The 55,328-nt window shown below is 74.1% G+C and carries 52 protein-coding genes, 3 pseudogenes and 1 riboswitch (1 of these 56 only partly in view); of the genes and pseudogenes, 25 read left to right on the forward strand and 30 right to left on the reverse strand.

From position 1 onward, the window contains the following. Positions 1–214: 214 nt before the first annotated feature. Positions 215–1,489, reverse strand: a complete 1,275-nt coding sequence (tyrS, locus tag RVR_RS06585; RefSeq protein WP_202232942.1) for a tyrosine--tRNA ligase — start codon at positions 1,487–1,489, stop codon at positions 215–217. Positions 1,490–1,630: 141 nt separating this feature from the next. Then, complete coding sequence (locus tag RVR_RS06590) at positions 1,631–2,269, reverse strand: DNA-3-methyladenine glycosylase (protein ID WP_202232943.1); 639 nt, start codon at positions 2,267–2,269, stop codon at positions 1,631–1,633. A 174-nt stretch (positions 2,270–2,443) separates the two neighbouring features. Here RVR_RS06590 and RVR_RS06595 point away from each other — a divergent pair, with 174 nt between their 5' ends. Then, positions 2,444–2,986, forward strand: coding sequence for a YbhB/YbcL family Raf kinase inhibitor-like protein (locus tag RVR_RS06595; RefSeq protein ID WP_202232944.1), 543 nt, complete (start codon positions 2,444–2,446; stop codon positions 2,984–2,986). Positions 2,987–3,137: 151 nt separating this feature from the next. After that, positions 3,138–3,641 (forward strand): HNH endonuclease, encoded by a 504-nt coding sequence (locus tag RVR_RS06600; RefSeq protein WP_202232945.1) that lies wholly within the window; start codon positions 3,138–3,140, stop codon positions 3,639–3,641. 15 nt (positions 3,642–3,656) lie between these two features. Here RVR_RS06600 and RVR_RS06605 read toward each other — a convergent pair whose 3' ends face one another. The 4 genes from RVR_RS06605 to RVR_RS06620 all read right to left on the reverse strand — a co-directional run bounded on the left by RVR_RS06605 (position 3,657) and on the right by RVR_RS06620 (position 7,083). Next, positions 3,657–4,424, reverse strand: coding sequence for a sulfite exporter TauE/SafE family protein (locus RVR_RS06605; protein WP_202232946.1), 768 nt, complete (start codon positions 4,422–4,424; stop codon positions 3,657–3,659). A 149-nt stretch (positions 4,425–4,573) separates the two neighbouring features. Then, complete coding sequence (locus RVR_RS06610) at positions 4,574–5,578, reverse strand: SPFH domain-containing protein (RefSeq protein ID WP_202232947.1); 1,005 nt, start codon at positions 5,576–5,578, stop codon at positions 4,574–4,576. Positions 5,579–5,802: 224 nt separating this feature from the next. Then, positions 5,803–6,225, reverse strand: a complete 423-nt coding sequence (locus RVR_RS06615; protein WP_237404604.1) for an NfeD family protein — start codon at positions 6,223–6,225, stop codon at positions 5,803–5,805. Positions 6,226–6,291: 66 nt separating this feature from the next. Then, a complete protein-coding gene (locus RVR_RS06620) occupies positions 6,292–7,083 on the reverse strand; it encodes an ABC transporter ATP-binding protein (RefSeq protein WP_202232948.1) in 792 nt (263 codons plus the stop codon). A 133-nt stretch (positions 7,084–7,216) separates the two neighbouring features. Here RVR_RS06620 and RVR_RS06625 point away from each other — a divergent pair, with 133 nt between their 5' ends. Then, positions 7,217–8,005: a hypothetical protein gene (locus tag RVR_RS06625; protein WP_202232949.1), complete on the forward strand. Its 789-nt coding sequence runs from the start codon at positions 7,217–7,219 to the stop codon at positions 8,003–8,005. Positions 8,006–8,304: 299 nt separating this feature from the next. Here the strand turns inward: RVR_RS06625 and RVR_RS06630 are convergent, their stop codons facing one another. From RVR_RS06630 to RVR_RS06640, 3 genes are all read right to left on the reverse strand, one after another. Then, the gene (locus RVR_RS06630; protein ID WP_202232950.1) at positions 8,305–8,544 is read right to left on the reverse strand and encodes a chaplin family protein; all 240 of its coding nucleotides are present in this window, start codon (positions 8,542–8,544) and stop codon (positions 8,305–8,307) included. A 276-nt stretch (positions 8,545–8,820) separates the two neighbouring features. After that, on the reverse strand, positions 8,821–9,465 hold the full coding sequence (locus RVR_RS06635) for a response regulator (protein ID WP_202232951.1): 645 nt from the start codon (positions 9,463–9,465) through the stop codon (positions 8,821–8,823). Further along, a complete protein-coding gene (locus RVR_RS06640; protein WP_202232952.1) occupies positions 9,458–10,672 on the reverse strand; it encodes a GAF domain-containing sensor histidine kinase in 1,215 nt (404 codons plus the stop codon). Before RVR_RS06640 ends, RVR_RS06635 begins: the two co-directional genes overlap by 8 nt. A 214-nt stretch (positions 10,673–10,886) precedes the next feature. Here RVR_RS06640 and RVR_RS06645 point away from each other — a divergent pair. From RVR_RS06645 to RVR_RS06655, 3 genes and pseudogenes are all read left to right on the forward strand, one after another. Then, positions 10,887–11,672: pseudogene (locus RVR_RS06645) on the forward strand (SDR family NAD(P)-dependent oxidoreductase); the annotation flags it as partial. Between the two features lie 80 nt (positions 11,673–11,752). Next, positions 11,753–13,012 (forward strand): S-adenosylmethionine:tRNA ribosyltransferase-isomerase, encoded by a 1,260-nt coding sequence (locus RVR_RS06650; protein WP_202232954.1) that lies wholly within the window; start codon positions 11,753–11,755, stop codon positions 13,010–13,012. Between the two features lie 274 nt (positions 13,013–13,286). Further along, positions 13,287–14,117 carry a transglycosylase SLT domain-containing protein gene (locus tag RVR_RS06655; protein WP_202232955.1) on the forward strand — a complete coding sequence of 277 codons (831 nt, stop codon included), beginning with the start codon at positions 13,287–13,289 and terminating at the stop codon, positions 14,115–14,117. A 104-nt stretch (positions 14,118–14,221) separates the two neighbouring features. Here RVR_RS06655 and RVR_RS06660 read toward each other — a convergent pair whose 3' ends face one another. Further along, a complete protein-coding gene (locus RVR_RS06660) occupies positions 14,222–16,924 on the reverse strand; it encodes an FHA domain-containing protein (protein ID WP_202232956.1) in 2,703 nt (900 codons plus the stop codon). A gap of 398 nt (positions 16,925–17,322) precedes the next feature. On the opposite strand from RVR_RS06660, the gene serB reads away from it, so the two are divergent. After that, positions 17,323–18,591 carry a phosphoserine phosphatase SerB gene (gene serB / locus RVR_RS06665; protein ID WP_202232957.1) on the forward strand — a complete coding sequence of 423 codons (1,269 nt, stop codon included), beginning with the start codon at positions 17,323–17,325 and terminating at the stop codon, positions 18,589–18,591. Positions 18,592–18,748: 157 nt separating this feature from the next. Here the strand turns inward: serB and RVR_RS06670 are convergent, their stop codons facing one another. The 5 genes from RVR_RS06670 to RVR_RS06685 form a co-directional block, all read right to left on the reverse strand. Then, positions 18,749–19,270: a SixA phosphatase family protein gene (locus RVR_RS06670; RefSeq protein WP_202232958.1), complete on the reverse strand. Its 522-nt coding sequence runs from the start codon at positions 19,268–19,270 to the stop codon at positions 18,749–18,751. Positions 19,271–19,465: 195 nt separating this feature from the next. Continuing rightward, on the reverse strand, positions 19,466–19,726 hold the full coding sequence (locus tag RVR_RS06675; protein WP_430393108.1) for a hypothetical protein: 261 nt from the start codon (positions 19,724–19,726) through the stop codon (positions 19,466–19,468). 280 nt (positions 19,727–20,006) lie between these two features. After that, entirely contained in the window at positions 20,007–21,359 is a 1,353-nt protein-coding gene (locus tag RVR_RS06680; protein ID WP_237404605.1) for an IS4 family transposase, read from the reverse strand. A gap of 117 nt (positions 21,360–21,476) precedes the next feature. Next, positions 21,477–21,599: an SGM_5486 family transporter-associated protein gene (locus RVR_RS38555; protein ID WP_272933063.1), complete on the reverse strand. Its 123-nt coding sequence runs from the start codon at positions 21,597–21,599 to the stop codon at positions 21,477–21,479. A 43-nt stretch (positions 21,600–21,642) separates the two neighbouring features. Further along, positions 21,643–23,085, reverse strand: coding sequence for a CynX/NimT family MFS transporter (locus RVR_RS06685; protein WP_202232959.1), 1,443 nt, complete (start codon positions 23,083–23,085; stop codon positions 21,643–21,645). Positions 23,086–23,107: 22 nt separating this feature from the next. On the opposite strand from RVR_RS06685, the gene RVR_RS06690 reads away from it, so the two are divergent. Continuing rightward, positions 23,108–23,791 (forward strand): FadR/GntR family transcriptional regulator, encoded by a 684-nt coding sequence (locus RVR_RS06690; RefSeq protein WP_202232960.1) that lies wholly within the window; start codon positions 23,108–23,110, stop codon positions 23,789–23,791. A gap of 117 nt (positions 23,792–23,908) precedes the next feature. On the opposite strand, the gene fabI is transcribed toward RVR_RS06690, so the two are convergent. Together fabI and fabG are read right to left on the reverse strand one after the other, a co-directional pair. After that, on the reverse strand, positions 23,909–24,697 hold the full coding sequence (fabI, locus tag RVR_RS06695) for an enoyl-ACP reductase FabI (protein ID WP_202232961.1): 789 nt from the start codon (positions 24,695–24,697) through the stop codon (positions 23,909–23,911). A gap of 5 nt (positions 24,698–24,702) precedes the next feature. Next, positions 24,703–25,422, reverse strand: coding sequence for a 3-oxoacyl-[acyl-carrier-protein] reductase (fabG, locus tag RVR_RS06700; RefSeq protein ID WP_202232962.1), 720 nt, complete (start codon positions 25,420–25,422; stop codon positions 24,703–24,705). Between the two features lie 457 nt (positions 25,423–25,879). Here fabG and RVR_RS06705 point away from each other — a divergent pair, with 457 nt between their 5' ends. The 3 genes from RVR_RS06705 to RVR_RS06715 all read left to right on the forward strand — a co-directional run bounded on the left by RVR_RS06705 (position 25,880) and on the right by RVR_RS06715 (position 29,479). After that, a complete protein-coding gene (locus RVR_RS06705) occupies positions 25,880–27,424 on the forward strand; it encodes a TldD/PmbA family protein (protein WP_202238438.1) in 1,545 nt (514 codons plus the stop codon). Beyond that, the gene (locus RVR_RS06710) at positions 27,421–28,827 is read left to right on the forward strand and encodes a metallopeptidase TldD-related protein (protein WP_202232963.1); all 1,407 of its coding nucleotides are present in this window, start codon (positions 27,421–27,423) and stop codon (positions 28,825–28,827) included. Before RVR_RS06705 ends, RVR_RS06710 begins: the two co-directional genes overlap by 4 nt. Before the next feature lie 79 nt (positions 28,828–28,906). Next, positions 28,907–29,479 (forward strand): RNA 2'-phosphotransferase, encoded by a 573-nt coding sequence (locus tag RVR_RS06715; protein WP_202232964.1) that lies wholly within the window; start codon positions 28,907–28,909, stop codon positions 29,477–29,479. 59 nt (positions 29,480–29,538) lie between these two features. On the opposite strand, the gene RVR_RS06720 is transcribed toward RVR_RS06715, so the two are convergent. After that, on the reverse strand, positions 29,539–29,820 hold the full coding sequence (locus RVR_RS06720; protein WP_202232965.1) for a GlsB/YeaQ/YmgE family stress response membrane protein: 282 nt from the start codon (positions 29,818–29,820) through the stop codon (positions 29,539–29,541). 245 nt (positions 29,821–30,065) lie between these two features. On the opposite strand from RVR_RS06720, the gene RVR_RS06725 reads away from it, so the two are divergent. Next, positions 30,066–30,440 (forward strand): DUF3099 domain-containing protein, encoded by a 375-nt coding sequence (locus tag RVR_RS06725; protein WP_202232966.1) that lies wholly within the window; start codon positions 30,066–30,068, stop codon positions 30,438–30,440. A gap of 232 nt (positions 30,441–30,672) precedes the next feature. Then, positions 30,673–30,900 carry a hypothetical protein gene (locus RVR_RS06730; protein ID WP_202232967.1) on the forward strand — a complete coding sequence of 76 codons (228 nt, stop codon included), beginning with the start codon at positions 30,673–30,675 and terminating at the stop codon, positions 30,898–30,900. On the opposite strand, the gene moaA is transcribed toward RVR_RS06730, so the two are convergent. After that, positions 30,883–31,872, reverse strand: coding sequence for a GTP 3',8-cyclase MoaA (moaA, locus tag RVR_RS06735; RefSeq protein WP_202232968.1), 990 nt, complete (start codon positions 31,870–31,872; stop codon positions 30,883–30,885). The two genes, RVR_RS06730 and moaA, sit on opposite strands and share 18 nt — an antisense overlap. A gap of 287 nt (positions 31,873–32,159) precedes the next feature. On the opposite strand from moaA, the gene RVR_RS06740 reads away from it, so the two are divergent. The 3 genes and pseudogenes from RVR_RS06740 to RVR_RS06750 all read left to right on the forward strand — a co-directional run. Beyond that, entirely contained in the window at positions 32,160–33,215 is a 1,056-nt protein-coding gene (locus tag RVR_RS06740; protein WP_272933136.1) for a DEDDh family exonuclease, read from the forward strand. Positions 33,216–33,382: 167 nt separating this feature from the next. Further along, positions 33,383–33,634: a hypothetical protein gene (locus tag RVR_RS06745; protein ID WP_202232970.1), complete on the forward strand. Its 252-nt coding sequence runs from the start codon at positions 33,383–33,385 to the stop codon at positions 33,632–33,634. Between the two features lie 233 nt (positions 33,635–33,867). Continuing rightward, a pseudogene (locus RVR_RS06750) lies at positions 33,868–35,667 on the forward strand (glycoside hydrolase family 15 protein); the annotation flags it as partial. A gap of 46 nt (positions 35,668–35,713) precedes the next feature. Here the strand turns inward: RVR_RS06750 and amaP are convergent. The 5 genes from amaP to RVR_RS06775 form a co-directional block, all read right to left on the reverse strand. Then, the gene (amaP, locus tag RVR_RS06755; protein WP_202232972.1) at positions 35,714–36,310 is read right to left on the reverse strand and encodes an alkaline shock response membrane anchor protein AmaP; all 597 of its coding nucleotides are present in this window, start codon (positions 36,308–36,310) and stop codon (positions 35,714–35,716) included. Positions 36,311–36,321: 11 nt separating this feature from the next. Then, positions 36,322–36,957 (reverse strand): DUF6286 domain-containing protein, encoded by a 636-nt coding sequence (locus RVR_RS06760; RefSeq protein ID WP_202238439.1) that lies wholly within the window; start codon positions 36,955–36,957, stop codon positions 36,322–36,324. A 188-nt stretch (positions 36,958–37,145) separates the two neighbouring features. Continuing rightward, positions 37,146–37,517, reverse strand: coding sequence for an Asp23/Gls24 family envelope stress response protein (locus RVR_RS06765; RefSeq protein ID WP_202232973.1), 372 nt, complete (start codon positions 37,515–37,517; stop codon positions 37,146–37,148). Next, positions 37,517–37,711, reverse strand: a complete 195-nt coding sequence (locus RVR_RS06770) for a hypothetical protein (protein WP_202232974.1) — start codon at positions 37,709–37,711, stop codon at positions 37,517–37,519. The genes RVR_RS06765 and RVR_RS06770 overlap by 1 nt, the downstream gene beginning before the upstream one ends. A gap of 96 nt (positions 37,712–37,807) precedes the next feature. Continuing rightward, positions 37,808–38,305: an Asp23/Gls24 family envelope stress response protein gene (locus RVR_RS06775; RefSeq protein WP_202232975.1), complete on the reverse strand. Its 498-nt coding sequence runs from the start codon at positions 38,303–38,305 to the stop codon at positions 37,808–37,810. A gap of 143 nt (positions 38,306–38,448) precedes the next feature. Here RVR_RS06775 and RVR_RS06780 point away from each other — a divergent pair, with 143 nt between their 5' ends. After that, entirely contained in the window at positions 38,449–39,234 is a 786-nt protein-coding gene (locus RVR_RS06780; protein WP_202232976.1) for a nucleopolyhedrovirus P10 family protein, read from the forward strand. Positions 39,235–39,389: 155 nt separating this feature from the next. On the opposite strand, the gene RVR_RS06785 is transcribed toward RVR_RS06780, so the two are convergent. The 3 genes from RVR_RS06785 to RVR_RS06795 form a co-directional block, all read right to left on the reverse strand. Then, the gene (locus RVR_RS06785) at positions 39,390–40,181 is read right to left on the reverse strand and encodes an enoyl-CoA hydratase/isomerase family protein (RefSeq protein ID WP_202232977.1); all 792 of its coding nucleotides are present in this window, start codon (positions 40,179–40,181) and stop codon (positions 39,390–39,392) included. 153 nt (positions 40,182–40,334) lie between these two features. Then, positions 40,335–40,556 carry a helix-turn-helix domain-containing protein gene (locus tag RVR_RS06790; RefSeq protein ID WP_202232978.1) on the reverse strand — a complete coding sequence of 74 codons (222 nt, stop codon included), beginning with the start codon at positions 40,554–40,556 and terminating at the stop codon, positions 40,335–40,337. A 504-nt stretch (positions 40,557–41,060) separates the two neighbouring features. Next, the gene (locus tag RVR_RS06795; RefSeq protein ID WP_202232979.1) at positions 41,061–42,659 is read right to left on the reverse strand and encodes an ABC-F family ATP-binding cassette domain-containing protein; all 1,599 of its coding nucleotides are present in this window, start codon (positions 42,657–42,659) and stop codon (positions 41,061–41,063) included. A gap of 303 nt (positions 42,660–42,962) precedes the next feature. On the opposite strand from RVR_RS06795, the gene RVR_RS06800 reads away from it, so the two are divergent. Continuing rightward, the gene (locus tag RVR_RS06800) at positions 42,963–43,376 is read left to right on the forward strand and encodes a VOC family protein (RefSeq protein WP_202232980.1); all 414 of its coding nucleotides are present in this window, start codon (positions 42,963–42,965) and stop codon (positions 43,374–43,376) included. 6 nt (positions 43,377–43,382) lie between these two features. On the opposite strand, the gene RVR_RS06805 is transcribed toward RVR_RS06800, so the two are convergent. The 3 genes from RVR_RS06805 to RVR_RS06815 form a co-directional block, all read right to left on the reverse strand. Beyond that, positions 43,383–44,786 carry a hypothetical protein gene (locus RVR_RS06805; protein ID WP_202232981.1) on the reverse strand — a complete coding sequence of 468 codons (1,404 nt, stop codon included), beginning with the start codon at positions 44,784–44,786 and terminating at the stop codon, positions 43,383–43,385. A 54-nt stretch (positions 44,787–44,840) separates the two neighbouring features. Continuing rightward, on the reverse strand, positions 44,841–45,986 hold the full coding sequence (locus tag RVR_RS06810) for an alpha/beta hydrolase (protein WP_202232982.1): 1,146 nt from the start codon (positions 45,984–45,986) through the stop codon (positions 44,841–44,843). Between the two features lie 317 nt (positions 45,987–46,303). Further along, positions 46,304–46,954 (reverse strand): class II aldolase/adducin family protein, encoded by a 651-nt coding sequence (locus RVR_RS06815; RefSeq protein ID WP_202232983.1) that lies wholly within the window; start codon positions 46,952–46,954, stop codon positions 46,304–46,306. A 170-nt stretch (positions 46,955–47,124) separates the two neighbouring features. On the opposite strand from RVR_RS06815, the gene RVR_RS06820 reads away from it, so the two are divergent. The 7 genes and pseudogenes from RVR_RS06820 to RVR_RS06850 all read left to right on the forward strand — a co-directional run. Further along, the gene (locus RVR_RS06820; RefSeq protein ID WP_202232984.1) at positions 47,125–48,513 is read left to right on the forward strand and encodes an NAD(P)/FAD-dependent oxidoreductase; all 1,389 of its coding nucleotides are present in this window, start codon (positions 47,125–47,127) and stop codon (positions 48,511–48,513) included. 202 nt (positions 48,514–48,715) lie between these two features. Then, positions 48,716–50,143, forward strand: a complete 1,428-nt coding sequence (locus tag RVR_RS06825) for an inorganic phosphate transporter (RefSeq protein WP_202232985.1) — start codon at positions 48,716–48,718, stop codon at positions 50,141–50,143. A gap of 11 nt (positions 50,144–50,154) precedes the next feature. Beyond that, positions 50,155–50,367 (forward strand): hypothetical protein, encoded by a 213-nt coding sequence (locus RVR_RS06830; RefSeq protein ID WP_202232986.1) that lies wholly within the window; start codon positions 50,155–50,157, stop codon positions 50,365–50,367. Between the two features lie 276 nt (positions 50,368–50,643). Continuing rightward, on the forward strand, positions 50,644–51,087 hold the full coding sequence (locus RVR_RS06835) for a GNAT family N-acetyltransferase (protein ID WP_202232987.1): 444 nt from the start codon (positions 50,644–50,646) through the stop codon (positions 51,085–51,087). A gap of 89 nt (positions 51,088–51,176) precedes the next feature. Further along, positions 51,177–52,277, forward strand: a complete 1,101-nt coding sequence (locus tag RVR_RS06840; RefSeq protein WP_488165665.1) for an NsdA family TPR-like regulatory protein — start codon at positions 51,177–51,179, stop codon at positions 52,275–52,277. A gap of 219 nt (positions 52,278–52,496) precedes the next feature. Next, positions 52,497–52,627: riboswitch (cobalamin riboswitch) on the forward strand. Positions 52,628–52,738: 111 nt separating this feature from the next. Further along, positions 52,739–53,701 (forward strand): annotated as a pseudogene (locus tag RVR_RS06845) (cobalamin biosynthesis protein); the annotation flags it as partial. Between the two features lie 236 nt (positions 53,702–53,937). Beyond that, positions 53,938–55,328, forward strand: the 5' portion of a protein-coding gene (locus RVR_RS06850) for a cobyric acid synthase (protein ID WP_202232990.1). It continues 115 nt past the right edge of the window; 1,391 of the gene's 1,506 nt are visible here — the first part of the coding sequence; its start codon is at positions 53,938–53,940; its stop codon lies beyond the right edge, outside the window.

The following is a 55,328-nucleotide window of genomic DNA, read 5'->3' on the forward strand; positions in this document are numbered from 1 at the left end:
TTCCCGGACCGATTCATAATCGGCTTCCCCGAATTGGATTTTGGCGCACCAAAAACCGACCCGATGATCGGGAGGACGTAGGCAGTGGGTGGCCGCTCGGCCGGCGGGGCCTCGTGTGAACCAGGCCCGCGGTTTCAGCGACTCGGACTACGTTACGCAGGCGCGGCGGCCGAGTCAAGCTCGGCCGCCGCCCAAACGTGGATTTCCGGCCGTCTCAGGCCAGTTCGACCGCTCCGAGGTTGCGCTTGCCCCGGCGCAGGACGAGCCAACGGCCGTGGATCAGGTCGCTTTGGGCGGGTACGGCGTCCTCGCCGACGACCTTCGCGTTGTTGAGGTAGGCGCCGCCCTCCTTGATGGTGCGGCGGGCGGCGGACTTGCTCGGTGCCAGCTCGACCAGGGCCAACAGGTCCGCCACCGGGGCGAGTTCGCCGACCTTCGCGTGCGGCAGCTCACCGAGCGCGGCCGCGAGGGTCCGCTCGTCGAGGTCCGCGAGCTCACCCTGGCCGAAAAGAGCCCTGGACGCGGCGATCACGGCGGCGCACTGGTCGGCGCCGTGCACCAGCTCGGTCAACTCCTCGGCGAGGGCCCGCTGCGCGGCCCTGGCCTGCGGCCGCTCGGCGCTCGCCCGCTCCAGCTCCTCGATCTCCTCGCGGGACTTGAAGCTGAAGGTGCGCAGGTAGCGGGAGACGTCGCGGTCGTCCGCGTTCAGCCAGAACTGGTAGAAGGCGTAGGGCGTGGTCAGTTCGGGGTCGAGCCAGACCGCCCCACCCTCGGTCTTGCCGAACTTGGTGCCGTCGGCCTTGGTGAGCAGGACCTGGGTGAGCGCGTGGGCCGGGCCGTGCGGCTGGTTGCCCTCCACCCGCCGGATCAGGTCGAGCCCGGCGGTGATGTTGCCCCACTGGTCGCTGCCGCCGATCTGAAGGGTGCAGCCGTACGTCCGGTAAAGCTGCACGTAGTCCAGCGACTGGAGGATGACGTAGCTGAACTCGGTGTAGCTCATGCCCTCCCCGTCGAGGCGGGTCCTGACCGTCTCGCGGGCGAGCATCTGGTTGACGCTGAAGTGCTTGCCGTAGTCGCGCAGCAGCGCCAGGGCGGAGACGCCCTCGGTCCACTCGTAGTTGTTGGCCATCACGGCCTGGGTGGGGCCGGCGGTGTCGAAGTCGAGGAACGCGGAGAGCTGGCCGCGCAGCGCGGCGACCCACTGCTGGACCGTCTCGACGTCGTTGAGCACCCGCTCGGCACTGGGCTTCGGGTCGCCGATCAGTCCGGTGGCCCCGCCGACCAGGGCGATCGGCCGGTGGCCGGCGAGCTGGAACCGGCGCAGGGTGAGGATCTGGGTGAGGTGGCCGACGTGGAGGCTCCGCGCGGTCGGGTCGAATCCGCAATACAGGGTGAGGGGACCGTCCGCGAGCGCCTTGCGCAGGGCTTCCTCGTCGGTGGTCTGGGCGAGGACGCCCCGCCACCGCAGCTCGTCGACGATGTCCGTCACGGTGTCCGTGTCTCCTTGGTTCTGCGGCTGCTGGTCGGGCACCTGCCCGTCCGGGCGCCGGAGCGCCGGGCGGGTCTGCCGCCGGGGTGCCTGGGGTGCTGGTACCAGCGTGCCTGAGGTTTCGTGGTGGCGGCGAGTCGATTATCCGCGCTTGCGCGGGGTGTGCGGGCGGTAGGGGCTGACGGTGGGGTCGCCGTCGATCCAGTAGCGCCAGGGGTGGGCCGCGCCGTCGCCGCCGACACCGGTGCGGGGGCCGCTGCGGACGGTGCCGGGGTCGGGCGGGGCGCCGGTGAGGACGCGGAACGGGCCGCCGTCCTCGGCGCAGGCGTCGGCGCCGTTCAGGGCGCGGTCCACGCCGAGCGCGGTGGCGAGCCGGGCCGGCCCCTGGGCGAGGTCGGCGTCCTTGCGGGAGGTGGGCCGGCGGGGCCGGGCGAGGTCGGCGCCCGTGGTGATGCGGCCGGCCCGCAGCAGGACCCCGCTGGCGGTGCCGACCGGGCCGCACACGAGGTTCAGGCAGTGCCACATGCCGTAGGTGAAGTACACGTAGGTGTGGCCGGGTGGGCCGAACATCACGGCGTTGCGCTCGGTGCGGCCGCGGTAGGCGTGCGAGCCGGGGTCGTTCGGGCCGTCGTACGCCTCGACCTCGGTGAGCCTCAGCTCGACGGGGCCGTCGTCGGTGGCGCGGACCAGGGTGCGGCCGAGCAGGTCGGGGGCGATCTCCAGCACGGGCCGGTCGAAGAAGGAGCGCTTCAGGGGGGTCCGGTCGGATGGCGTGATCACGAGGAAGGAGCGTAATGGACACCCGGTCGGCGCGGGCGGGCGGCGCGGACGCCGTGAAGATCGGCCCGTAGGCTCGGACGGTGCGTTCCGTTCGCGCGCGGCGTCCGGGTGCTGCCCGGGGCGCCGGGGCGGGCGGGACCTTTTTCCCACAGGATCCCAACAGGAGGTGTCGAGGTGACCGAGCAAGCGCGACGGCCGCTCCCCCATGACTTCCACCCGCCGGTGCCGGCGTTCACGGTGGTCAGCGACGACGTGGCGCCGGGGGCGCCGCTCAAGGACGCCCAGGTGTTCGCGGCCGGGAACACCTCCCCGCACCTGCGGTGGGAGGGCTTCCCGGAGGGGACCGGGAGCTTCGCGGTCTCCTGCTACGACCCGGACGCGCCGACCGGCAGCGGCTTCTGGCACTGGTCGGTCTTCGACATCCCGGCGTCCGTGACGGAGCTGCCGGCGGGCGCGGGGTCGGGGGACTTCGCCGGTCTGCCCGCCGGCGCGGTGCAGGTGCGCAACGACTACGGCACCCGTGACTTCGGCGGTGCCGCGCCGCCGCCCGGGGACGGCCCGCACCGCTACGTCTTCACGGTGTACGCGGTGGACACGGAGAAGCTGGGCCCCGACGCGGACGCCACCCCGGCCGTGGTGGGCTTCAACCTCCGCTTCCACACGCTGGCGCGGGCGCAGCTCATCGGCGTTTACGAGGTGCCGGCGGACGCCGGCTGAGCCGGCTCCCCTCCGGTGCCGGACACCCCGCGCGGGCCCCGCGGTCGGGACCGCGGCGGCCGCGCGGGGCCCGGCCGGAAACTCCGTTGTCCGGCACGGGCGCCCAGGGTCACAGTGGTTCCACCTGAAGGACCCCGGGAGGTGGGCGGACATGCGCGAGACGCTGGTGCTGAATGCGAGTTTCGAGCCGCTGTCGACGGTGTCGCTGCGGCGTGCGATCGTGCTGGTGATGCAGGACAAGGCGGTCGTCGAGCAGGCCCACCCCGGTCTCCGGGTCCGCGCGGCGCGGGTGGACGTGCCGGTGCCGCAGGTGATCAGGCTGTGCCGCTACGTCCGGGTGCCGTTCCGACAACAGGCGCCGTGGTCGCGCCGCGGGGTGCTGGTACGGGACCGGCACCGCTGCGCGTACTGCGGGCGCCGGGCCACGACCGTGGACCACGTGCAGCCGCGCTCGCGGGGCGGCGGCGACACCTGGCTGAACACGGTGGCCTCGTGCAGCGAGGACAACCAGCGCAAGGCGGACCGTACTCCTGAGCAGGCCGGGATGCGGCTGCTGGTGCGGCCGTTCGAGCCCACGCCGGCCGACGCGCTGCTGCTCGCGCTGGGTGTCCGGGACCGTGGCGACCTGCCGGAGTGGCTGGCGCTGCCGGCCTGAGCGGACCGGCACCGCTCACTTCAGCAGCAGTTGGACGATCGCCGCGACGCCGACGGCGACGATGAGGCCGCGCAGTGCCGTCGGCGGGAGGCGGCGCCCGACCCGGGCGCCGATCAGCCCGCCGATGGTGGCGCCGGCCGCGATGAGCCCGACCGCGGCCCAGTCCATGTGGGCGATGACGATGAAGAACAGCGCGGCGACGCCGTTGACCATCGCGGCGAGCACGTTCTTCAGGCCGTTGATCCTCTGGAGCGTCTCGTCGAGGAGCACGCCCATCAGGGACATGTAGAGGACTCCCTGCGCGGCCCCGAAGTACCCGCCGTAGACGCTGGCGAGGAGGATGCCGAGCAGGAGGAAGGGTCCGCCGTGCACGGGGGCGGCGGACCCGCTGCGTTCCCGGCGGGCCTGGATGGCGCGGGTCAGGCGCGGTTGCAGCACCACCATCGCCAGGGCGAGCGCGATGAGCACCGGCACGATCGCGTGGAACGCCTTGGACGGCAGGTTCACCAGCAGGATGGCCCCGGCCGAGCCGCCGATCAGGCAGGCGGCACCCAGGCGCAGCAACCGGTCGCGCTGGCCGGCCAGTTCGCGGCGGTAGCCGATGGCGCCGGTGATCGAGCCGGGCACGAGGCCGAGGGTGTTGGAGACGTTCGCGGTGACGGGCGGCAGCCCGACGGCCAGCAGGACCGGGAAGGTGATCAGCGTGCCCGAGCCGACGATGGTGTTGATGGTGCCCGCGCCGATCCCGGCGGCGAGCACGGCGACGGCTTCCGCCGGTGACATGGGTCCTCCGTGATCGGTGCGCGCCTCTCCCGCCGCCCGCGGTCGAGGGGCGCGGTGATCATGTCACACCGGGTCCGCGCGGGCCGGGGCGGCCCTGGCGGGGCCGGTCCTCGTCGAGGGGCGGGGTCGCTCCTGATCGGACGGCGGGGTCAGTCCTTGTCGAAGGGCGGGGCCTCGCGGCGCGGCGCGGGGGCGGCGGCGGGCCGGGTGGCGGGCGGTGCGCCGGCGGCGCTGCCCGGGGCGGCGGCGGGGGCTCCGCCGTTGCCGCCGCCGTTGCCGGGCATGCCGGGGATGTTGACGATGCCGCCCAGGCCCTTGAGCGCGTCGTTGAGTTCGCTGGGGATGATCCAGAGCTTGTTGGCGTCGCCCTCGGCGATCTTCGGGAGCATCTGGAGGTACTGGTAGGCGAGAAGCTTCTGGTCCGGGTCGCCGGCGTGGATGGACTCGAAGACGGTGCGGATCGCCTGCGCCTCACCCTCGGCGCGCAGCGCGGCGGACCGCGCGTCACCCTCGGCACGCAGGATCGAGGACTGCTTCTCGCCCTCCGCGGTGAGGATCTGGGACTGCCGGATGCCCTCGGCGGTGAGGATCGCGGCGCGCTTGTCACGGTCCGCGCGCATCTGCTTCTCCATCGAGTCCTGGATGGAGGTCGGCGGTTCGATCGCCTTCAGCTCGACGCGGTTGACGCGGATGCCCCACTTGCCGGTGGCCTCGTCGAGGACGCCGCGCAGAGCCGCGTTGATCTCCTCGCGCGAGGTGAGGGTCCGCTCCAGGTCCATGCCGCCGATGATGTTGCGCAGCGTGGTGACGGTGAGCTGCTCGATCGCCTGGATGTAGCTGGCGACCTCGTAGGTGGCGGCCCGGGCGTCGGTGACCTGGTAGTAGATGACCGTGTCGATGTTCACCACCAGGTTGTCCTGGGTGATCACCGGTTGCGGGGGGAACGGCACGACCTGCTCGCGCAGGTCGATGCGGTTGCGGATGGTGTCGATGAACGGGACGACGATGTTCAGCCCGGCGCTCAGCGTGCGTGTGTAGCGGCCGAAGCGCTCGACGATGGCGGCGCTGGCCTGCGGGATGACCTGGACCGTCCTGATCAGGGCGATGAAGACGAGCACCACCAGGATGATGAGGACGATGATGATGGGCTGCATGGTCACTCCGGCGCCGGTTGAGTGCGGATGGAGCATGTACTACGACATGATCAATTGTCGCAGACAGTAGGCGTGCCATGTGCCGGGTTCGACGAATTCCCGGCGTCCGGCGGCCCGTTGACTGCGGTGGTGCTGCGGTGGTGCTGCGGTGTGCTGAGCGGGGAGCTGCTGGTGCGGTGCCACTGCCTTGGCGCTGCGGTGCGCGGGTGCCGCAGGTCGTGGGCCTACATCACGACCGCGGTCGCGCCGTCGATCTCCACGACGTCCACGTGCTGGCCGGGGTCGAAGACGCGGTCGTGCTCCAGGGAACGGGCCGACCAGACCTCGCCGCCGAGCTTGATCCTGCCGCCAGCGCCGTCGTCGACCCGTTCGAGCACGAGCGCGCGCTTGCCCTTGAGGGCGTCGACGCCGCTGCGCTGCCCGGCGTTCTGCCGGTTCCGGTAGGCGATCGGCCGGACGAAGACGAGCAGCGCCACCGAGACCACGACGAAGACGACGACCTGGGCGACGATGCCGCCGCCGGCGCCCGCCGTGGCGGCTCCGCCGACCGCGCCGACCGCGAACATGCCGAATTCGGGCATTGCCGTGATCACCAGCGGGATGCCCAGCCCCACTGCGGCCACCAACCACCACACCCATGCGTCCACGGGGTCAATCGTAGGCGTACACGGGCCGGTTGCGGCAGTGCGCGAGCGGGACGACCGCGTCGCGGGCTACTTCAGGGGGAGCCCGGCGGCGGTCCAGCGGTCTCCCCGGCGCTCGACCACGAGCGGGAGCCCGAAGCAGTGCGACAGGTTGCGCGAGCTGAGTTCGGTCTCCAGCGGGCCGGCGGCGACCACCCTGCCCTGACGGATCATCAGCACGTGGGTGAAGCCCGGGGCGATCTCCTCGACGTGGTGCGTCACCATGATCATGGAGGGGGCGATCGGGTCGCGGGCGAGCCGGCCGAGGCGGCGGACCAGGTCCTCGCGGCCGCCGAGGTCGAGGCCGGCCGCGGGCTCGTCGAGCAGCAGCAGTTCGGGGTCGGTCATCATCGCGCGGGCGATGAGGGTGCGCTTGCGCTCGCCTTCGGAGAGGGTGCCGAACTTCCGGTCCAGGAACTCGGTCATGCCGAGCCGGTCCAGGAACGCGCGGGCCCGGTCCTCGTCGACCTGCTCGTACCCCTCGTTCCAGGTGGCGGTCATGCCGTAGGCGGCGGTGAGCACGGTCTCCAGGACGGTCTGCCGGCGGGGCATCTTCTCCGCCATGGCGGCGCCGGCCATCCCGATGCGCGGCCGCAGGTCGAAGACGTCGACGTTGCCGAGCTTCTCGCCGAGGATCTGCACGGTGCCCGTGCTCGGGAAGAGGTAGCTGGACGCGACGTTCAGCAGGGTGGTCTTGCCGGCGCCGTTGGGGCCGAGGATAACCCAGCGCTCCCCCTCCGCCACCGACCAGGAGACTCCTTCGACCAGAGCCCGTCCGTCGCGGACCACGGATACGTCCACCAGCTCCAGCACATCGCTCATGAGCGCGTTGTCTCCCATTGCATCTCGGCAGTCTCGGCATGTCGGTGTGCCGGGATCGGCACGGGCCGGAAGGAACAACCCCCGGGGAAAACTTACGCCACCACGCGACCGGTCCAGTCCATAGGCTTGGGGCATGCTTGATGAACCTCGTTCAGGACGGCTGGCGGCGTGGGGAAATGCCCTGCTTGCCGGACTTGCCGCGCCTGATGACGTCGCCCAGCGGATCTCGGCCGAGGACGCGGTGCACCGCGTCGTCGGCCTGCCGGGCGAAGCCGCCCCGGTCGGTCTCACCCTCGCGCTCGGCCGGCTCCGCGCCCTGGGTGTCACCGGGTTGCGGCTCGCCCTCCCGGTGGCCGGGCACCCGCTGGGGCTGACCGGCCCGCCGGAGTTCAACGCCCGCGCGATGGCCGCCGGCGAGGCGGTGCTGACGGTGGGCGCGGCCGGGCTCGGCCTCGTGCCGGAGGTCCACGAAGCCGGCCCCGCCGGCGACCTGCACGTGGACGTGGAGTGGCAGTGCCTGCCGGTACGGGACGCCCCGCCCGCGGACGTGCCCTCGCTCGGCGAGGCGGAGCGGGAGCTCGCCGAGGCGCTGCGCGACGCCACCGACGCGCTGGCGCAGCTCGACGTGGCCGGCGCGGGGCCCGCAGCCCAAGCGGCGCTGGAGGCGTACCGGGCGCGGGCCGAGCGCGGCCGGGAGGTACTCGCGCCGGGCTACCCGCCCCGGGCGGTACGGGTGCTGGAGCTGGCCCAGCGGGTGGCGGCGCTGGTGTCGATAGCGTCCGACGGGCACGGCGGCGCGGTGAGCGCGTCGCAGATCGCGGCCCGGGCCGAGTTGCTGCGGCCGGTGGAGCGGACCGCAAGGCGCGCGCAGGTCGCGGCCTACAACGCGTACGTGGAGGAGGCGGAGCGGCGCAGGCCGTAGCCGTAGCCGTCGGCGGAGCCGGAGCCGGAGCCGGAGCCGGAGCCGGAGCCGGAGCCGCGGGGAGCGTACGCGGTGCGCCGCGTCGTGGGGCAGCGCGGTCCGGCGCCGTGGAGGCGCGCGTGGTGGGGGGCGGACGCGCAATGCGGGGATGCGGGGATACGCGGCCCGGCAGCGCCGGGCCCGCGGCCGGACTCGGACGCGCGGGCCCCGCGGCGACGTACGGCGACGTCGGCCGCGGGGCCCGCGCGGGTGACCGCCGCCCCGGGTTCAGGGAGCGGCCGGCGTCACGGGTGCCGGTGTCAGAGGTTGGCGCCGGTGTTGCCGAAGGCCGGGTTGAGCAGGCCGATCACGTTGACCGTGTTGCCGACCACGTTGACCGGGACGTGCACCGGGACCTGCACGAGGTTGCCGGAGATGACGCCCGGCGACTTCACGGCGGCACCGTGGGCGCCCGAGTCGGCCGAGGCCGCACCGGCGCCGGCGGCGACGAGGCCGCCCGCCACGAGGGTGATGGTCGCGGCCTTCTTCAGGTTCTTCACTTCGAACTTCCTCCTTGCGGGACGCGCCGCAGCAATCCGCCGCGACACGCCATGGAGAACGCATCCCCGCAGCAGGGGATGCGCGCCTCGGAGGACATACACCCGACAGTATGAATCTCACTCCGCCAAGCGCGGGTGCGCGGGCGCGGCGCGCGGCACCCGAGGGGGCGCACCGGCCGGCGGCGCGCGCGGCGGTCAGCGGCGGGCGGACGCGCTCAGCGGCGGACCGAGGCGGTCAGCAGCGGACGGAGGCGGACCGAGGCGGTCAGCGCCGGCTCAGTCGCCCACGCCGTTGCGGACCGCCCACAGCGCGGCCTGGGTGCGGTCGGCGAGGTCGAGCTTCATCAGGATGTTCGACACGTGGGTCTTCACGGTCTTCTCCGAGAGCACCAGCGCGCGGGCGATCTCGCGGTTGGAACGGCCGCCGGCGATCAGGCCGAGCACCTCGCGCTCGCGCTCGGTCAGCGTGCCGCCGCGGCCGGTGCCCCCGGCGGGCTGGTCCGGCGCGAGCAGCGCCCCGGCCACCTCGGGCTGGAGCAGGACGTGCCCGGCGTGCACCGAGCGGATCGCGTCGGCGAGCGCGACCGGGTCGACGTCCTTGTACACGTATCCCGCGGCGCCGGCCCGCAGTGCGGGGACCACGGTGCGCTTCTCGGTGAAGCTGGTCACGATGAGGACCCTCGCGGGGCTGTCCGCCTCGCGCAGCAGCCGCAGCGCCTCGATGCCGTCGGTGCCGGGCATCTTGACGTCCATCAGGATCACGTCCGGCCGCAGCTCCAGCGCGCGGGCCACGCCCTCGTCGCCGTCGCCGGCCTCGCCGACCACCTCGATGTCGCCCTGAACCTCCAGGAACGTCCGCAGGCCGCGGCGCACCACCTGGTGGTCGTCCACGAGCAGCACCCGGATCACCTTGTCAGCCACCTGGCACCTCCATCTCGATGACGGTGCCCCGGCCGGGCTCCGATCGCACGCTGAGCGCACCGCCGACGCCGTCGGCGCGGTCCCGCATGGAGACCAGGCCGAGGTGCCGGCCGGCCCGGCGGACCGCGGTGGGGTCGAAGCCGCGGCCGTCGTCGCGGACGCGCAGGGTGGCGCCTCCACCGCCGTGCCCTTCGAGGCTGACGGCGACGGTCCGCGGGTGGGCGTGGCGCAGCGCGTTGTGGGTGGCCTCCTGGGCGACGCGCAGCAGGGCCTCCTCCTGGGGCGCGGGCAGGGCGCGCATCCGGACGGCGCGGAAGGTCACGTTCGCGGAGTGCACCCGGTCCAGCACGTCGGTCTGCGTGCGCAGGGTGGCCACGAGCCCGTCCTCGTCGAGGGCGGCCGGGCGCAGCTCGACCACGACCGCCCGCAGTTCGTCGGCGGCCTCGGCGGCGAGCGCGGCGACCTGCCGGAGCTCCTCCTTGGCGCGGCCGGGGTCGGTGTCGACCAGGGCGGCGGACGCCTGGGCGGTCAGGCGCAGCGAGAACAGCTTCTGGGAGACCGCGTCGTGCAGTTCGTGGGCGATACGGGCCCGCTCACCGGCGAGCGTCAGCTCCCGGCTGCGTTCGTGCAGGCGGGCGTTGGTGAGGGCGATCGCGGCGTGGTCGGCGAGGATGCGCAGCAGGTCCTCGTCGTCCTGGGTGAAGCCCGCCGGGCAGGTCGCCCCGGTGCCGGCGCGGGCGGGGTCGGTGCCGACGGGGTCGGTGCCGGCGCGGCGCCCGGCGGGGGCCGCCGTGTTCTTGTTCGCGAGGAAGATCGCCCCGAGGATGTCGTCGCCGTCGGCCACCGGCATGCCGATGAAGTCCTTCATCACCGGGTGGGCGCGCGGCCAGCCGGCGAAGCTCTCGAAGTCGCGCACGTCGGCGAGCCGCTGCGGGGTCGCCTCGCGGAGCATCGCGGCGAGCACGCCGTGCTGGCGGGGCAGCGGTCCGATCGCCTTCCACTGCTCGTCGCCGACGCCGTCCACGACGAACTGGGCGAAGCCGCCGTGGTCGTCGGGTACGCCGAGCGCGGCGTACTGCGCGTCCAGCAGCTCCCGGGCGGAGGCCACGATGGTCTGCAGGACCTCGCGCACCTCCAGCCGGCGGTTCATCGCCACGATCGCGGCGCTGACCGCTTCGATACCGCCTCGCGGCGTCCGTTCGGACATGCCTCCACGGTACCGGCCGCAGGTGACACGCCGTATGCGCCGCAGGACGTAACGTCCTGGTCCGCCCGGCCTAGGACGTGTCCGGCGGCCGGTGTAGGGCCAAGGGCCCCCGGGGGTTGCTGCGGGCGGCCGAGGCCGGGGGCGGGGCGGCGTTCCTACGGTGTGGGCATCGGGTCCGGCGACCGCGCCGGACCGTGGCGGAGGGGCGGGAACCATGCCGGTGGCGATCATCACGGGCGCGTCGCGGGGGCTGGGCCGCGCGCTGGCCGAGGAGCTGGCCGGCCGCGGCTGGGACCTGGTGCTGGACGGCCGGGACGCAGAGGCGTTGCGCAGGGCGGCCAACGTCCTTATATCGGACCAATCTCCCCATCGCTCCTATATAGGGGACAAAGGTGCGTCTCACGCGGGCGCCGGAGGCGAGGGGCCGAAGCAGCCTGCGGGCGGCCGGGTGCGCGCCGTCCCCGGTGACGTGACCCACCCCGGGCACCGGGCCGAGCTGCTCGCGGCGGCCCGGGAGCTGGGCGGTGGCCGGGGCCCGGACCTGCTGGTCAACAACGCCAGCGCGCTGGGCGCCGAGCCCCTCGTACCGCTCGCCGACCTGTCCGAGGACGGGCTGCGGCAGGCCCTGGAGACGAACGTGCTCGCGCCCTTCGCGCTGATCAGGGCCGCCCTGCCGGGGCTGCGCGCGGCCGGGGGCGCGGTGCTGAACGTCAGCTCGGACGCGGCGGTGGCGGCGTATCCCACCTGGGGCGGGTACGGGGCGGGCAAGGCCGCGCTCGACCACCTGTCGGCGGTGCTGGCCGAGGAGGAGCCGGGCGTCCGGGTGTGGTGGGTGGACCCGGGCGACCTGCGCACCGGCCTGTACGCGGCCGCGGTGCCGGACGACCCCGACTTCGGGCAGCGCCCGCTGCCGGAACAGGTCGCGCCCGCGGTGCTGCGGCTGCTCGACGGTCCGGCGGGCAGCGGCCGCTACGTCGCTGCGGAGCTGGCCGAAGCGGCGGAAGCGGCCGACGCGGCGGAGCCCGCGGGATCGGTGCGATCGGCCGAGCCGCCCGCGGTGTCCGATCCGGAGCCGGTGCGATGAGCGCGGCGGCACCCGCGGCCCCGGTCACCTGCGAGACCTGTGACGCCGAGGCCGACCGGGTGGACGCGGGCGGCCTCGCCGGCCTCCGCCTGCCGCCGGAGCTGTCGGCCGCGGAGCCCGCGCCCCGCCGGGACGCGGTGCGGCTGCTGGTCGGACGCCGGTCCGGCGGGGAGGTCACCCACCACGGGTTCCGCGAGCTGCCCGGCCTGCTGCGGGCCGGGGACGTCCTGGTCGTCAACACCTCGCGGACACTGCCCGCCGCCCTGGACGGCCGGCTGGCGGACGGGGACGAGGACGGGGACCCGGAGGGGACCGGAGGGGTGGACAGGACCGGCGGAAGAACGGGCAGGACCGGAAGGACGGGCAGGACCGGACGCACCGGCCGGAACGGGCGCGCCCGCGGGACGGACGCCCCGAGGACGGCGCCGGACGGCGGCCCGCCCGTGGTGGTGCACTTCTCCACCCGGCGTGACGACGGCCGCTGGGTGGTCGAGGTGCGCTCCCCCGACGGCCGGGGCTCGACCGTGCGCGGGCCGGACGGACGGTCCGGCGCCGAGGTGCGGCTGGCCGGCGGCGGCCGGCTCGTCCTGGAACACCCCCTGGTCCCCGGCGCCGACCGGCTGTGGGTGGCGTCGGTCCGGGTGCCGGACGTGGTGCGGCACCTGCGCCGCCACGGACGGCCGATCCGCTACGCGTACACCACCCGCGACCAGCCGCTGTCGGCGTACCAGACGGTGTTCGGCACGCCGTCCGCCGACGGGCGGGGCTCGGCGGAGATGCCGAGCGCGGGCCGGCCGTTCACCGCTCCCCTGGTCACCGAGCTGGTCAGCCGGGGCGTGCAGATCGCGCCGATCGAGCTGCACACGGGGGTGGCGTCCGCCGAGGCGCACGAGCCGCCGTACGCCGAGCCGTACACCGTGCCGGCGAGCACCGCGTGGCAGGTGAACGCGGCGCGGGCGGCCGGCGGGCGGGTGGTCGCGGTCGGCACCACCGCCGTGCGCGCCCTGGAGTCGGCGGCCGACCGGCGCGGCCGGGTACGGGCGGCGCACGGCTGGACGGAGCTGGTGATCACCCCGGAACGCGGGGTCCGCGCGGTGGACGGCCTGCTGACCGGACTGCACGAGCCGGAGGCGTCGCACCTGCTGATGCTGAGGGCCCTGTCGGGCGACGGCCTGCTCTCCCGCGTCTACGCCGAGGCGCTGCGCGGCCGTTATCTCTGGCACGAGTTCGGAGACGTCAACCTGCTCCTGCCATAAGGGGTTTCGGACCACGCATAAACGTCACATAAAGCACCCCCTCCGTCACCTTCCGCGACGCAGGGGGTGTTCCCCTGTGACCTCACCTACAGGACCTGCGTCACATACTAGGCCGCTTAGTGGAATTCGGAGCGGGAAACCCCTGGGGGAATCCCGGGAAGTCCGCACCGAACACCGGCCGCGTCTACGAGTCCGACTCGTAGCGGAGCTCATTGACCCCCGATTTCCGACCCTCTAACAATTCTCGGGTCCCAATCGGAAGAGGTAATCCCGCATGCAGCTCCCCACGATCCCGAAGATCGGCCGACTGTCCAGGAAGCACAAGATCACGGCGGCCGGTGTCGCCGCCGCCGCGGCCGTTGCGCTGACAGTCACCGGTCTCGAGGCGACCGCTGGTGGATCGGCGGTCGCCGACGGCGACCCGACTGGGTTCTCCGTCTCCACCGGCGACCAGGTCAAGAGCATCAGCCCCGAGTCCGGCATGGCCTCCCAGCAGGCCATCAAGGACAAGGCCGCCGCTCAGAAGAAGGCCGCCGCGGACGCGGCGAGGAAGAAGGCGGCCGCCGCGGCCGCCGCGAAGCAGAAGGTCGCCGACGCGGCGGCCGCGAAGAAGAAGGCCGCGGCCGAGGCCGCCGAGCGCGCCAAGGAAGCGGCCAACCGCTCCACCAAGCGCATCGCCGTCAAGAAGACCGCGCCGGTGGTCAAGAAGTCGGCCCCGGTGGTCCGGTCCGCCCCGGTCGCGAAGGCCACCACCGTCGCGAAGCCGGCCGCGGTGACGTACCCGGACAACCTGGACGGCTGGATCCGGCAGGCCCGGGCCATCCTGGCCGCGCACGACATTCCGGTGCCGACCTACAACGGCATTTACCGCAACATCATCCGCGAGTCGTCCGGAAACCCGAACGCGATCAACCTGTGGGACTCGAACGCCGCCAAGGGCATTCCCTCCAAGGGCCTGCTCCAGACGATCGATCCGACGTTCAACGCGTACCACGTCTCCGGTACCTCGTGGAACGTCTACAACCCGGTCGCGAACATCGCCGCCGCGTGCAACTACGCGTACCACGTGTACGGCGGCATGGACAACGTGAACTCGGCGTACTGATCGACGGGTCCGCGGAATGCGGGAAACCGGAAGGGCGGTGGGACGAAAGCGTCCCACCGCCCTTTCCGCCGATCCGAACCGCCGAGACCGGGACTCGGCGACCGCTACTTGCGCATGACCTCGGGTTCGTGCCGGCGCAGCAGCCGGGCGACGACGAAGCCGCACAGCACGGCCATCACCAGCAGCACCAGGACGTCCAGCGTCCAGGCGCCGGCGGTGTGCTGCCACAGCGCGTCATGCGTCTTGCGGGTCGGGTCCCACGGCAGCAGGGTGTTGAGGCTCGCCGTGGCGCCGGCGCCGGCCACCGCCCACCGGGCGGGCATCAGCCACGACAGCTCCTCCACACCGGGCTTGCCGTAGAGCTGGAAGAGCACGCCGGTGAAGACGATCTGCACGATCGCGAACATGACCAGCAGCGGCATCGTCTTCTCCGCCGTCTTCACCAGGGCCGAGATGATCAGGCCGACCATCATCGAGGTGAAGCCGAAGACGATGATGACGAGCGTCATCTCCACGCCGGGGTGGCTGTGCAGGACGACGCCGTTGGTGGGCATCTTCCGCGGCGCGAAGCCGATGCCGCAGATGATCGCGCCCTGGAGCGCCGTGATCAGGCCGAGCACGATGACCTTCGACATCAGGTACGCCGACCGGGACAGCCCGACAGCCCGTTCCCGCTCGTAGATCACCCGTTCCTTGATCAGCTCGCGGACCGAGTTGGCCGAGCCGGCGAAGCAGGCGCCGACCGCGAGGATCATCAGGATGGTGCCCGCGTCCTTGTTCTGGAAGTAGGGCGGCTTGCCGAAGCCGAGGCCGTTGTCGGCGGGGATCAGGATGCTGACCACGCCGAGCACCGCGGGCAGGATCACCATCAGCCCGATGAAGCCCCGGTCGGACAGGATCACCGACAGGTAGCGCCGGATCAGGGTGACCAGCTGCGAGCCCCAGCCCTGCGGCTTGGGCGGCCGCGCCGCCTGGTACGGGATGTAGTGCGCGGCCTGCGGTGCGGCCTGGTCGAGCTCGGCGGCGTACGTCTGGTAGTGCTGCGAGCCGCGCCAGCGGCCCGACCAGTCGTAGTCGCGGTAGTTCTCGAACGCGGAGAAGACGTCGGCCCAGTTGTCGTAGCCGAAGAAGGTCAGCGCCTCGTCCGGCGGGCCGAAGTACGCCACCGAACCGCCCGGCGCCATGACCAGCAGCTTGTCGCACAGCGCCAGTTCGGCCACCGAGTGGGTGACGACCAGGACGGTGCGGCCGTCGTCGGCCAGGCCCCGCAGCAGCTTCATCACGTCGCGGTCCATGCCCGGGTCGAGGCCGGAGGTCGGCTCGTCCAGGAAGATCAGCGACGGCTTGGTCAGCAGTTCCAGGGCGACCGACACGCGCTTGCGCTGGCCGCCGGAGAGCGAGGTGACCTTCTTGTCCGCGTGGATGTCGAGCTTCAGCTCGCGCAGCACCTCGTCTATCCGCGCCTCGCGCTCCGCGGTCGCGGTGTCGCCGGGGAAGCGGAGCTTGGCGGCGTACCGCAGCGCGGTCCTGACCTGGAGTTCCTTGTGCAGGATGTCGTCCTGCGGGACAAGGCCGATGCGCTGGCGCAGCTCGGCGAACTGCTTGTACAGGTTGCGGTTGTCGTAGAGCACCTCGCCCTGGTCGGCGGGGCGGTAGCCGGTCAGCGCGCGCAGCAGGGTCGACTTGCCGGAGCCGGACGGGCCGATGACGCCGATCAGCGACTTCTCCGGCACCCCGAAGGAGACGTCCCGCAGGATCGTCTTGGTGGTCTTGCCGTGCGGCACCGTGACCGACAGCCGGCGGGCGGAGAACGACACGTCGCCGGTGTCGACGAACTCCTCCAGCCGGTCGCCGACCAGCCGGAAGGTCGAGTGGCCGACACCCACGATGTCGTTGGGCCCGAGCAGGTGGCGCTGGACCGGCTGGCCGTTGACGTAGGTGCCGTTGTGGCTGCCGAGGTCGACGATCTCGTAGCGGCCGTCCGGGTGGGCGCGGAACTCCGCGTGGTAGCGGGAGACCTGGAGGTCGGAGACGACCAGCTCGTTCTCCAGCGCGCGGCCGATCTTCATCACCCGGCCCAGCGCGAGCTGGTGGAAGGTGGTGGGGCTGCGGACGCCGCCGACCGGAGCCGCGCCCTGCGGCTGCTGCGGGGGTTGCGCCTGGTGCTGCGGCGGCTGGGGCTGGTGCTGCGGCGGCTGCTGGGGAGGGCCGCCCCAACCCTGTGGCTGCGGCGGGGCCTGCGCGGGCGGCGCCCCCCATCCCCCGGCGCCCTGCCGGCCCTGCTGCGGGACGGCCTGCGGCTGCCCCGCGTACATCTGCGGCTGCTGCTGGGGGGGTTGGTACTGCGGCGGGTACTGCGGGTGCGCCTGCGGCGGCGCCTGCTGGTAGGCGGCGGCCTGCTGGGGCGCCTGCCGCGGCGCCGCCGGGGCGGCGGCCTGGGCCGCGGCGGCCCCCGCGGCCGCCACGCCGGCTCCCGCGCCCGGGGTACCCGCACCCGCGCCGGCCGGCGCGGTGAAGTCCAGCCGGGGCCCGTCGGTCGCGTTGCCCAGATGGACCGCGGCGCCGGGGCCGACGTCGGCGTGCTGGACCCGCCGACCCTGCACGAAGGTGCCGTTGGTGCTGCCCAAGTCCTCCAACTGCCAGCCGTGTTCGCCGCGGCGGATCGTGGCGTGCCGCCACGACACCCGTGCGTCGTCGAGCACGAGGTCGCCCTGCGGGTCCCGGCCGAGGCTGTAGGACCGGGATGGGTCCAACGGCCAGGTCTGTCCATTGATGTCAAGTACGAGTTCAGGCACCCCATGCCCCATTTGTCGTCCCCCGAAGTCCCCCATGGAGGGGCAGTCTAGGGATTGCGAACATCGGGAGGAAATGATTCAGGCTCGGTCCGGTCACCGACAGCCACCCTCCACGCCCCACGACGCGCTCCGCGCACCCCCGGTTCCGTGCCACGGCACGTCCGGTCCGGCGCGGGTTGGCCGATGGGGCATAAGTAGTACCACTTCGACGCACCCGGCCGTGCCGTCCGCGCTCTCCCGGCCGTGCCGTCTGCGCCATCCGCGCTCCCCGGTCCTCGCCGTCCGCGCTCCCCCGGCCGCGTCATCCGTGCTCCCCGGCCGCGTCCCGGCCGCGTCCGGGCTCCAGCGGGTGTCCGCCAACCGGGACAGCCCGTGCCCGGCAGGCGGACGGCCGATACGGTGGGAGCACCATGAACGACGCCCAGCAGACCCCATCGGCTGCCGCCGCGGACGAGACCGTCCCCATGATTCCCGCGTCCGACGCGCCGACCCTCCTGGTCAAGATCTTCGGCAAGGACCGGCCCGGGCTCACCGCCGGGCTCTTCGAGACGCTGGCCGGCTACGACGTGGCCGTGGTGGACATCGAGCAGGTGGTGACCCGCGGCCGGATCGTACTGTGCGCGCTGGTCACCGCCCCCACCGCCCGGGGCGCGGAGAGCGACCTGCGGGTCACCGTGCACGGCTGGGCCGAGTCGATGAAGATGCAGGCCGAGATCATCTCCGGGATCGGCGACAACAGCCCGCGCGGCGCCGGCCGCTCCCACGTGACCGTCCTCGGCCGGCCTCTCGCGCCGGAGTCCATCGCGGCCATAGCGGCTCAGATCACCGGTGCCGGCGGCAACATCGACCGGATCTTCCGGCTGGCGAAGTATCCGGTGACCGCGGTGGAGTTCGCGGTGTCCGGCGCCGAGCACACCGCGTTGCGCTCCGCCCTGGCGCTGGAGTCGGCCGCGCGCGGGGTGGACGTGGCGGTGGTGCCGTCCGGGCTCCAGCGCCGCGCCCAGCGGCTGGTGGTGATGGACGTGGACTCCACCGTGATCCAGGACGAGGTGATCGAGCTGTTCGCGGCGCACGCCGGGTGCGAGGAGCAGGTCGCCGAGGTGACGGCGGCGGCGATGCGCGGCGAGCTGGACTTCGAGCAGTCGCTGCACGCGCGGGTGGAGCTGCTGGCGGGTCTGGACGTGTCGGTGGTGGACAAGGTGCGCGCCGAGGTGCGGCTGACCCCGGGCGCCCGCACCCTGGTGCGCACGCTCAAGCGGCTCGGCTACCAGGTCGGCGTGGTCTCGGGCGGTTTCACCCAGGTGACCGACGACCTCAAGGAGCGCCTCGGCCTGGACTTCGCGGCCGCCAACACCCTGGAGATCGTGGACGGCCGGCTGACCGGCAGGGTGACCGGGCCGATAGTGGACCGGGCCGGCAAGGCACGGCTGCTGCGGTCCTTCGCCGAGCAGGCCGGGGTGCCGCTGAGCCAGACGGTGGCGATCGGCGACGGCGCCAACGACCTGGACATGCTCAACACGGCGGGCCTGGGCGTGGCGTTCAACGCGAAGCCGCTGGTCCGTGAGGCCGCCGACACGGCGGTGACGGTTCCCTTCCTCGACGCGGTGCTGTACCTGCTGGGGATCACCCGGGAGGAGGTCGAGGCGGCCGACGCGCTGGACGGCACGGTCGCCGGCTGACGGCCTTGCCCTCCATACGGCTCACCGTCCGTACGGCCGACCGCCGGTCCGGCCCACCGTCCGTCCGTCCGACCGCCGGTCCGGGCCGCCGTCCCTCCGGCGGCCGGGCGCACGGCTCCCAGCTCCCGAGGCGCCCACTGCGAGGCGCCTCCCCCTCTCACCCCTCGTGCGGCGCCCAGAAGGCGGTGAGCCGCGCCACGCCGTGCTCGGCGGACTTCCACGGCCCGGTGAAGGTGAGGACGGCGAAGGCCGCGGTGGGGAAGCCGGCGCGGTGCATCCGGGAGCGCGTGTCGCCGTCCGACGTGCCGGCCAGCGCCTCCGCGAGGGCGTGCATGCCCGGGTTGTGGCCGACCAGCAGGAGCGAGCCAACACTGTCGGGGGTCTCGCCGACCAGGGCCAGCAGGTCGCCGAGGGACGCCTCGTAGAGCCGCTCCTCGTAGACGGTCCTGGGCCGGTGCGTCATCTCGTGCGCGACGAGCTTCCAGGTCTCGCGGGTGCGGGTGGCGGTGGAGCACAGGGCGAGGTCGGGGGTGATGCCGTCGTCGGTGAAGCGGCGTCCGGCCGCGGGCGCGTCCAGCCGGCCGCGGTCGGCCAGCGGGCGCTCGTGGTCGGGCACGGACGGCCAGTCGGCCTTGGCATGCCTGAGCAGGACGATGGTGCGGGTCGAATCGGCGGTCATACCCCTCAGCTTTCCAGAAGTCCGGCCGCCGGGCGCGGGCTGGTCCGCCTTGCCGGGGCCGGCCGGGCGCCCGGACGGGGTGGACGTCCACCCGCTCGGACGGCGTAGACGTCCGCCCGCTCGGACGGCGTAGACGTCCGCCCGCTCGGACGGCGTAGACGTCCACCCGCTCGGACGGCGTAGACGTCCACCCGCTCAGACGAGGTGGCGCAGCAGCGCGCCGAGCACCGTCGCGAGCCTGCCGAACAGGTCGCCGCCGGTCGCGGCCGTCGAGGCGTGCGCGGTCCCGCCGCTGAGCAGCGCCAGCAGGACGGCGAACGCCGCCACGGGCAGGGCCACCGCCCACCAGGGCACCCTGGTCTGCGCGGCGGGCCCCCGGCCCGTACCGCGGTCGGCACGGGACACGGCAGCGGACCGGGGCTGCCGCTCGTACAGGTGCGGGGACTGCGTGGTCACGGTGACCGCCTCCGTGCTGGAACCGTCGAACTGCCGTCTTCTTCCGGGTGCGGTTCGACGCTACGGCGGCGGAGCGGGGCGGCCCATCCGGCCGTCCACCCACTTGACCCTGACCCTGGCCCCCTAGGGGAGGTGGGGTTGTCCCCACCCCCTTCTCAGGGTCGCGGCCGGGGCGCCGCGGAGGAGGGGACGTCGCGCGGCGGGCCCGGGGCCTGTCCGGCACGATCCGCCGGACAGGCCCTAGCCCCAACGCCGTTCAGTTAGGGCGGGTTGGGTGGTGTCAAGGGCTGGTTGTGAGCATGTGGATGCTGATGGTGGCTTGGTGGGTGGTCCGGTCGATGGCGGGTCCTCGTGCGTTGTATTTGGAGATCGCTCGTTTGACGATGCGGTCTTTGGTGCGGACCCGCCGGGTGGGTAGGAGGTGGGCCAGGATGTGGCGGCCGATGGTGCCGACGAGGTCGATGTCGGTGGCGGTGGTGACGCCGGCGGCCAGGACGAGCTGGTCCCGGGCGGCGGAGAGGGCGGTGGTGAAGCCGGCCCGGTCCGGGTCGGTGCCCGGGATGCTGTCGGTGGCATCGGTCATCGCGGTCCGTAGTGCCTGGTAGGCGGTCAGCAGGGCCCAGACTTCCTGCTCGACGCCCGCCGGGGTGCGGGCCCGCAGGACGCGTCCGCCCAGCATCGTGGACTTCAGCTCCGCGTAGGCGGTCTCGATCTCCCAGCGCTCGTGGTAGAGCCGGACGAGTTCGGCGGCCGGGTGGGTTGCGGGGTCGGTGAGGGTGGTCAGCAGCCGGTAGTGGCCGGTGCGGGTGCCGTCGGCGGTGCGGACGGTGATCTCGGCGTCGATGACGCGGACGGTCAGCGCACCGATCCGGGCCAGCGTCGAGCCGTCGCGGCAGCGGGCCACCGGTGGCAGTTTCCGGTTCGTTTTGCAGCGCACCAGCAGGTCGGCACCAGTGGCGGCCCACTGGTTCAGCAGCGCGGCCGAGGCGAACATGCGGTCGCCCAGGAGCAGCATCCCCGTGCGCAGGTCCCCCGCCAGGCGGCGGGCGTACTCCAGCTCGCCGATCGAGGCCGGGCCGAAGGCGGCCCCGATCACCGAGCGGGTCCCGCAGGCGACCAGCAGGGCCAGCCGCAGCTGCGGATAGCCCGAGATCCCGTTGCCCAGCCGCTGCCGGGTGAACGCCGCGAGGTTGGCCGCAGCGTCCGGGACGGGCAGCAGGGTGCCGTCGACCGCGACCACCCTCAGCCCCCGCCACATCCCGGCGGCTGCGGTCGTGGCAGCAGGCCCCCGCACCAGGTCGAACAGTGCTTTCAGCGGTGCCGGCCCCAGCCGCTGACGGGCCTGGCGCAGCGCACTGCCGCTGGGGCGGACCGGCGCCGGGCCCGGTAGCCCGGCACACAACCGCTCGAAGACCTGCCCGTAGCCCAACCCGGCGAACAACGCCCCGGCCAGCAGCAGGTAGACCGTGACCCGAGCCGGCACCAGCCGCACCCTGCGCTGCACCGCGCCCGTGGCCGCCAGTACCTCATCGACCATTTCGAACGGCACGATCCCGGTCAGCTCGCCGATGTGCCCCGGCGCGAACACACCAGTCGCTACCCCGACCGTCCCTGATATGGCAGCCTGTTCCAACAGCGGAGCTCCTGTAGTGAGGATGTCTTGGAGGACAAACCTCTTCTACAGCAGCTCCGCTGCCTCGTTCACCAGCCTTGACTAACAGCCCCAGCACCTAACTGAACGGCGTTGGCCCTAGCCCATGCGGGCGGCGATGATGGCGACCACCGCGACGATCGCGGGGACGCCCATCATGAGGCCGAAGATGATCAGCAACCGCCGCTGCGGCTGCGGGGGATTCGGTTCGAGTACGGGCATGTCGACCAGTCTGGCACCGCTTCCCGGGCGGCCCGCACCGGGGTCACAGTTCGTCCTCGACGTGCCGGTTCCGCCCGGCCAGCACCCCGCACGCCACCTGGGGCACGACCAGGACGAGCATCAGCGCCATCGGCAGCCCCCAGCCGCCGCTCGCCTGGTTGAGGGCGCCGACCAGGATCGGCCCGGGGATGGAGAGCAGGTAGCCGGTGCTCTGCGCGAACGCCGACAGGCGCACCACGCCGGCACCGCTGCGCGCCCGCATCCCGATCATCGTCAGCACCAGCGGGAAGGCGCAGTTGGCGAAGCCGAGCAGCACCGCCCACACCCAGGGCGCCGCGGCGGGCGCGGCCCACAGCCCGGCGAACCCGGCGAGCTGGAAGACCGCGAGCGCCACGACGATCGGGCCCTGCGAGCGCATCCGGGCGGCCAGCGGCGGCAGCACGAACGACAGCGGGACGCCCAGCGCCATGGTGACGGCCAGCAGCAGCCCCGCCTTGTCCGCGGACAGCCCGGCGTCCCGGAAGATCTGCGGCATCCAGCCCATGGTCACGTAGGCGGCGGTGCTCTGGAGTCCGAAGTAGCCGGCGAGCATCCGGGCGGTGCGGCTGCGGCCGATCCGGCCCCGCTCCCCGTGTGCGGGAGCGGGCGCGGCCGGCCGGGCGGCGGAGGCGGAAGGTTCCGCGGCGGGAGCACCCGTGGCGGGCGCGGCCCCGGACCGTACGCTTCCGGTCCGCGGCTCCTGCCGCTGCCCCGACCGGTCCCGCACCAGCGGCAGCCACGGCCCGACCGCCACCGCGGCGAGCGCGGCCCACACGCCCAGGCCCGCCCGCCAGCTCCCGCCCATCGTGTCGGTCAGCGGCACCGTGACGGCGGCGGCCACGGAGGTGCCCAGCGACAGGGCCATCGAGTAGACGCCGGTGACGGTGCCGACCCGGTCGGGGAAGTAGCGCTTGACCATGACCGGCATCAGCACGTTGGAGACCGCGATCCCGGCGAGCGCCAGCGCGCTGGTGGCCAGGAAGACGGCTGTGCCGCCGGCGAGCGGGCGCAGCACCAGCCCGCCGGTGATCGCGGCCATCCCCGCGCAGACCACCGCGCCGGGCCCGAAGCGCCGGGCCAGTCTGGGCGCGGCGAAGCCGAACAGCGCGAAGCACGCGGCGGGCACCGAGGTGAGCAGCCCGGCCATGGTGCCGCTCATGCCGAGGCCGTCGCGGACCTCCTTGAGCAGGGCGCCGAGGCTGGTGATGGCCGGGCGCAGGTTGAGCGCGGCGAGCACCAGGGCCACGAGGACGAGGCGACGCACCCAGGGGAGCGGTAGCTGCGGCCGGTGCTCGGTACCGGGCCCGAGAGCGGTGCCGGGCCCGGGAGCGGTGCCGGCGCCGTGCCCGGGGGTCGCGCCGTGCCCGGGGGCGGTACCGGGCGGACCCGCGGCCTGCTCCGACGCGGCCGCGGCGGGGCCGAGGATCAGGGATTCGTCATCGCGCATGAACCCATCATAGAATGATGGGATGAACCTCGGACCCGTGCCCCGTCCAGCGCCCCTCGCCGACCAGGTCATCGCGCGGCTGCGCGCGGAGATCGCCGCCGGGAACTGGCCGGTCGGCTCGCGCATCCCCACCGAGCCCGAACTGGTCGCGCTGCTCGGCGTCGCCCGCAACACCGTCCGGGAGGCGGTCCGGGCCCTGGCGCACAACGGGCTGCTGGACATCCGCCAGGGCTCGGGCACCTACGTCGTGGCGACCAGCGAACTCGCCGGGGTGATGCACCGCCGCTTCGCCGACGCCGACCCGCTGCACGTCGCCGAACTGCGCAGTTCCCTGGAGGCCAGTGCGGCCGGGCTGGCCGCCGCACGCCGTGACGACGCGGACCTGCGCCGGCTGGACGCCCTGATGGAGCGGCGCGAGCGCGCCTGGGAGTCCGGCAGCGCCGAGGACTTCGTCCAGGCGGACGCCACCTGGCACCTGGCGGTGGTGGCCGCCTCCCACAACGACGTCTTCACCACGCTCTACGCGGACCTCGGCGAGGTGCTGCGCGACTTCCTGCGCGCGGACGTCGGCAGCGAACTGCGCCCCGGGGACCACGTCGACCACGCCCGGCTGCTGGCGGCCATCCGCGCGGGCGACGCCGACGCCGCCGCCGCGGAGGCCCGCGACCACGCGTTCTCCTGCCGGTTCGTCACCTTCCGGTCCTGACGCCCGCGGCGGACCGGCCCCCGCTCGTGGCAGCGGCCTCCCCGCCCGGCAGGGGGCAGGGAGGCCGCGGGCACCGGGGTGCCGGCGTGGGCCGCGCGTCGGGCGCGGCCGGCCAGGTCAACCGACCGCGTGCAGGCCGCCGTCCACGTGGATGATCTCGCCGGTCGTCTTGGGGAACCAGTCCGACAGCAGCGCCACCACGCCGCGGCCGGCCGGCTCCGGGTCCGTCAGGTCCCACGCCAGCGGGGAGCGCGTGTCCCAGGTGGAGGCCAGGTCGGTGAAGCCGGGGATCGACTTGGCGGCCATGGAGCCGATCGGGCCAGCCGACACCAGGTTGCAGCGCACGTTCCGGTCGCCGAGGTACCGCGCGAGGTAGCGGGAGGTCGACTCCAGCGCGGCCTTCGCCGGGCCCATCCAGTCGTACTGCCCCCAGGCGAACTGCGCGTCGAAGGTCAGGCCGACGACCGACCCGCCGCTCACCGCGTCCGGGCCGTCGGCCTCGGTCATCAGCGGCAGCAGCGCCATGGTGAGGGACTTCAGGGAGAACGCCGAGACGTGCATCGCGGTGGACACCGACTCGAAGGGCGTGTCCAGGAAGTTGCCGCCGAGCGCGTCCTGCGGGGCGAAGCCGATGGAGTGCACGACCCCGTCGAGGCCGCCCAGCTCCTTGCGCACGACCTCCTCCAGGCCGGCCAGGTGCTCGGTGTTGGTCACGTCCAGCTCGATGACCTTGGTCGGCTTCGGCAGCTTCTTGGCGACCCGGGCGGTCAGCGTGGGCCGGGGGAAGGCGGTGAGGATGATCTCGGCGCCCTGCTCCTGGGCCAGCTTGGCGGCGTGGAAGGCGATGGAGGACTCCATCAGCACGCCGGTGATCAGGATGCGCTTGCCTTCGAGGATTCCGCTCATGGTGATCAGTGACCCATGCCCAATCCGCCGTCAACCGGGATGACGGCTCCAGTGATGTACGAGGCCTCGTCGGAGGTCAGGAAGCGCACGGTGGCGGCGATCTCCTCGACCCTTCCGTACCGGCCGAGCGGCACCTGGGCGACGATCCCGGACCGCTGGTCGTCGGTGAGCGCCCGGGTCATGTCGGTGTCGACGAAACCGGGCGAGACGACGTTGAAGGTGATGTTGCGCGAGCCCAGTTCGCGGGCGAGCGAGCGGGCGAAGCCCACCAGTCCGGCCTTGGACGCGGCGTAGTTGGCCTGCCCGGCGCTGCCCAGCAGGCCCACCACGGACGAGATCAGCACGACGCGGCCCTTCTTGGCCCGCAGCATGCCGCGGTTGGCCCGCTTGACCACGCGGAAGGTGCCGGTGAGGTTGGTGTCCAGGACCGCGGTGAAGTCCTCCTCGGACATCCGCATCAGCAACTGGTCCCGGGTGATGCCCGCGTTGGCGACCAGTACCTCGACGGTGCCGTGCTTCTCCTCGATCTCCTTGTACGCCTGCTCCACCTGCTCGCTGTCGGTGATGTCGCAGCGCACCGCGAGCACGCCCGACCCGACCAGCTCCGCCGGCGGTTCACCCGAGCGGTACGTGATGGCGACCTTGTCGCCGGCGTCGACGAAGACCCGCGCGATGGCGAGGCCGATGCCCCGGTTTCCTCCGGTGACCAGAACCGAGCGGCTCAACGGATCACTCTTTCCCTGCGTCGATGGGTCGTGGCTGTCTGCCTGAAAACTATCGGTACCGGTCCCGTTCCGGGGAATCGGCGCCCAACAGGCCGGCCACGCGGTCACTGTGGGGTTCCCACAGTCTCCGTGCGCCCCCCGGTCCGGCGGCGGAGCGTCGGCCGGTCCGGCGGCGGTCCGGCGCGCACGCCGGGCAGCGCGTCACCGGGCGGCGCCACCTGCACCGTACCGGTCGCGCGCGGGGCGCGATCACCCGGGAGGGGGGCGGGTGGCGCGCGCCGGCGGCCCGGCGGGCGCCGGGCCGGACCGGCCGGACGGCCCGGCGGTCTGTCCGAACGCGACATCCGGGCCGGGGCGGCGGGCGCTCGGCGGGTTATCCACAGGCCGGTGAAAACGTCCACCGCCGTACGGCGCCGTCGTGGTTCACTGCGAAGACGCGAAGGAAGGGAAGATCGTCGTGCCGCATGAGGTGGATCAGTCGTTCGTGGCGTTGCCGTTGCGCGCGCTTGCCGACGCCGCGCTGGCGAGGGCGCGTGCGCTGGGCGTCGAGCACGCGGACTTCCGGCTGGAGCGCGTGCGCAGCGCCTCGTGGCGGTTGCGGGACGCCCGCCCGGCCGGCGCCTCCGACGTCACGGACCTGGGGTACGCGGTCCGCGTGGTGCACGGCGGGGCGTGGGGCTTCGCGGCCGGGGTCGACCTGACGATGGACGCCGCGGCGAAGGTCGCCGCGCAGGCCGTGGCGATGGCCAAGCTGTCGGCGAAGGTGATCGCGGCCGCCGCCGCACACGGGGGCGGGTCCGCCGACGCCGGGGGGCGGGTGGAGCTGGCCGACGAGCCGGTCCACGCGGACCGCACCTGGGTGTCCTCCTACGAGGTGAACCCCTTCGACGTGCCCGACGGGGAGAAGACCGGCCTGCTGGCCGAGTGGAGCGCGCGGCTGCTGGCGGCGGAGGGCGTCTCCCATGTGGACGCCTCGCTGATGACCGTGCAGGAGAACAAGTTCTACGCCGACACCGCCGGCACCAGCACCACCCAGCAGCGCGTCCGGCTGCACCCGACGCTGACGGCGGTGTCGGTCGACCCGGCCGGCGACTTCGACTCGATGCGCACCCTCGCCCCGCCCGTCGGCCGCGGCTGGGAGTACCTGACCGGCGACACCTGGGACTGGGCGGGCGAGCTGGCCGCGATCCCCGGCCTGCTGGCCGAGAAGATGCGCGCCCCCTCGGTGCGGGCCGGGCGGTACGACCTGGTGGTCGACCCGTCGAACCTGTGGCTGACCATCCACGAGTCGGTCGGCCACGCCACCGAGCTGGACCGCGCGCTGGGATACGAAGCGGCGTACGCCGGCACCTCCTTCGCCACCTTCGACCGGCTCGGCACCCTGAAGTACGGCTCCGCGCACATGAACGTGACCGGGGACCGCACCGCGGAACACGGCCTGGCCACGGTCGGGTTCGACGACGAGGGCGTGGCCGGCCAGTCCTGGGACCTGGTGCGCGACGGCGTGCTGGTGGGCTACCAACTGGACCGCCGGATCGCGAGGCTCACGGGCTTCGACCGGTCCAACGGCTGCGCGTACGCCGACTCCCCCGGCCACGTCCCGGTGCAGCGCATGGCGAACGTCTCGCTGCAACCGGCGCCCGACGGCCCGTCCACCGAGGAGCTGATCGGCTCGGTCTACGACGGGATCTACGTGGTCGGCGACCGCTCCTGGTCCATCGACATGCAGCGGTACAACTTCCAGTTCACCGGCCAGCGCTTCTTCCGGATCGAGCACGGCAAGCTCGCCGGCCAGCTCAGGGACGTCGCCTACCAGGCCACCACCACCGACTTCTGGGGCTCGATGGCCGCGGTCGGCGGCCCGCAGACCTACGTGCTCGGCGGCGCCTTCAACTGCGGCAAGGCCCAGCCGGGCCAGGTCGCCGCGGTCAGCCACGGCTGCCCCTCGGCCCTCTTCCGGGACGTCAGCATTCTCAACACCACGCAGGAGGCCGGCCGATGAGCAGCAGCGCCCGCAGCGCGGCGACCACGCCGCACGAGATCGTCGAACGCGCCCTGGAGCTGTCCCGGGCCGACGGGTGCGTGGTGATCGCGGACGAGGAGTCCAGCGCCAACCTGCGCTGGGCGGCCAACGCCCTGACGACGAACGGCGTGACCCGCGGCCGCACCCTCACGGTGATCGCCACGGTCGACGGCGCCCAGGGCACCGCCTCCGGCGCGGTCTCGCGCTCGGCGGTGACCGCGGAGGAGCTGGAGCCGCTGGTGCGGGCGGCGGAGGCGGCGGCGCGGGCGGCGGGCCCGGCGGAGGACGCCCGGCCGCTGGTGGCTGGCGGCGTGCCGTCCGCGGACTTCACCGCGCCGCCCGCGGAGACCTCCTCCGACGTGTTCACGGCGTTCGCGCCCGCGCTGGGCGAGGCGTTCGGCACCGCCGCGGCCGGCGGCCGGGAGCTGTACGGCTTCGCCCACCACTACGTGACCTCCACCTACCTGGGCAGCTCCACCGGGCTGCGGCTGCGGCACGACCAGCCGTCCGGCACCCTGGAGGTGAACGCGAAGTCGCCCGACCTGACCCGCTCCGCGTGGGCCGGCCGCTCCACCCGCGACTTCGCCGACGTCGACCCCCTGGTCCTGGACGCCGAGCTGGCGCAGCGCCTGGCCTGGGCCGAGCGCAAGGTCGAGCTGCCCGCGGGGCGTTACGAGACGCTGCTGCCGCCCACCGCGGTCGCGGACCTGCTGATCTACCAGCTCTGGTCGTCCGGCGCGCGCGACGCGGCCGAGGGCCGTACGGTCTTCTCCCGTGCCGGCGGCGGCACCCGGATCGGTGAGAAGGTCGCCCCGCTGCCGCTGACGCTGCGCAGCGACCCGGCGGAACCCGGCCTGGAGGCGGCGCCGTTCGTCATCGCGCACGCGTCGGGCGACGACACGTCGGTCTTCGACAACGGGCTGCCGCTCGGCCCGGTGGACTGGGTGCGTGAGGGCACCCTCAACCAGTTGCTGACCAGCCGGCACAGCGCGGAGCTGACCGGGGTGCCGCTCGCGCCGATGGTGGACAACCTGGTGCTGGACGCCGGCGGCACCCGGTCGCTGGAGGAGATGGTCGCCGGAACCGAGCGCGGGCTGCTGCTGACCTGCCTGTGGTACATCCGCGAGGTGGACCCGGCGACGCTGCTGCTGACCGGCCTCACCCGCGACGGCGTGTACCTGGTGGAAGGCGGCGAGGTGACCGGCGCGGCGAACAACTTCCGGTTCAACGAGTCGCCGCTCGACCTGATGGGCCGGGCTACCGAGGCGGGCCGCACCGAGCGGACGCTGCCCCGGGAGTGGGGCGACTACTTCACCCGCGCCGCCACCCCGGCGCTGCGGATTCCCGATTTCAACATGAGTTCGGTCAGCCAGGGCGTCTGACCGGTCCGCGTCTGACCGGTCCGGCGCCGCCCGCGCGCCGGCAGGGGCCGAGAGGCGGAAAGGTGGGGGAGGAGAGGGGATGCTCGACGAGAAGCAGACGGTCAAGGTGTCGAAGTTCCTGTCGCTGGTGTTGCGGCACGACCCGCAGGCGGTGGGCGTCACGCTCGACGAGGCCGGCTGGGTGGGGGTCGAGGAACTGCTCGCCGCGTGCGCCGCGAAGGGACGCCGCCTCTCGCGCGCGGACCTGGACCACGTGGTCGAGACCAACAACAAGCGCAGGTTCGCCTACTCCGCGGACGGCCGCCGGATACGCGCCAGCCAGGGCCACTCGGTACCGGTCGACCTGGGCCTGGCCGCCGCCACTCCCCCGGACGTGCTCTACCACGGGACCGCGGCGGCCAGCGTCCCGCTGATCCTCAGCGAGGGGCTGCGGCCGATGTCCCGGCAGGACGTGCACCTGTCCGCCGACACCGGGACGGCCGCCCGCGTGGGCGCGCGGCACGGCCGTCCGGTGGTGCTGGTGGTGGACGCGGCGGGCATGGCGGCGGAAGGGCACGAGTTCCGGCTCAGTGCGAACGGCGTGTGGCTCACCGACCGGGTGCCGCCGCGGTGGCTGCGGCAGTCACCGGAGCCCGGGCGGCCGCGGGCCTGACGGCGGTCACGGGGGCGGCGGGGCGGCGGGGCCTGGCCGCGGCGCCCCCGTCCGGCCGGTCACACACGCGTCGTGGTGCGCCGGCGCCGGAACGCCGCCCAGAGCGCGTCACCCAGCGCCACCAGCACGATCGCGCCGACCAGTTGCAGCACGTGCCGGGTCCAGTCGATGCCCTTGGTGTCGCGGACGCCGAGCCACCGGGCCACGCCGTTGCCGAGCGCGCTGCCTGCCATACCGCAGATCACGGTGAGCCACAGGGGCAGGCTCTGCTTACCCGGGATGATCGCTTTCGCGATCAGACCGAGCACCAGGCCGACGATGATCGCCCACAACCAACCCATGACGCTCGCCTCCTATGGCCGGGCGGCGAGCGCCCGGCAGATGTCCCGCCAGTGTCCGCCCGGGTGGCCTACGCCGCATGTCGGCCGACGGCCTACGGTGCCGGGCGCAGCCCGGACACGGCACACGCGGCCCCGCCCCGCCCTGCTGCGCGGCGCCCCGGGCGCGTACCGTGGTCCTACCGGGCAGCAGGTGTCGTGACCCGTGATCGGCACGGCCCGGTGCGTGGAGCAGGCGGTGGAGCGGGATGGGGAAGCAGGGCGGTCCGGAGGTCTTCCAGATCACCGGGGCACGGACCGGACTCACCGACGACGTGCGGGGGCGCCAGCGGCGCTACATCGTCTCGATGTCGATCCGCACCGTCTCGGTGGTGCTCACGGTGGTGCTGTGGAACGTCGAACGGCCGCTGGCCTGGGCGACGCTGGTGGTGGGCCTGCTGCTGCCGTACGTGGCCGTGGTCTTCGCCAACGGCGGGCGGGAGAACGCGCCGAACCTGCCGTCCACCTCCTACGTTCCGCCGCTGGCGCGGCCGGCCCTGGAGCCCTCGCGCGTGGAGGCGGCCGCGGAGCGCCCGCCCGCGGCGGCCGGGGAAGCACCCGGCGAGCACGCCGACGCGGGCTGACCCTGTCGTTTCGCGCGGCTTGCAGCGTTTCGCACGCCTTGCGGTCTAGACCTATGGCGGTCGGCCGAGAAAGCTCAAGAAAAGCTCAGATCAATCGTCCTCCTCCCCCTCCACGAGCGGCGGAGCGCGTGACATACTGCGGTACGCGCTCCGTATCCCCCGTCGGAGCGATGGACCGACGCCGGGCGGCTCCCCCCGTGGCTGCCCGGCGTCGCCATGTTTACTGGGTGCCATGAGCGACGAGATGCCGCCGACCTGCTCGGCGAAGGGCTGCCGGGCGGCCGCCGTGTGGGTACTGGCCTGGAACAACCCGAAACTGCACACCCCGGAGCGCCGCAAGACGTGGCTGGCGTGCGAGGAGCACCGCGAGCACCTCTCCCAGTTCCTCGGGGTGCGCGGTTTCCTCAAGGACGTGGTGGCGCTGGCGCAGTGGGAGGCCCGCTCAGCCGCCGATGGCTGACATCGGCCGGTCCGGCTGGAGGAAGGCCGGGTCGTCCAGGCCGGAACCCGCCTTCTTCCCCCGCGTCGCTGCCCTCCACCGCGCGGCGATCTCGCCGTCCGAGGCACCCGAGCGCAGCGCCCCGCGCAGGTCGGACTCCTCGCGGGCGAACAGGCAGTTGCGCACCTGGCCGTCGGCGGTCAACCGGGTCCGGTCGCAGGCGCGGCAGAAGGGCCGGGTGACCGAGGCGATCACCCCGACCCGCGCCGGGCCGCCGTCCACCAGCCAGCGCTCCGCCGGGGCGTGGCCGCGGGCCGGCTCGCCCTCGGCGGTGAGCGCGAACCGGGTGCGCAGGGCGGCCAGGATCTCCTCGGCGCTGACCATGTCGGACCGCTGCCAGCCGTGCTGGGCGTCGAGCGGCATCTGCTCGATGAAGCGCAGTTCGTAGCCCTCGGCCAGCGCCCAGGCCAGCAGGTCGGGTGCCTCGTCGTCGTTGACCCCGCGCATCAGGACCGTGTTGACCTTGACCGGCGCGAGCCCGGCGGCGCGGGCGGCGGCGAGGCCGTCGAGCACGTCGCGGTGCCGGTCCCGGCGGGTGAGGGCGCGGAAGGCGTCGGGGCGCAGGGTGTCCAGCGACACGTTGACCCGGTCCAGCCCCGCGGCGCGCAGCGCGCCGGCGGTACGACCCAGCCCGATCCCGTTCGTGGTCAGCGACAGCCGGGGGCGCGGCAGCAGGGCGGCGCACCGCTCCACGATGCCGGCGAGCCCGGGCCGCAGCAGCGGCTCACCGCCGGTGAACCGCACGTCGGTGACGCCGAGTTCGGTGACGGCGACCCGGACCAGCCGGACCACCTCGTCGTCGGTGAGCAGCTCGGGCCTGGCCAGCCACCGCAGCCCCTCCTCGGGCATGCAGTACGTGCAGCGCAGGTTGCAGCGGTCGGTGAGCGAGACCCGGAGGTCCGTGGCGACCCGACCGTAGGTGTCGACGAGCACGGCTCCTCCTCTCCGCGCCGGGGGCGCGTGTACGGCGCCTGGCGGCGCGGTCTGCCTCCCTCCACAGTAGGGCCTGCCGGGTGGATCTCCGCAGCGTCGCCGGGCGCCCCCGAAAACGCCCCCGCGCGGCCGGGGGTGGGACACGCTGTCGGCGACGGCCCTTATCCTCGATGACCATGCTGGACAACCGGACCGAGCCGCCTCCCGTCCCCGGCGGACCGACGCCGACACCGACGCCGGGTCCGACGTCGACACCGACGCCGCGGCCGGCCCCCGCGCAGGCGGCGATCCCCGCCCCGGCGTCGCCGCGGACGACCGGGCCCACGCCGGAACACGCCGCCGGGGCGCCGACCCCGTGGCCCGCCGGCTACCCCGAGGGGTACGCCGTGGTCGACGTGGAGACCACCGGACTCGGCAGGCACGACCGGATCGTGTCCGCCGCCGTCTACCGGCTGGACGCGTACGGCAGGGTGCAGGACCACTGGTACTCGCCGGTGAACCCGCAGCGCGACCCCGGACCGGTCTGGATCCACGGCCTGACCACCGCGGTGCTCGCAAAGGCACCGCTCTTCCCCGAGGTCGCCGCCGAGCTCGCGGAGCGCCTGGCCGGGCGCGTGCTGGTCGCGCACAACGCGGTCTTCGACTGGTCCATGCTGGCACGGGAGTTCGCCCGCGCGCGGTCCACCGCCCCGGTCGAGCACCGGCTGTGCACCATCGTGCTCGCCAAGGAGCTGCGGCTGCCGCTGGCCAACCACAAGCTGGAGACGCTCGCCGCGCACTACGGCGTGGAGCAGCGCCGCGCGCACCACGCGCTCGACGACGCCCGGGTGCTCGCCGAGGCGTTCCGGCCGAGCCTGCACCTGGCGGCCGCCGCCGAGCTGCCGCTGCCGCTGCACGCCTGCCGCCCGCTGACGGAGTGGCAGGAGCCGGCCGGCCCCGCGCGCGCCGGCGGGCCGGACCCGGCGCCCGCCGCGCACCACGGCCGCGTGCTCGGCTCCGGCTACGGCAACTTCGGCTGGCGTCCGGCCCGCAAGCGCCCGGCCTGCCCGTATCCGAACCCCGGGCGGCTGGCGCCGGGCGGGCCGCTGGTGCAGGGCATGCGGGTGGCCTTCTCCGGCGACACCGGCGTCGACCGCGAACTGCTGGAGGACCGGGCCACCGACGCGGGGCTGCACGTCGCCTCGTCCGTGAGCCGGCTCACCAGCCTGCTGGTCACCAACGACCCGGACTCCCCCACCACCAAGACGGTCAAGGCACGGCAGGTCGGCACCCCGATCATCGACGAGGCACGCTTCACCGAGCTGCTGAAGGCCGTCAGGCCCGCCGACGGTGTCCACGGCTGAGGCCGGCCCGGCCGACCGGCACGGCGGGTCCTGCGCCGGGGCCCGGGCCGAGGCCGACGGCGTCCGGCCGCCCGTACACCGCCGTGCGGGTGAAAGCCGCGGCCCGGCAGGCCGCCGCGCCGCGAGCTGCGTTGCCCGCTCCCGCACCGGTCCGCACCCTGGGCCCCATGGCCCGTTGCGAGGTTTGCGGAAACGACTACGCGTTGAGCTTCGAGGTGCACGCGCAGGGCGTGGTGCACGTCTTCGACAGCTTCGAGTGCGCGATCCACCGGATGGCACCGATCTGCGAGCACTGCCGCGTGCAGATCGTCGGCCACGGAGTCGAGGTGGACGGCCACTTCTACTGCTGCGCGCACTGCGCCAAGGCGGAGGGAGCGGCCGGCATCGTGGACCGGATCGGCACGGGCGCGCCCGCCTGACCGGCACGTGACCGGCCGCGCGGCTCCCACCGCCGCGCCCGCCGCCCCCGCCTCCGCCCTCGGCACGTCCTCCGCCGCCGCCCGCCGCCGCCCCCGCCCTCGGCACGTCCTCCGCCGCCGCCTGTTGCGCGGCTGCCCCGATCCGGCGCACCCGCCCGCCTCGCTCCCCCCGCCGAGCTGTACGGTCGGGGGCGACCGGGCGGTGACGGCCGGCGACGGCCAGGAGAAGGCGGCGAGACGGACACGTGGCAGCACCCATCGAGGACTACGCGATCATCGGTGACCTCCAGACCGCCGCGCTCGTCGGCCGGGACGGCTCGATCGACTGGCTGTGCCTGCCCCGCTTCGACTCGGCGGCCTGCTTCGCCGCGCTGCTCGGCGACCGCGACAACGGCCGCTGGCGGATCGCGCCGGTCAACTCCTCGCACTGCGCCACCCGTTCCTACCGCGGCGACACCCTGGTGCTCGACACGGTCTGGGAGACGCCGAGCGGCACCGTGAAGGTCACCGACTTCATGCCGCAGCGCGACAAGGCGCCCGACGTGATCCGCGTGGTGGAGGGCATATCCGGCGAGGTCGCGATGCACGCCGAACTGGTGCTGCGCTTCGACTACGGCAACGTGGTGCCCTGGATGCGCCGCATCGACGGCCACCGCGTGGCCACCGCCGGCCCCGACTCCGTATGGCTGCGCAGCACCCCGAACGTGCCGATGTACGGCCAGGACATGCGCACCTACGCCGACTTCACCGTCTCCGCGGGCGAGCGGGTCGGCTTCGTGCTGACCTGGAACGTCTCGCACGCCCGGCGGCTGCGCCGGATCGACCCGTTCGCGGCCCTGGACACCTGCCTGAAGGACTGGGAGACCTGGTCCGCGCAGTGCCGCTACGAGGGCCCCTGGCGCGACGCGGTGCTGCGCTCCCTGATCACCCTCAAGGCGCTCACCTACGCGCCCAGCGGGGGCATAGCGGCCGCCGCGACCACCTCGCTGCCCGAGGAGATCGGCGGCGTCCGCAACTGGGACTACCGCTACTGCTGGCTGCGCGACGCGGCCCTGACCCTCAACGCCCTCATCTCCGGCGGCTACCTCGAAGAGGCCCACGCCTGGCGGGACTGGCTGCTGCGCGCGGTCGCCGGGGACCCGGCCGACCTCCAGATCATGTACGGCATCGCGGGCGAGCGCCGGCTGCCGGAGTACGAGGTGCCGTGGCTCGCCGGCTACCAGGGCTCGGCACCGGTCCGGATCGGCAACGCCGCGGCCGGACAGCTCCAACTCGACGTCTACGGCGAGGTGATGGACTCCCTCTTCCTCGCCGGCGAGCGCGGCCTGCCAGCCGAAGGGCACGCCTGGAACCTCCAGCGCGCCCTGATGGACTTCCTGGAGTCCAAGTGGCAGGAGCCCGACGAGGGCCTGTGGGAGGTGCGCGGCCCGCGCCGGCACTTCGTGCACTCCAAGGTGATGGCCTGGGTCGCGGCCGACCGCGCGGTGCGCACCATGGAGGCCCGGCCCAAGCTGCGCGGCAACGTGGACGGTTGGCGCGCGATGCGCGCCCAGGTGCACGCGGAGGTGTGCGAGAAGGGCTACGACGCGGACCGCACCACCTTCACGCAGTCCTACGGCTCGCGCGAACTGGACGCCGCCACGCTGCTGATCCCGCAGGTCGGCTTCCTGCCGCCGGACGACCCCCGGGTGGTCGGCACCGTGGAGGCGGTCCGCGCGGAACTCGACCTGGGCGGGTTCGTCCGCCGCTACAGCCCCGAGGCCGCCGGTGTGGACGGCCTGCCCGGCACCGAAGGTGCCTTCCTGGCCTGCTCGTTCTGGCTGGTGGACGCCCTACACTCCACCGGGCGGCCGAAGGAGGCGGAGGACCTGTTCGGGAAACTGCTGTCGCTGCGCAACGACGTCGGGCTGCTCGCGGAGGAGTGGGACCCGGTCGCGGGGCGGCAACTGGGCAACTTCCCGCAGGCGTTCAGCCACATCGGCCTGGTCAACAGCGCCCTGACGCTGACCGGTCGGCGCGACACCGGCGCCTGACCGGGGCGGCGTGCGGCGGGCTTCCCCGCCCGGCCGCGGCGGCGCGTCAGCTCACCCGGCGGGCCCGGTGGCGCACCGCGCGCAGCCGGGCCTCGGCGGGCAGCTCGTCCAGCCCGGCCGAACCGCGGGCCCGGGCCAGCACCGAGGAGTCCAGGCCCGCCACGACCTCCCGCGGGTTGGCGAACGGCTCCAAGCCCAGCACCAGCCGCGCCGACGGGTTCCCGCGCTTGCCCACCAGTCGGGCCCCGGACCACGCCACGCCGTCGTACGCCTCCGCCTCCGACCGCAGCACGTCCTCCACCGCCCGGCCGCGCAGCAGGGCGCCCTGCCCGTCGCCGCTGTCCACCCTGATCTGCCGGACCCGGCGGCCGCGCGCCTGGGCGAACAGCCACCACAGGCCGATCAGCAGCAGGACCGCGAGCGCCGCGATCACCACCGGCCACCACCAGCCGTCCGACCGGTAACGGGTCCGGTCGTGGGCGCTGAGCAGCACGTCCTTCGGGCCGGTCCACGGCCACCAGTGCGGCATCGTGAAGTTCCAGTGCTTCTGCAGGTCCAGGCTGCCGACCAGGACCGACAGGCCGACCACCAGCAGGATCAGGCCCAGCAGTCCGAGCATGACCCGGTTGAGCGTGGTGCGCATGCGCCCTCTCCTCACGCCTTCTTGTCGGACCGCTGGACGTGCACGCGCATGCCGAGCGCCTTGGCCAGCCCGAGCTGCGCTGCCGCCGCGTCCAGCGCCGCCGACAGGTCGCGCCGTACGTCGTCCAGTTCGCGGAAGTGCGAGGTGGCGCGGGCGGTGATCTTGCGGCGGCCCACCTTCACCCGGGACCAGCGCACCCCGGCGACCTCCATCGCCCGGTCCCGCAGCACCAGTTCGGCCGCGTGCCGGTCGAGTCCGGCGCGCACGCCCCCCGCGCCGCGGCGGGCCATCGGCAGCACCCCGCGCTCGCCCGGGGTCACCGCGAGCAGCAGCAGCCACAGGCCGAGCGCGGCGGCGACCGCGGCGCCCACGATGATCCACACGTCGTCCAGGTGACGGGTGGCCAGTTCGTCCGCCAGGGTCTTCCGCCAGGCCATCGCGTCGCGGTCGGTGCGGACCGCGGCGATGTCGTAGAGGAACAGGCCGGCCAGGCCGGTGCAGACGGCGGCGGTCAGCGCCGCGGGGACGCGGCGGCCGGACCAGAAGCGCCCCGCGTGCACCGCGCCGGGCTCACCGGGGCCCGGGGCGTACTGGACCGCGCCGGAGCTGGAGTTCGGCCCGGGCTCACCCGGGTCGAGCGTGGGCAGTTTGACGGTCGGTTCGGCGCCGTCCGGGCGGCCGGCGCCGTGCTCCGGCCCGTGGCCGCTGCCGGACCCCGGGGCGGGGTGGGAGCCAGGACCGGAACGGCCGCCGGACGCCGGAGCGGGCCCCTCGCCGGAACTGCCACCACCGCCGTCGCGGTCCGCCGGACGTCCGGGGCCCGGGAGGTCGTCGCTCACTGCACCCTCCCTTCGTCCTTGCGGCGGCCGGCGGCCGAGTGCAGGCGCTCGACCTCGACCGCCACCTCGGGCACCGCCATGCCGGTCAGCGCCCCGACCCGTCCGGTCACATGGCGCCGCACGCTGCCGCACACGGCGCCGATGTCGGAGGGGTATCCGAGTTCGAGCGCCAGCCGCAGCCGGGCGGTGTCCTTGCGCACCGACACCGTCGCGTGCGGGCGCGTGTCACCCGGCACCAGGTCCGCGCCGGGCGCGTCGACGAGCGCCTCGCCGGCGGCCTGCGCGGCGATCTTCGCGACCACGCGGTCCGCGATCCGCAGCGCGCCGCGCTCGGCGGGCGGCATCCGGGCGGATGGGGCTGTCGCCATCAGCGCCGCCGGTCGCGATCGCGGTCACGCGTCCGGAAGAACTCGCCCGGCTCGATGTCCCCGTCCAGGAACTTGCCCGCCACGTATCCCACCACGCCGAGCGCCGCCACCAGCAGGAAGGCGCCGAACCCGCCGAACCATCCGGCGAATCCGAGTGCCATTCCCACGGCCAGGCCGATCACCGCCATACTCATTCCGCGCTCTCCGTCCCCTCAGCCATGACCGCCTCCGCCTGAACCGGAAACCGAGTCCGTTCGTTCGTCCCTGAAGTCGCCGCGTCCTGAGGGCGGTTACTGGACCCGCTGCTCGCGGTCGTCGTCATCGTCCTCGTCGGGCAGCTTCACGTCGCCCACGGCGACGTTGACCTCGACGACCTCAAGGCCGGTCATGCGCTCCACCGCCGCGATGACGTTCTCCCGCACGGCGCGGGCGACCTCGACGATCGACACGCCGTACTCGACCACGATGTCGAGGTCGAGCGCGGTCTGCACCTCGCCGACCTCGGCCTTGACGCCGCGGGCCACCGAACGGCCGCCGCCGGGCACCCGGTCGCGCACCGCGCCGAACGTGCGGGACAGCCCCGTGCCCATCGCGTGCACGCCCAGAACGTCGCGTGCGGCGAGGCCGGCGATCTTCTCGACCACGCCGTCGGCGATCGTGGTGCGCCCGCGCGTGGCCGGGTTGCCGAGGGCCTTGCGGCCGCCCGAGCCCATTGTGTCCAGGGTCCTGCCCTCGGCCTGCGGCGTGCCGTGCGGCTCCGGATTGCCTTGCTGTGCGCTGTCACTCATCGCGAGTCGTCCCTCCGTCTGGGCTGCTCCGTGCTCCACACTAAGTGCGCATGCCCCCGCACGCGTGGGGGATGCGGCGAGTGGGTCATCGCCGGCCTTCCCCCGTCCGGGTGGTCGGCCCGCGGGAAGCGAGGGTGGAGGCCATGGACCGGCTGACTCGGACAGTACGGGAACAGGTCGCGCTGGGGCGGCTGTTGCCGCTCGGCGCGCCCGAGGACGCCGCGTGGATGACCGAGCGGACGGCGGTGGCGGCGCTGCGGGAGGTCTGCGCGGGGCTACCCGGGGTGCGGTTGGGCCGGGTGGATGTCGCGCTGGCCCCGGACGCACCTGACGGCGGCACCACCGACGCGCCCGAGGTGCCGGCCGCCGCCCCGGTGGGGGCGCTGCCGCACCGGCCGCTGCGGATCGAGGCGCGGTTCGAGGCGGCGATGGGCGAGCCGCTGCCGGTCGTGGCGGAGCGGCTGCGGACCGCGCTGTTCGCCGCTGCGGGTGGGGACGGGCTGGGGCTGCCCGTGCGGGTCGTGGACCTCGCGGTCACCGGGCTGCTCGACGACGCCGGAGCACCGGCCGCGGAGGTCGGGGGCGGCCGCCCCCGGCCCGGGCTGGCGCAGGCGCAGGGCGACGGCGGGGACGATCGGGAGGCCCGCGGCACCCTGGAGGGCACCTCGGAGGCGGTGGAGGCCGCGGTGCTGGCGGTGCCGGGGCTCGCCCGCCTGACGCGCCGGCTGGCCGGGCGCGGAGGTGTGCAGGTCCACGACACCGAGGCGGGGGGCGGGCCGGTGCGGTGCGTGCGGTTGCAGATCGCCACGGCGAGGTCCTTCCGGCCGCTGGCCGTCGCACGGGAGGCGGCCGCGGCCGCGGCGCGGGCCGCCCGCCCGGGTGCGCCCGGCCCCGTCTCCACGGCCGTCGTCGTCACCGACATCACGTAGGGCGGCCCCCTGACCCGCCCCCGCCCGTCCGCCTCGGACCGGACGCGCGGCAGGGCCTCCTCGCGCCCTCCCCGCACCCCCTCGTCGCTCGGCCCCTCGTCGCTCGGCCCCTCCGCCGACGGACGGGGACACCCGGGGCTCCAGGGCCTGTCCGGTCAGTCGCCCGCCCCCATGAGGTCGCGGAGCCGGCGGCCCTGGGCGGCGCGCTCGGCCGCGCGCTGGGCGGCCTCCGGCTCCTCCAGCGCCGAGCGCAGCAGCCCCTTGGTCTCGATCACCGCGTCCCGCGGCGCCGAGAGCACCGCGGCGACCAGGTCCGCCACCGTCTCGTCCAGTTCCGCGGCCGGCACGACGACGTTCGCCAGGCCGCACCGCACCGCCTCGTCGGCGCGCACGAACCGCCCGGTCACGCAGATCTCCAGGGCACGGGCGTAGCCGACCAGTTCGACCAGCGGTTTCGTGCCGGTGAGGTCGGGCACCAGCCCGAGCGAGGTCTCACGCATGGCGAACTGCACGTCGTCCGCGCAGACCCGCATGTCGCAGGCGAGGGCGAGCTGGAAGCCGGCGCCGATCGCGTGGCCCTGGACGGCGGCGACCGTGACGAGATCGGTGCGCCGCCACCAGGTGAACGCCTCCTGGTAGCCCGCGATGGCGGCGTCGAGCTGCTGCTCGGTGCCGCGCGCGAGGTCGAGGAAGGACGGCTCGCCCTCGAAGCCCTCAGGGGTGAACGCACGCCGGTCGAGCCCGGCGGAGAAGGACACGCCCTCGCCGCGCAGCACCGCGACCCGTACGCTCCCCGGCAGGATGCGGCCCGCCTCCGTCAGTGCCCGCCACAGGGCGGGCGACTGGGCGTTGCGCTTGGCCGGGTTGCAGAGGGTGATGTGTGCGACGGCACCGTCCAGGGTGACCCGGACTCCGTCGCGTTCGAGCAGGACGTGGGCATCGGGCATCGGGCACCTCCGAGCGGACCGCGAACATGATTACCGAAGAGTAACCACTCGGTCGGCGCGCCGGACCTGCGGGTGCCCGCACATGCCCCGGGGCGGATCGTGGACGCCGTCCGCGCCCGCACCGCCCCCGCCCGCGGGAATTCCCCGCGGGGTTCAGGCCGCGGTGGCCTTCTTGCCGCGTGTCGCGCCGCCGCGGCCGCGCAGGGCCACGCCCGACTCGCTCAGCATCCGGTGCACGAACCCGTAGGAACGGCCGGTCTCCTCGGCCAGGGCTCGAATGCTCGCACCGGAGTCGTACTTCTTCTTCAGGTCTGCCGCGAGCTTCTCGCGCGCGGCGCCGGTCACCCGGCTGCCCTTCTTCAGAGTCTCGGCCACCCGTGCCTCCTCCAGGGAAGTGCGCTATGGACTCTCATGATCACCCCTAACCCCGTTCCTGGCCACCCATTCGACAAGGTCGATCGCCGTACATTCGGCGACCGAATGCGCCGATAGCCCCGGCAGAACCCGGTCTGCGGGCAATTTCCCGGCCGCCAATTCCGTACCGGGATCGCCACCCGGGGAATACCGGCAGGTCAGCCGGGTCGGTAAGGAGTTTCCCGACGTCACGGCACTGGTCGCCGGGCCGGGTCGGCGACCGGTCGGGGCGGGGAGGAGGTACCAGGCCGACTCATACAGATGAAGGATCAACGATGGGCCGAATGATCGATTCATCATGATCATCCGGCCCAACGGCGCAGTACGAGGCCGCCCGGACCGGCCGCTCGTCCCGTTGCCGGGGCGAGCGGCCGGTCCGGGCGGCCGGGGGCGGGACGCGGCAGCGCGCCGGCGCCCGCGCGGCGCCGGGTGCGGGCCGCCGCGCGAGGTGGCGCGGCGCCCGGCTCAGGCCAGCGCGACCAGGTCGGCGTACGCCTGGCTCCACAGGTCCTCGACCCCGTCGGGCAGCATGATGATCCGCTCGGGTTCCAGCGCGTGGACCGCGCCCTCGTCGTGGGTGACCAGCACGACCGCGCCGGTGAAGGTGTGCAGCGCGCCCAGGATCTCCTCCCGGCTGGCCGGGTCGAGGTTGTTGGTGGGCTCGTCGAGCAGCAGGACGTTGGCGCTGGAGACGACGAGCGCGGCCAGCGCGAGCCGGGTCTTCTCGCCGCCGGACAGCACCCGGGCGGGCTTGTCAACGTCGTCGCCGGAGAAGAGGAACGAACCGAGGATCTTGCGGATCTCGACCAGGTCGGTGTCGGGCGCGGAGGAGCGCATGTTCTCCAGCACGGTGCGGTCCGGGTCGAGGGTCTCGTGCTCCTGCGCGTAGTAGCCGAGCTTGAGGCCGTGACCGGGGGTGACGGCGCCGGTGTCGGGCTGCTCCACGCCGGCCAGCAGCCTCAGCAGGGTGGTCTTGCCGGCGCCGTTCAGCCCGAGGATGACCACCCGCGAGCCGCGGTCGATGGCCAGGTCGACGTCGGTGAAGATCTCCAGCGAGCCGTAGGACTTGGACAGCCCCTCGGCCATCAGCGGGGTCTTGCCGCACGGCGCGGGGTCGGGGAAGCGCAGTTTCGCGACCTTGTCGGCCTGCCGGACCTCTTCCAGGCCGGAGAGCAGCTTCTCGGCGCGGCGCGCCATGTTCTGGGCGGCGACGGTCTTGGTGGCCTTCGCCCTCATCTTGTCGGCCTGCGAATTCAGCGCGGCCGCCTTCTTCTCGGCATTCGCGCGCTCGCGGTGGCGGCGCTTCTCGTCGGCTTCCCGCTGCTGCTGGTACAGCTTCCAGCCCATGTTGTAGACGTCGATACGGGAACGGTTGGCGTCCAGATAGAACACCTTGTTGACGACCGTCTCGATCAGCTCGACGTCGTGGGAGATGACGATGAATCCGCCGCGGTAGGTCCTGAGGTAGTCCCGCAGCCAGACGATGGAGTCGGCGTCGAGGTGGTTGGTGGGCTCGTCGAGCAGCAGCGTGTCCGCGTCGGAGAACAGGATGCGGGCCAGCTCCACCCGGCGCCGCTGGCCGCCGGACAGGGTGTGCAGCGGCTGGCCGAGCACCCGGTCGGGCAGGCCCAGCGCGGCGGCGATGGTGGCGGCCTCGGCCTCGGCGGCGTATCCGCCCTTGGTGAGGAATTCGGTTTCCAGCCGCGAGTATTTCTTCATCGCGTTCTCGCGGGTGGCGCCTTTCCCGGTGGCCATCCGCTGCTCGTTCTCGCGCATCTTGCGCAGCACGACGTCCAGTCCGCGGGCGGAGAGCACCCGGTCGCTGGCGATGGTGTCGAGGTCCCCGGTGCGCGGGTCCTGCGGCAGGTAGCCGACCTCGCCGGAGTTGGTGACGCTCCCGGCGGCGGGCTGGCCCTCGCCGGCCAGCACCTTGGTGAGGGTGGTCTTGCCCGCGCCGTTGCGGCCGACCAGGCCGATGCGGTCGCCCTTGGCGACGCGGAACGAGGCGGACTCGATGAGGATGCGGGCGCCGGCGCGCAACTCGATGCCGGTGGCAGTGATCACGGGTGAAGCTCCAGGGCGAAGGGCGCCGCGACGGCGGCAGCGGAGGACGAGATACCCGGGGGCGCGGCGGCGCGAAGGCGTCGGAAGCCGGCCCGCGGACGGCGGTCGGGGCGGGCGCCGGGACCTGGCGGTCGGCGCCGCGGCTGGTCGACTCGGCTAATCGAGGAGCAGAACTGCCATGGGTTCATTCTACGGCCGCCCCGCAACCGCTTTTCCCGGCCCGCCGCACCCGCCGGGCGAATCGCCCATACTCGGACATGTGCCGGTGACCGGCGCCGGCCGCCCCGCGAAGGGAGAGCGCTCATGACCGACCGGCCCAGTGTCTGCCCCGCCCTGCGGTACCAGGACGCGAAGGGGGCGATCGCGCTGCTGACGGAGACGTTCGGCTTCACCGAGGTCGCCGTGCACGAGAACGAGGACGGCACCGTCGCGCACGCCGAACTCGCCTACGGCAACGGCGTCGTGATGCTCGGCACCGCCTCCGGCGAGGGCGCGTACGGGCGGGCGGCCCGGGACCTCGGGCCCGCCTCGGTGTACGTGGCGGTCGAGGACCCCGACGCGCACCACGCCCGCGCGGTCGCCGCCGGCGCGAGGATCGTGGTGCCGCTCACCGACACCGACTACGGCTCGCGCCAGTACGTCGTCCGGGACGCGGAGGGGAACCTGTGGTGCTTCGGCACCTACGCGCCCGGGCTCCCGTCGTCCGGCCCGTCCTGAACCCGCTCACGCCTCCCCGGTGTGCACCTGGAACGCCGCCTTGCGCATCGCCTTCGCCAGGGCGGGGTCGGGGTGCGCGGCGGCGAGCGCGACCAGCACCTGCACGGTGCGCGGGTGACCGGCCCGCCGGACCTCCTGGAGCAGTCCGGGCACCGAGCCCTGCACCGCCGTCTCCAGGTGGCTGACGAGCAGGGCGTCCTCACCGTGGTCGGCGACCGCTGCGGCGGTGTCCACCCACAGCCAGGTGGCCTCCTCGCGGGTCAGCAGCGCGGTCGCGGCGTCCGGGTCGCCGCCGTCCAACTCCGCCAGCCACAGCACCGCGTAGGGGCGCAGCGTCGGCTCGTGGACGACGGCGCGCACCGCCGCCTCCGCCGGGTCGCCCACCACGCGCAGCGCCTCGAAGGCCAGTCCGCGCAGCAGCGCGTCCTCGCCGCGGGCGGTGTCGAGCAGTTCGGCGACGGCCGGCGCGACGGGGCGGGCGGCCAGCCAGGCGCGGTACTCCGCACGGGCCGGGCCCGGGGAGAGCCGGGCGCAGGCGCGCAGCATCGTCTCGGCGGACTGCTCCATGTTCCCGGCCGGGCCCTGCGCGGCCACGCAGATCTGCTCCAGCTTGACCCACACCGCCCAGCTCCCCAGCGCGGTCAGCGCGGCCTCGTCGGGGCGCTTGGGGTCGCGCGGGCGCAGCGCGCCCACGTCGGTGGCGGCGTCCAGCACCCAGTCCAGCAGGGCCGGCAGCGGATCGCCCGCGGCGGGCGGTTCGTGCCGCTCGGTGCGCAGCTCGGCGACGCGCTGCCGCAGCAGGTCCAGCAGCGTGTCGAGCGGCACCGGGCCCTGCGACAGGTGCAGGAACGACAGCAACTGGGGCGCGGCCTCGATGACTTCGGCGACCAGCGCGGGATCGGCGCCGAGGGTGCCGGGCGCTCCCTCGGCTCCGTCCGTGCCCTCCTGGACGTCGGGGTCGAGGAAGGGGTGGGCCAGCGACCACGCGTCGAACAGGGCCACCCAACCGCGCAGGACCGCGGTGTCGTCGGTGTCCCACGCCCGCAGCCGCCAGCCGGGGCGCGCGGCGCCGCGGTGCAGCTCGATCAGGCCGGAGAGCCGGGCCCGGTCCCAGGCGGCGCGGATCTGGCCCGGTGTCAGGCCCAGGTCCGCGGCGGCCCGGGCCACGGTGTCGTCCGGCAGTATCCCGGTCGGCCCCGCGGTGCCGGGGCCGGTGCCGGCCCAGCGCGCGAGCCGTACCGCTGCGGCGAGTTCGGTCCTGGCGAAGTGGGCGAGTTCGGGGATCGAGGGGGTGCCCTCGGGGGGGCGCGCCGGTCGCGGCCTGCGCGTCGTGGCGGTCCTGCGGGCCGCGGTGAGCGGCCGGCGGGGGACGAGGCGGAGCGGAGTGTCTCGCGGGATACGGGACGTCACCTGATCAGTCTCGCCGCTCGCCCCCCAGAATCCCAAACCCGACTGTGAACGCGCTCACATGAGCGGGGTGAGGAAACGGCGCAGCGTCTCCTCGTAGTCCTCAGGGTCGGCGTTCCACATCGCGGTGTGGGCGGCGCCGGGGACCGGGTGGAGGGACGCCTTCGCGGGGTTCCGGTCGGCCAGCGCGCGGGAGGCGGACCAGGGCGCGAAGGCGTCGTCCGGGCCGTGCAGGATCAGGGTCGGCACGTCGAGCCGGGCCGGCACGTCCGGTTCCGGGTCCGCTCCGGATGCCGCACCCGGCGGGCGCGTGCCGTGCGCGGCGGTGCGGCCGAGCGCGGCACGCACGGCGAGCGGGGTCAGCGCGCCGGGCAGGCCGCGCGAGTGGACGGCGGCGGCGACGGTGGCGCGCCAGTCGAGGACCGGGGAGTCGAGGACCAGGCCGATGACCTTCGAGGCCGTCGGCGAGCGGTGCAGGGCGCGCAGTGCCATCGCGGCGCCGGTCGACCAGCCGTACAGCACGAGGGCGGTGGCGCCCTGTTCCACCGCGTGGCGCATCGCCGCGTCCAGGTCGTGCCACTCGGTGGCGCCGAGGTGGCCGATGCCGTCCGGGGACGCGGGGGCGCCCGGGTCGTTGCGGTAGGACGGCACCAGGACCGGCAGTCGGAAGCGGTGCAGGGCCGGCAGCACCGGGAGCGCCTGCTCGCGGGTGGCGCCCACGCCGTGCACCGCGATGACCCAGGTGGAGCGGGCGCCGGGCAGGTACCAGGCCGGCAGCGGGCCCAGCTCCCCGGGCACCCTCGTCTCGTGGAAGTCCAGGTCGCGCGCGGTGCGCGGGTCGCCGGCGTACGCCTGCGGGGTCATCCGGACGAACGCGCCCGCGTCCAGCGTGCCCTTGTCCACCTGGGTGAGGGTGCGCGTGACGGAGTTCCCGCCGTCGCCGGTCGCGACGACCGGCCCGACGGTGGCGTGCACGCCCGCGCCGGTCAGGCCGTACACGCCGGGGCGCTCGGACTCCGGGGTACGGGTCAGCACCACCTGGTGCGGGGTCACGCTGTGCACCGTGACCAGCCCCGAGGGGGCCGGCCCGGCGACCGCAGGGTCGAGGGCGAAGCGGGACCCGTACCGGCCCGCCGCCAGTGCGGCCACGCCGGCACCCACCACCGTCGTGGCCGCCGCGGCCACCGCGTGTCGAAGGCGCATCGCCCCCCAGTCTGGAGGTCCGGCCGTTCCTGCGCCACCGGGCCTCCCCGGGGCCGTCCAGGCGGTTCCGGCTCCGGGACCACCGCCCGGCGGGGGCTCCCGCCGGGGTTCCCCGTCCTGCGGCCGCCGGGATCTCGCGGTCCGCCGTGGCCCGCCGCGCCGGGCCCCGCGCCCCCGGGCGGGTGCGGCTGCCTCCAAGGGCGTTCCCCCGAGCCCGAGGAGGCGGGGCGGGCACGGGGGCGCGGGACGGGCACGGGGGCGACGGGGCGGGACGGGCACGGGGCCGGCGAGGCGGGACCAGCACGGGGCGCCGGGGCTCAGGGCTGCCCGTAACCCGTGAACTTGCCGGCGGCCGCCGCCAGTTCGGCTGCGGAAAGGGTCGCCGGGGTGGAACCGGTGGAGGTGGCCAGCAGCCACACCCGGCACATCCACTCCAGTTGCGCCCCGCGGTCGTACGCGCGCTCCAGGGTGTCGCCGAGGCTGATCATGCCGTGGTTGCGCAGCAGGCAGGCGCTGCGGCCGTCGCGCAGGGCGTGCAGGACGGCGTCGGCGAGTTCGGGCGTGCCGTACAGCGCGTAGTCGGCGACGCGCACCGGGCCGCCCAGTTCGGCGGTCATGTAGTGGACCGCGGGCAGTTCGGCGACCAGCGTGGAGACCGCGGTGGCGTGCGGTGCGTGGGTGTGCACGACCGCCCGCGCGGAGGTGCCGCGGTAGACCGCCAGGTGGAGCGGGAGTTCGCTGGTCGGCCGCAGCGTCCCGCGCACCTGCCGGCCGGTGCCGAGGTCGATCCCGACCACGTCGTCCGGTCCGAGCCGGTGGTAGGGCACCCCGGTCGGGGTCACGAGCACCAGGTCGTCGCCGACGAGGGCGGAGACGTTGCCGGAGGTGCCGACCACCAGGCCGTCCGCGACGGTGCGGCGGGCGGCGTCGACCACGTCGGACCAGGTCTGCTGTTCTGCGTCGTGCACGGGAACCCCTTGCTGCCGTCGGTGCCGCGGGTGACGTTCCGTGAGTGCCGCGGGACCGTTGCCGAGCCCCCCGGACCGGCAGTAGCGTCCCCACACCACCCACGGCGTGCCCGGGTGGCGGGCCGGGCACGCGTGAGCAGACACGGAACCACGGAATCGCGGGAAGCATCATGGGCACGGTCAACGGCGGCATCTCGTTCTGGTACGCGGACACCGGGGTCCCCCTGCCGCGCCGGCCCCTGCCCGGCTCCGAGGACGCCGACGTGGTGATCGTGGGCGGCGGCTACACCGGGCTGTGGACGGCGTACTACCTCAAGCGGGCCGCGCCCTCGCTGCGGATCACCGTGCTGGAGGCGCGGTTCTGCGGGTACGGCGCCTCCGGCCGCAACGGCGGCTGGCTCTACAACGGGGTCGCGGGCCGGGACCGCTACGCGGCGCTGCACGGCCACCGGGCCGCGCTGGCGCTCCAGCAGGAGATGAACGACACCGTCGGCGAGGTGGTGCGGGTCGCCGGCCAGGAGGGCATCGAGGCCGACATCCACCACGGCGGGGTGCTCGAAGTGGCGTACTCCCCCGCCCAGTCGGCCCGGCTGGAGGCGTACCACGCGGCCGAGGTCTCGTTCGGCGAGGAGGACCGGCTGCTGCTGGACGCGGCGCGGACCGCCGACCGGGTGCGGGTGGCCGGCGCGGTCGGCGGGACCTGGACCCCGCACGGCGCGCGGGTGCACCCGGCGAAGCTGGTGCGCGGGCTGGCCGCCGTGGTGGAACGGCTGGGCGTGACCGTCCACGAGGGCACCCCCGTGACCGCGATCCGGCCCGGCCGGGCGGAGACCGCGGGCGGCACCGTCCGGGCGCCGTACGTGCTGCGCTGCACCGAGGGCTTCACCGCCGGGCTGCACGGCCAGCGCCGGACCTGGCTGCCGATGAACTCCTCCATGATCGCGACCGAGCCCCTTCCCGAGCCGGTGTGGGCGGAGATCGGCTGGGAGGGCCGCGAGGTGCTGGGCGACATGGCCCACGCGTACGTCTACGCGCAGCGCACCGCCGACGGCCGGATCGCGCTGGGCGGGCGCGGGGTGCCCTACCGCTTCGGGTCGCGGACCGACTCCGACGGCAGCACCTCGCCGGCGACGGTCGCCGCGCTGCGCGAGGTCCTGGTCCGGATGTTCCCCGCGGCGGCCGGGGCCGGGGTGGAGCACGCCTGGTCGGGCGTGCTGGGGGTGCCGCGGGACTGGTGCGCGAGCGTGCACCTGGACCACGGCACCGGGACCGGATGGGCGGGCGGGTACGTCGGCAGCGGCGTGGCGACGTCGAACCTGGCCGCGCGCACCCTGCGGGACCTGGTGCTGCTGGACTCCGGGCAGGGCGGTCCCACCGCGCTGACCGCGCTGCCGTGGGTGGGGCACCGGGTGCGGCGCTGGGAGCCCGAGCCGATCCGGTGGGCGGCCGTGCGCGGGATCTACGCGGCCTACCGCGGCGCGGACCGGCGGGAGGCGCGCGGGCGCGGCGCCGCCACGGACCCGGTGGCGCGCTGGGCGGACCGGCTGTCGGGGCACTGATCGCCGCTCGTTTCGCCCTGATGGGCGATCATCCAACAAGGCGGGGCGAAACCGGGCGCATCTGCGTCCGACCTCTTCCCGATCCCCCGGCGTTCACCGATGATTCATGTTGGCACTCCGAGTCCGCCGTGAGTTCACCTTCCGTTCATCAATGATCCGTACGTTCGCCTCGCCTCTGCCCGACCGAACGATTGCTGGGCCCATGGAACACATCACGCTCCTGATCGGACTCGTGATCGCCACCGCTCTCGTCTTCGACTTCACCAACGGCTTCCACGACACCGCCAACGCCATGGCCACCACCATCTCGACGGGGGCGCTCGGGCCCCGCGTCGCGGTGGGGATGTCAGCCGTACTCAACCTGGTCGGCGCCTTCCTGTCGGTGGAGGTCGCCAAGACGATCTCCGGCGGGATCATCGACGAGTCGGCCGGAATCAGACCCGCGATGATCTTCGCCGCCCTGGTCGGCGCGATCGTGTGGAACCTGGTGACCTGGCTGGCCGGGCTCCCCTCCAGCTCCTCGCACGCGCTCTTCGGCGGACTGATCGGCGCCACCCTCGTCTCGGTCGGCGCCCACGGCGTCAACGGGGACGCGGTCGTCACCAAGGTGATCATCCCGGCGGTGGCCGCGCCCGTCGTGGCCGGACTCGCCTCGATGCTCGCCACCCGGCTCACCTACCGGCTCGGCCGCGACGCCGACCCGGCGGCCACCTCGCGCGGCTACCGGGCCGGGCAGATCGCCTCCGCCGGGCTCGTCTCGCTCGCGCACGGCACCAACGACGCCCAGAAGACGATGGGCGTCATCACCCTCGCGCTCATCGCCGGCGGCTCGCTCGCCCCCGGCTCCAACCCGCCGCTGTGGGTCATCTGCACGGCCGGCACCGCCATCGCGCTCGGCACGTACATCGGCGGCTGGCGGATCATCCGGACCGTCGGCCGCGGCATCACCGACATCCAGCCGCAGCAGGGCTTCGCCGCCCAGACCGGCGCCGCGGCGACCATCCTCGCCTCCTCCCACCTCGGCTTCGCGCTGTCCACCACGCAGGTCTGCTCCGGTTCGGTGCTGGGTGCCGGGCTCGGACGCCGCGGCGCGGTGGTGCACTGGGGCACCGCCGGCCGCATGGTCGCCGCCTGGGCGCTGACCCTGCCCGCGGCCGGGCTGGTCGCGGGCGGCGCGGCCTACCTCGCCGACCGCGGCACCTGGGGTGTCACCACGGTCGGCGTGATCGGCCTCGCGGTGTGCGTCGCGGTCCGTACGGCGGCCCGCCGCAAGCCGGTCACGCACGCGAACGTCAACGAGGACGCGGGCGCGGTGGCACCGGCGGAGACGGCGCCGGACACGGCGGCCGCGCCCGCCGGGAGCGCCGCCCCCGCCGCCTCTGCGGCAGCCGGGCCCGCACCGCGGGGAGCTCAGGGGAGCGCCGCACCCGCCGCGCCCTCCGCACCCGCCGTCCCGGCCGTCCAGGTCGTGCCGGTGACCGTCGCCGTCCCGGCGCCCGTGCCGGAACCCGTGTCCGGTACCCGTCCGGGCCCCGGTCCGCTGCACGCTCCCCGGTCCGACGCTCCCTCCGGTCCACCGGTCCCCGCCGTCGCCCCGCACCCTCCCGCCTCCACCGCCACCACGGTCTGAAAGGGCACCCCATGAGCATCGACTGGCACGCGCTCGGCACGGTCCTCGCGGTCACCCTCCTCGCCACGGTCGGCCTGGTGGGCGTCTTCACACTCGGCATCGTCGGGCTGTCCCGGCGCGAGACGGGCGGCGGCGCCGCGCTCCTCACCCGCACCGGCGCGTACGTCTGCTTCGCCGCCTGCGCCGCCGCGGTCGCCTACGGCATCCACCTGATCGCGGGCTAGGCGCCCACGCCGGATCGCCCCGCCCGAGTCCGGATGGGCGGGGCGATCCCCTGCGTGCCGGTCCGTCGCCGATCAGGGGCCCGCCCCGTCGCGGCAAGGGAAGCGCGGGACCCTTCGGCACGCGGGCGATCCCGGCCGACCAGCACCGCAGCGCCTTGATCATCTCCCGTGCTCGTGACGTCGCCTGTAAGGTGCCGGAGAATCGCACGGTTGCGGAGGTCAGAGCGCTTCGCGAGATCCTGTCACTGTCCTCCGAGGGATGAAGGTAGCCACACGATGCAGATCAGCCCTGCGACCGAGGCGGACGCGGAATGCCTGTCGATCCTTCTCGGAGAGATCGAGAAGTACTACGGCGGCGAGCCCGTACCGGTCGATCCGGAGCAGATTCGCCACGCGCTCTTCTCCGACCGGCCGGTCGCGACCGTCCTCGTGGCCCGCGACGGTGACACCGTGCTGGGGCTCGCGTCCTACAGTTTTCTCTGGCCTGCCGCCGGTGCGGACACCTCCCTCTATCTCAAGGAGCTGTACGTACGGCCCGACGCCCGCCACGGGGGCGTCGGCCGCGCACTCATGTCCGAGGTGCGCAACGTCGCCGCCGCATCAGGCTGCTCCAGGATCGAATGGACCGCCGACGCCGACAACCCGTCCGCCCTCGCGTTCTACGAGGCACTCGGAGTCGAACCGAAGGACGGGAAGGTCTTCTACCGGACCACCCGGTAGATTCGTCCGCGCGATGGCCAGGGCTACCCCCTGCATGGCGCCCGGTGGTGATTGTGACTGGCACCAGCCCCCGTTCGCCGAGCACATGAGTGCAGATCGCAGACGTCCTCCCGGTTCCGGCTGTCCACCCGGCGTCGGCGGCCCGTACCGTTGAAGACGGCAGCCTGACAGTTGCGGCCGCCGGCGGAGAGGACGGTACGGCTGTGGACAGACGACAGTTCCTCGGGGTGTTCGCGGTTGCCGCAACGGAACCAGGAGCACTGTCCGGGATCGCCGAAGCGCGACAGAGCATCGACACTGCCCTGACCGGCTCGGACGCGGGGGATCTCGCGTACCTGGAAGGTGCGTTCGAACGCCATCGCGGCGGCTATCGAGGCCGTCCCCCTACCGCCGTCCTCGGACAGATGCGCGACGACGTGGACCTGCTCCGGGATGTTCTCCACCGCCCGCACCCGGCAACCACCCGCACGCAACTCGCCCGTACGGCCGCCGGAATCACCGGCTTGGTGGCGATCATTCAGCATGACCGCGGGGATCAGCGCGAAGCTCATCGCTGGTTCGCCACCGCCGAGCGGGCCGCCAGCGAGTCCGGCGACCGTCACATGCTCGCCTGGACCCTCGCACGCCACGCGATGGTGCCGCTCAACTACGGAGCTCCGGAAGCAGCCGCCGCCCTGGCGATCCAGGCTCGCGTGGCAGCCGGGCGAACCCCCTCCGCATCGGCGGCGCTCGCCGCCGCCGTGAGCGCCCGGGCACTTGCCGCGAACGGTGACCGCCAGGGGGCCCTGCGCGGAGTGGCCGACGCTCGTACCATCGCTGGGCGGCTGGACGGGTCCCAGGCCGCCGACAGCTGGTTCGGTTACCCGCCGCAGAAGCACCACGTCCACCTCTCCCAGGCGTTCACCCTGCTGGGCAGCACGAAGGACGCCTACGCCGAACAGGACGCCGCCGTCGCCCTCACACGGACGCCCTCCGTGATGACCCGAGCCCTGTTGGACATCGACAAGGCGACGTGTCTCAGCGTCGAGGGAGACACGGCGCATGCCGCCGAAGAGGCCGCCGGAGTATGGGAGGCACTGCCACCTGCGTACCGCGGTGGACTCATCCAGGAACGGACGGTGGCCCTCTGCGACACGATCTCCGACACGGCCCCGGACCTGGCCCGACAACTGCGGGTGACCTTCGTCTAGGGCCTCTGGGCGGCTGCGGTCCCGACGCTCGTCGGCCGACCGGTCCGACGACACCATGGCCCGGACGACGACGGTACCGCCGGCAACCCGCCGCCCGCAGGGGGGCGATGACGCCGGAGACCGGCCACCCTGGGGGTGGCGGGGCAAAGCCGCAGGCAGGCGTGGTTGACGGGGTTTCCACGGGCGTGGTGAACTGCCGGGAGCCATACGGCGGCAGGAGAGGAAGTCGGTGCGAATCCGACGCGGTCCCGCCACTGTCACCGGGGAGTGCACTCCCGACCCTGTTGGTCACGGCCGGCCCCGCCGGCTGGAAGGCCCGGGAGTGCGTGGATCCGGGAGCCAGGAGACTCTCACCGCCGGTCACGTCGAGCCAGGGCGCGGACCCTGAGTGAGGACCTCGCGATGCCCCGCACGCACGCGGCAGCCGCCCCTTCGGGCGCCGAGCCCCGGATATCCCGGACATGAGCCGTGCCGACCGCGCCTTCGCCTACGGCGCCGCACTCGGCTTCCTCGGCGACCTCCTGATCGGCGATCCGCGCCGCGGCCACCCGGTGGCCGGCTTCGGGCGGGCCGCGGGAGCCCTGGAGAAGCTGATGTGGCGCGACCACCGCGGCACCGGTGCGGCGTACGCCGCCCTGTGCGTGGGCGGCTCGGCCACCGCGGCCGCCCTCGCCGAGCGCGCCGCCCGGGACCGCCCGGTGCTGCGCGCCGCGCTGACCGCCGCGGCCACCTGGTCCGTGCTCGGCGGCACCTCGCTGGCCCGGGAGGCCCGCGCCATCGGCGCGGCGCTGGAGGCCGGCGACCTGGCCGCGGCCCGGGCCCGGCTGCCGCACCTGTGCGGGCGGGACCCGGCCGCGCTGGACGCCGACGCGCTCGCCCGCGCCGTGGTCGAGTCGGTCGCCGAGAACACCTCGGACGCGGTCGTCGGCGCGCTCGTGTGGGGCGGGCTGGCCGGGGTGCCCGGGCTGGTCGGCTTCCGCGCCGCCAACACCCTGGACGCCATGGTCGGCCACCGCTCCCCCCGCCACCTGCGGTTCGGGTGGGCCGCCGCCCGGCTGGACGACGCGGTCGGCTACCCCGGGGCCCGGTTGACCGCCGCGCTCACCGCGCTGGCCGGGCCGTACCCGCGCAGCGCGCTGGCCACCGCGCGCCGCGACGGGCCGCTCCACCCCTCCCCCAACGCCGGTCCGGTGGAGGCCGCGTTCGCGGGAGCGCTGCGCATACGGCTGGGCGGCACCCTGGCGTACGGCGGCCGCACCGAGCACCGTCCGGTGCTGGGTGCCGGGTTCCGTCCGCCGGGCCCGGCGGACATCGGCCGCGCCATCCGGCTCTCCCGCCGGGTGGGCGCGCTCGCACTCGGCGCGTCGGTGCTGCTGTCGGCGGCGCGCGGGGCACGGCTGCCGGCGGCGGGGCGGGGCGCCGGACCGGCTCCGGTCACGGGCCGCTCCACGGTCCCGGACGGAACCACGGTCGCGGGTCGGGGCGTGGGCTCGGGTCGAGTGCCGGGCTCGGGTCGAGTGCCGGGCTCGGGTCGAGGGCCGGGCTCGGGTCGAGTACCGAACTCGGGTCGAGTGCCGGGCTCGGGTCGGGCCCCGACCGCGGATCGGGTCCGGGCCGTCGCGCGGGCCACGGGACCGGCTCCGACCGCGGAGGGTGCCCGATGAAGGGGCTGATGGTCGCCGGGACCGGGTCCGACACCGGCAAGAGCGTGGTGACCGCCGGGATCTGCCGCTGGCTGACCCGCCAGGGCCTGCGGGTGGCGCCCTTCAAGGGCCAGAACATGTCGCTCAACTCGTACGTGACCCGCGAGGGCGCCGAGATCGGCCGGGCACAGGCGATGCAGGCGCAGGCGGCCCGCGTCGAGCCCTCGGCGCTGATGAACCCGGTGCTGCTCAAGCCCGGCGGCGACCACCGCAGCCAGGTCGTGGTACTCGGCAAGCCCGTCGGCGAGTTGAGCGCGCGCGGCTACCACGGCGGCCGGCAGGCCGAGTTGCTCGGCACCGTGGTGGAGTGCCTGGAGGAGTTGGGCCGCACCCACGACGCCGTGGTCTGCGAGGGAGCCGGCAGCCCCGCCGAGATCAACCTGCGCCGCACCGACATCGTCAACATGGCCGTGGCCAGGAGCGCGGGCCTGCCGGTCGTGGTGGTGGGCGACATCGACCGCGGCGGCGTCTTCGCGTCGTTCTACGGCACGACGGCCCTGCTCGCGCCGGAGGACCAGCGGCTGGTCGCGGGCTACCTGGTGAACAAGTTCCGCGGTGACGTCTCGCTGCTGCGGCCCGGCCTGGACATGCTGCGCGGGCTGACCGGCCGTCCCACCCTCGGCGTGCTGCCCTTCGCCCACGGCCTGGGGATCGACGAGGAGGACGGGCTGCGGGTGTCGCTGCGCGGCGCGGTGCGTGAGTCCGCGGTCGAACCGCCGTACGGGGAGGAGGTGTTGCGGGTCGCGGTGGCCGCGCTGCCGCTGATGTCGAACTTCACCGACCTCGACGCGCTCGCCGCCGAACCCGGCGTCGTGGTGCGGTTCGTGGACCGCCCGGACGAACTCGCCGACGCCGACCTGGTGGTGCTGCCCGGCACCCGCGGTACCGTCCGCGCGCTGGAGTGGCTGCGCGAGCGCGGCCTGGCCGAGGCGGTCCGCCGGCGCGCCGCGCAGGGCCGCCCGGTGCTGGGCGTCTGCGGCGGCTTCCAGATCCTCGCCGAACACATCGAGGACGACGTGGAGTCGCGGGCCGGGGCCGTCCCCGCGCTCGGGCTGCTGCCGGCACGGGTCCGCTTCGCCCGGGAGAAGACGCTCGCCCGCCCGGAGGGCACGCAGTACGGCGAGCACGTGCGCGGCTACGAGATCCACCACGGGGTGGCCGAACTGCTGGGCGGCGACGAGCCGTTCCTCGACGGCTGCCGGGTCGGCGCGGTCTGGGGCACCCACTGGCACGGTTCGCTGGAGAGCGACGGCTTCCGGCGGGCGTTCCTCCGGCAGGTGGCCGCGGCCGCGGGGCGGCGGTTCGTCCCCGCCCCCGACACCCGCTTCGAGGCGTTGCGGGAGGGCCA

It is taken from the genome of Streptomyces sp. SN-593 (assembly GCF_016756395.1).
In the GTDB taxonomy this organism is placed as follows: domain Bacteria; phylum Actinomycetota; class Actinomycetes; order Streptomycetales; family Streptomycetaceae; genus Actinacidiphila; species Actinacidiphila reveromycinica.

What these genes read in the sequence shown, in the direction of transcription:
- RVR_RS06835 (WP_202232987.1), top strand. Translation starts at nt 50,644, where the DNA reads ATGCAGATCAGCCCTGCGACCGAGGCGGACGCGGAATGCCTGTCGATC.
- RVR_RS06715 (WP_202232964.1), top strand. Translation starts at nt 28,907, where the DNA reads ATGCTCGACGAGAAGCAGACGGTCAAGGTGTCGAAGTTCCTGTCGCTG.
- RVR_RS06710 (WP_202232963.1), top strand. Translation starts at nt 27,421, where the DNA reads ATGAGCAGCAGCGCCCGCAGCGCGGCGACCACGCCGCACGAGATCGTC.
- RVR_RS06600 (WP_202232945.1), top strand. Translation starts at nt 3,138, where the DNA reads ATGCGCGAGACGCTGGTGCTGAATGCGAGTTTCGAGCCGCTGTCGACG.
- fabI (WP_202232961.1), bottom strand. Translation starts at nt 24,697, where the DNA reads ATGAGCGGAATCCTCGAAGGCAAGCGCATCCTGATCACCGGCGTGCTG.
- RVR_RS06830 (WP_202232986.1), top strand. Translation starts at nt 50,155, where the DNA reads ATGAGCATCGACTGGCACGCGCTCGGCACGGTCCTCGCGGTCACCCTC.
- RVR_RS06745 (WP_202232970.1), top strand. Translation starts at nt 33,383, where the DNA reads ATGGCCCGTTGCGAGGTTTGCGGAAACGACTACGCGTTGAGCTTCGAG.
- RVR_RS06650 (WP_202232954.1), top strand. Translation starts at nt 11,753, where the DNA reads ATGAGCGCGGCGGCACCCGCGGCCCCGGTCACCTGCGAGACCTGTGAC.
- RVR_RS06770 (WP_202232974.1), bottom strand. Translation starts at nt 37,711, where the DNA reads ATGAGTATGGCGGTGATCGGCCTGGCCGTGGGAATGGCACTCGGATTC.
- RVR_RS06720 (WP_202232965.1), bottom strand. Translation starts at nt 29,820, where the DNA reads ATGGGTTGGTTGTGGGCGATCATCGTCGGCCTGGTGCTCGGTCTGATC.
- RVR_RS06620 (WP_202232948.1), bottom strand. Translation starts at nt 7,083, where the DNA reads ATGAGCGATGTGCTGGAGCTGGTGGACGTATCCGTGGTCCGCGACGGA.
- RVR_RS06820 (WP_202232984.1), top strand. Translation starts at nt 47,125, where the DNA reads ATGGGCACGGTCAACGGCGGCATCTCGTTCTGGTACGCGGACACCGGG.
- RVR_RS06670 (WP_202232958.1), bottom strand. Translation starts at nt 19,270, where the DNA reads ATGACCGCCGATTCGACCCGCACCATCGTCCTGCTCAGGCATGCCAAG.
- RVR_RS06685 (WP_202232959.1), bottom strand. Translation starts at nt 23,085, where the DNA reads ATGCGCGATGACGAATCCCTGATCCTCGGCCCCGCCGCGGCCGCGTCG.
- RVR_RS06625 (WP_202232949.1), top strand. Translation starts at nt 7,217, where the DNA reads ATGCTTGATGAACCTCGTTCAGGACGGCTGGCGGCGTGGGGAAATGCC.
- RVR_RS06725 (WP_202232966.1), top strand. Translation starts at nt 30,066, where the DNA reads ATGGGGAAGCAGGGCGGTCCGGAGGTCTTCCAGATCACCGGGGCACGG.
- RVR_RS06800 (WP_202232980.1), top strand. Translation starts at nt 42,963, where the DNA reads ATGACCGACCGGCCCAGTGTCTGCCCCGCCCTGCGGTACCAGGACGCG.
- RVR_RS06660 (WP_202232956.1), bottom strand. Translation starts at nt 16,924, where the DNA reads ATGGGGCATGGGGTGCCTGAACTCGTACTTGACATCAATGGACAGACC.
- RVR_RS06775 (WP_202232975.1), bottom strand. Translation starts at nt 38,305, where the DNA reads ATGAGTGACAGCGCACAGCAAGGCAATCCGGAGCCGCACGGCACGCCG.
- RVR_RS06605 (WP_202232946.1), bottom strand. Translation starts at nt 4,424, where the DNA reads ATGTCACCGGCGGAAGCCGTCGCCGTGCTCGCCGCCGGGATCGGCGCG.
- RVR_RS06640 (WP_202232952.1), bottom strand. Translation starts at nt 10,672, where the DNA reads ATGTCCGAACGGACGCCGCGAGGCGGTATCGAAGCGGTCAGCGCCGCG.
- RVR_RS06785 (WP_202232977.1), bottom strand. Translation starts at nt 40,181, where the DNA reads ATGCCCGATGCCCACGTCCTGCTCGAACGCGACGGAGTCCGGGTCACC.
- serB (WP_202232957.1), top strand. Translation starts at nt 17,323, where the DNA reads ATGAACGACGCCCAGCAGACCCCATCGGCTGCCGCCGCGGACGAGACC.
- RVR_RS06655 (WP_202232955.1), top strand. Translation starts at nt 13,287, where the DNA reads ATGCAGCTCCCCACGATCCCGAAGATCGGCCGACTGTCCAGGAAGCAC.
- RVR_RS06825 (WP_202232985.1), top strand. Translation starts at nt 48,716, where the DNA reads ATGGAACACATCACGCTCCTGATCGGACTCGTGATCGCCACCGCTCTC.
- RVR_RS06810 (WP_202232982.1), bottom strand. Translation starts at nt 45,986, where the DNA reads ATGCGCCTTCGACACGCGGTGGCCGCGGCGGCCACGACGGTGGTGGGT.
- RVR_RS38555 (WP_272933063.1), bottom strand. Translation starts at nt 21,599, where the DNA reads ATGCCCGTACTCGAACCGAATCCCCCGCAGCCGCAGCGGCGGTTGCTG.
- amaP (WP_202232972.1), bottom strand. Translation starts at nt 36,310, where the DNA reads ATGCGCACCACGCTCAACCGGGTCATGCTCGGACTGCTGGGCCTGATC.
- RVR_RS06690 (WP_202232960.1), top strand. Translation starts at nt 23,108, where the DNA reads ATGAACCTCGGACCCGTGCCCCGTCCAGCGCCCCTCGCCGACCAGGTC.
- RVR_RS06765 (WP_202232973.1), bottom strand. Translation starts at nt 37,517, where the DNA reads ATGGCGACAGCCCCATCCGCCCGGATGCCGCCCGCCGAGCGCGGCGCG.
- RVR_RS06610 (WP_202232947.1), bottom strand. Translation starts at nt 5,578, where the DNA reads ATGCAGCCCATCATCATCGTCCTCATCATCCTGGTGGTGCTCGTCTTC.
- RVR_RS06780 (WP_202232976.1), top strand. Translation starts at nt 38,449, where the DNA reads ATGGACCGGCTGACTCGGACAGTACGGGAACAGGTCGCGCTGGGGCGG.
- RVR_RS06730 (WP_202232967.1), top strand. Translation starts at nt 30,673, where the DNA reads ATGAGCGACGAGATGCCGCCGACCTGCTCGGCGAAGGGCTGCCGGGCG.